Raw genomic sequence first — 48,893 nt, 5'->3', positions numbered from 1 at the left:
ATGCGCTTGATGTTGATCAGGTGCAGCGGGGTGACGTTGTCCGAGCAGATCGAGCCGCTCCACGTGCCCGTGCCCAGCTGGAAGGACGGGTCCACGTCGGTCGAGTAGCCCATGCCGCCGAACAGCGCCGGGGTGTTGACCACGATCCGGCCCGCGGGCAGCGTGCCGAACGGGGCGATCTCCGCCGGGTCGGCCGCGTGCACCGCGCACGTATGCCCCTCGCCGCCGAGCGCGAGGACCTGCCGGCACCGGCGCCACCCGGCCGCGGCGTCAGGCTCGCGATAGACCGACAGCACCGGGCCGAGGATCTCCCGGGACAGCGGGACGTCCGCCCCCACCGCGGACAGCTCGGCGGCCAGCACCCGGGTGCCCTCCGGTACGGCGAAGCCGGCAAGCTCCGCGAGCCGGGTCGCGCTCTGCCCGACCGCGCCCGGCCGCAGCCCGCCCCGGTCGTCGAACAGCACCCGGACCAGCGCCGCCTGCTGGCCCGCGTCGAGCCGGTGCGCGCCGCGTGCCTGGAACGCGGCCAGGAACGCCGGGGCCACCGCGTCGACCACCACCACGGACTGCTCGGCCACGCACGCGGTCCCGTTGTCGAACGACTTCGAGGTGATGATCATCTCAGCGGCCTCGGCCGGGTCCGCGACGCTCGCGCCGACGTAGGCCGGCACGTTGCCCGCACCGACCGCGATGGTCGGCTTGCCGCTGGAGTACGCGGCCCGCACCATGCCGGGACCACCGGTGGCGAGGACCAACGCGATCTCCTCGCGCCGCATGAGCTCCTGGGTGGCGGGCAGGCTCGGTGCGTCCAAACAGGACACGAGGCCCGCCGGCGCGCCGGCGGCGACCGCCGCCTCGGCCATGATCTCGGCCGCCCGTGCGGTGCACCGGGCCGCCCTCGGGTGCGGGGCGTGCACGACGGCGTTGCCGGACTTGACCGCGGCGAGGCTCTTGAACAACGTCGTCGACGTCGGGTTCGTGACCGGGATGATGCCGGCGATCACGCCCATCGGCGCGCCGACCGCGGTCACCCGCGACGCCTCGTCCACCCACAGCACGCCGACCGCGCGGCGCTCCAGCATCCACCGCGCCACGAAGCCCGTGTTGTACCGGTTCTTGTGGATCTTGTGCTCGTAGACGCCGTACCCGGTCTCGTCGACCGCGAGCCGGGCCAGCTCCTCGGCGGCCTTCGTCCCGGCGAGCGCCATCGCCCGCACGAAGCGGTCGAGGGTCTCCTGGTCGGCGCCCTCCAGCGCCTCGAACGCGCGGCGGGCCGCCCGGGCCTTCGCCCGGACGTCGGCCAGCCCCGCCAGATCGGCATCCAGCGTCACGGTCATCTCCACACCTCGGCGGGCCGGGCCGTCAGGCCTTGGGGCGGGTCAGGACCGCGAGGATGCCTTCCGTCTCGTCGTGCGGCCGCGGGATGACGTGCACCGAGACGACCTCGCCCGCCTTGCCGGCGGCGACGGCACCCGCGTCGGTCGCGGCCTTCACCGCGCCGACGTCACCACGCACCATGACCGTCACCAGGCCGCCGCCGATCTCGCGGTGCCCGACGATCTGCACGTTGGCCGCCTTGACCATCGCGTCGGCTGCCTCGATCGCGCCCACCAGGCCCTTGGTCTCGATCAGGCCGAGCGCCCCACGGGGCGGCGTCGCCCCGGTAGCAGTCGCAGCCATGTCGTCCTCCATGTGGTGTCGGTTCAGGACTTGCGGTAGGTGACCGTGCCGCCGCGGACCACCGAGTCGGCGATGCCCACGACGGCGCGGTCGGTCGGCGCGTCGGCTCCCGCGGCCACCCGCGCCGCGCTGCCGCAGGCCACCAGCACGATCTCGCCCTCGCCCGCGCCGACCAGGTCGACGGCGACGAAGGCCGGGCCGCCGACCTGGTCCGGGTCCGGCTCGCCGGTCTCCTGGAGCAGCAGCAGGGTGAACCGGTCCAGGCCGGGCTCCTTGACCGTGGCGACGACCTGGCCCAGCACCTTGGCGAGCTGCATGGCCCCGGTCACCTCCGTCGGTGCGGCGCGGTGCCGACCGGCACGGCGCCCGATGAGCAGACAGTAGGGTCGGTCGAGACCGGTGGGCGTTATCCGTGCCGGACAACGTGGGCGGCCCGCGTTGTCGTTCGCGCCCCTGGTTGCCGGGTCCTCCCGCGCGAGAGGGTGCACCCACGCTTCGACCGCAGGAGGGTCACCGGTGATCCGTCCAGAGGATGCCCAGTTCCACCCGCCCACGAGCGAGGACCCGTTGTGGGCGGAGACCAACTACTTCGGCCTCTACGCGGCGCAGGACACCGCGTCGCCGCTCAACATCGGGGTGTACGGCCTGTTCCGCGAGCCGCTCGGGGTCGTCGGCTCGACCGTGTCGGTGAACAGCAGGAAGGTCTCCCTGCCGTGGGCCGCGGACTACTGGGACGCCTGGGAGCACCTGGTGATCCCGCGGCCGGCGAACCTGCTGGACTACGAGCTGGCCAACGGCCTCAAGGTGGTCTGCGCCGAGCCGAACCAGGTCTGGGACGTCGACTACGCCGACGAGGCCGCCGGGATGGACCTGCACTTCCGCTTCACCGCGCTCGCCGAGCCCTACGACATCAACGACCCGGCCCAGGACCCCATGGCCGCCGACCCCGACCCGGACCTGACATGGGGACACGCCTACGCCGGTCACTTCGACCTCACCGGGCACGTCGAGGGCGAGCTGCGGTTGCGGGGCGCCACCCACCCGATCGACTGTGTGTCCACGATGGACCACAGCTGGGGGGTGCGGGCCGAGCGGCAGACCTCCCGGCTGAGCTGGCTGCACGCGCACTTCTCGAAGGACTTCGTGGTGCACGGCCTGTTCGACTTCGACACCGGTGGCGGGCCGGACGCCCCCAGCGCGCTGAGCATGACCCACGGCTACGTGCTCGACCACGGCAAGCTGCACGGCCTCAAGGCAGGTGGCGGCACCACGTGGCGGGACGGGTTCTACCCGCGGGCGATCGAGCTGTCGGTCACCGACGCCGCGGACCGGACCTTCGAGCTGGAGGGCACCGGGCTGACCACGTTCCCGTGGCAGGCGTGGCCGGGCACCGTCGGGCACAACGCGCTGCTGCGCTGGACCTGCGACGGCCGGACCGGCTACGGCGAGTGCATGGACTTCATCGGGCTCGGCGAGCTCGGCGCCGCGTACAACCGCGGATGACCGTCCACACCGGACCCCAGCGCACCCGGGCGGTGATCTTCGACCTCGACGGCACGCTGGTGCAGACGCGGGTGGCCTCCTGGGAGATCTTCGCCCGGATCAGCGAGCGGTTCGGGCTCGGCATCACCCGGCCCGAGCAGTACTACGACCTGTTCCGCGGCAACGTGTTCACCTCGATCGAGACGCTGTGCCGGGACGGCACCGAAGCCGCCGAGGTCAAGCGCGCGTTCCTGGACCTGCTGCGCAGCGAGTACACCCCGCCGATGGTCCCCGGCCTGGTCGAGGTGGTGCGCCGGCTCGCCGCGGAGTGCACGCTCGCCGTGCTGTCGTCCAACGCGATGCAGGTGCTGCGGCGCGTGCTGGTGGCCAACGACCTGGCGTTCTGCTTCGCGCACGTCTTCGGTGGGGACGTCGCGCCGGACAAGCGGGCCGCGATCCAGGCGTTCCTCGCCGACGCGGGCAGCGCGTTCCGGCGGCGCTGCGCGGCCGACTACGACGAGGCCGGCGCCCGCGCGGTGCCCGAGCCGGCCAGCACGGTCCTGGTCACCGACACGGCGGGCGACGTCCGCGACGCGCTGGCGGCCGGCATCCGGGTGGTCGGCGTCGCCTGGGGCATGCACTCGGTCGACGAGCTCACCGCGGCCGGCGCCGAGTTCGTCGCGCTGTGGCCGCAGGAGCTCTCCGCCCACCTGCTGGGCGAGGCGGCGGCGACCCCGCCGTCGGGCGCGTGCGCGATCCCGGCGCGGGCGGTCACCGCGGGTGGCTGCGGATGCGGATGCGACGGGTCGGCCACCGTCGGCACCGCCCGCCGGGAACGCAGGCGGGCCGCGGCCCGCGCACTGGCCGCACCAGCTGTCGGGACGGCTGCCGGCCCAGCTGTCGGGACGGCTGTCGGGACGGCCGACGCGGAGCTGCTCGCGGCGGTCCGGCGGGTGTGCGGCCGTGGCTGAGGCGGGCCGGCACGTGTCGCCGTTGGCGGGTGCGTTCAACTTCCGCGACCTGGGTGGGCTGCCCGCCGGCCGGGACAGGCGGGTGCGCACCGGCACGCTGTTCCGCAGCGACACCCTGCAGGCGCTGACCGAGGACGACGTCGCCGTGCTCGTCGACCGGTTGGGGGTGGAGCTGGTCGTGGACCTGCGGATCGGCCCCGAAGCGGTGGACGAGGGCCGTGGCCCGCTCGCCGCGGCGACCGTGTGCTACCTCAACGCACCGCTGCGGGACCTGCCGGTGTCCAGTGTGGACGAAACGGCGGACCCGGCGGCGCAGAGCCTGCACTTCTACCTCGAGCACCTCGCCTCGCCGAGCCCGGCGCTGCCCACGCTGGTCCGGATGCTCGCCGCGGTCGCCGGCCGGCCGACGGTGCTGCACTGCGCGGCCGGCAAGGACCGGACGGGCCTGGTCACCGCGCTGGTGCTGCGCCTGCTCGGGGTGGCCGACGAGGACATCGTCGGCGACTACCTGGCCACCGAGCACAACATGCCGCGCATCATCGAGCGCTTCCGCGACTGGCCGCGGTACCGCGCGCACATGGCCGCCGTGCCCGCCGAGGTCTACCAGGCGCAGGAACACACCATCCGCGGCTTCCTGGCCGGCCTCGACGAGCGCTACGGCGGCGCGGCGGGCTGGGCCCGCTCCCGCGGCATCGGCGACGCCGCGCTCACCCAGCTGGCCGACGGCCTGCTCGAACCCCGCTGATCACCGGCGCTGATCACCGGCGCTGATCACCCGGCGCTGATCAGCCGGCCGCCTGCCCCAACGTCACGATCAACGGCCGGATCTCGGGCGCGTCCACCGCGAACCGCCGCAACCCCAGGCCGTACAACCGCCCCGCCACCGCGGCCGACACCTCCCCCGTCAACCGCACCCCGACCGCGCACCCCGGCGCCTCGGCGGCCGCGCCGGCGACGCGCTCCAGGAGCCCGTCCACCGACGGGTCGATCGCCACCCGCGGGTCCACGCTCAGCAGACCGCGCCGGAGGTACCCGTCGAGCGGCTCGCTCGCCAGCAGGTGGCTCGCCGGCAGGCCGAACACCGCCGCCTGCAACGCACCCAGGTCCAACCACAGCGCGTCGCTCGCGCGGGCGATCCCCGCCGCGTTGACCACGCCGCGCGGGCTCGTCAGGTACGCGCCGGCGCCCGGCCGGGGCGCCGTCCGCACCGCGCGCAGCGCCTCGGCCTCCGCCGGATCGCTCACGTGCCGCACGGCGAGGTGGACCCGGGCGCCCGTTCCCGACGCCGCCGCGGCGAGGCCGGCCAGCTGCGCCTCGATCAGGCCGGGCAGCCCGAGCGGCACCGACAGCGACGGACGGTGCGCCACCAGTTCCTCGGCCAGCAGGTCGATCGCGCGGACCCCCACCTCGACGTCGCCGGCCGCGGCCAGCACCGGCGCGAACCGCTCCGCCACCAGCTCGGCCACCGCGGCGTGGTCGACCACCAGGTCGCCGACCACGGCACCGGTCGCGGCGAGCACGTCGTCGACGGCGCTGACCAGCCCGGTCGCGCCTGCCGCCAATGCGGAGTCCACATCGGACGGACGGGTGACCCGCCCGAACACCGCGCAGCCCGCCGCCGCGCCGGCCGCCGACACCAGCGCGGACAACGCGTCGGTCGCCGCCGCCGGGGTGGCGGTGGCGAACGCGCCGGCGAACAGCTCGCCGGTCGCGCCGTCCAGGGACACGAGGTCGCCCTCGGCGAGCGCGCGGCCGCCGACCACCACCGAGTCGCCCGCCACCTCCAGCGCCGAGGCGCCGACCACGCAGGCCGTGCCGAGCGCCCGGGCGACCACCGCGGCGTGGCTTGTCGCCCCGCCGGTCGCGGTCACGATGCCGCGCGCGGCGATCATGCCGTGCAGGTCCGCCGGGCTGGTGATCCGGCGGGCGAGGATCACCTCCGCACCCGCGTCCGCCGCCGCCTTCGCCCGGTCGGGGTCGAGCACCAGCCGGCCGGACACCTGCCCGGGGCAGGCGCCGATCCCGGTGGTGAGCAGCCGGTCGCCGGCGCGGGCGGCGTCGAGCTCGGCGGCGTCGAACCCCGGCCGCTGCACGAGGCGCACCTGCGCGGCGGACACCTTCGCCAGCACCTCGGCCGGCGGGTGCACGCCCTCGGCGAGGAAGTCCGCGGCGATCCGCACGGCTGCCTCCGGCGTGCGCTTGGCGGCGCGGACCTGCAGGAAGTACAGCACCGAGCGCTCGACGGTGAACTCGATGTCCAGCACGTCACCCTGGCGGCGTTCCAGCTCGGCGCAGGTCGAGCGCAGCTCGGCGAGCAGCTGGGGCGCGAGCGCGTCCACCACCCGGTCGGGGGTGCGGGTGCCGGCGACGACGTCCTCGCCCTGGCTGTGCGCCAGGTACTCGCCGAACAGGCCCGGCTCGCCGGTGGCCGGGTCGCGGGTGAACACGACCCCGGAGCCGGAGTCGGCGCTGAGGTTGCCGAACACCATCGACTGCACCACGACCGCCGTGCCGACGTCGTGCGGGATCCCGTGGAACTCGCGGTAGGTCCGGGCGCGGCGGGTGTTCCAGGACCGGAACACGGCCTCGACCGCACCGAGCAGCTGCTCGCGGGGGTCGGCGGGCACCTGGTCGCCGGTGTCGTCGAGCAACGCCCGCTGGCACGCGGACCACACCCGGTCGTAGGTCTGCCCGGGGTCGTCCCCGGCGGTGACGGCCGCGGTCAGCGCGCCGACGTCCACGACCCCGCCGAGCGCGCCGAACACCGTCTCGCCGTACATGGTGTGGAACCGGGCCACCACGTCCGCCATGAACCGGGTGTCGCCGGTGACCTCGGCCAGCGCGACGGCCGCGGCCCGCCCCAGGCCGAGGTTCAGGATCGTGTCCATCATGCCGGGCATCGAGACCGGCGCGCCCGAGCGGACCGACAGCAGCAGCGGGACCGGGCCGCCGCCGAAGGTCTTGCCCGTGCTCGCCTCGAGCGCGGCGAGCTGCTCGAACAGCTCGCCGGCGAGCCCGTCGGGCAGGCTGGCGGTGGCCAGGTACCGCCGGCAGGCGTCGGTGGACACGACGTAGCCCGGCGGCACCCGCAGCCCTTGCTGGGTCATCCGGGCGAGGCCGGCGCCCTTGCCGCCCAACCGGTCGACCGCGGCCGGGTCGGCGCCGGCGAAGGTCAGCGTGTAGCCGGTCGCCACGGTCATTCGGCCCGTTCCCGGCCCAGGGTGCGCAGCAGGTCCTCGTGGAACTCGAACCAGATGTTGTGCACCGAGTCCTGCGTCGGCGCCGAGACCAGCTCGGGCCGGCCGGCCTCGACGGCGGCGAGCGCCGCGTCGAAACGCCGCCGGTACCCGCCGAACCGCGGGTCGTGCCCGGCGAGCGCGTCGATCAGCGGGCCGAGCCGGCCGACGAGCCTGTCGAGCCGGTCGATCACCTTGCCGTCGTAGGCGGAGTCGGTGTGGTCGTTGGCGACCTTCCGGCCGCCGGCGTCGACCTGCTGCCAGGCCGACATCGCGGCGAGGAACTGGGCGTTGACGGTGTCGAACCGGGTCACGAGCTCCTCGATCCGGGGATCCGCGCGTACCGCGGCGTAGTGCTCCGCCGCGGCCTTGGCGAGCGCGGGCTCGGCGGCGTCCGTCGGCAGCGCCGCGTCGCCGGCGACCACGACCAGGCCGTGCCCGGCGAGGTCGGCGAGCGTGCCGCCGACCTCGCCGGGCGCGAGCCCGCACACCTCGGCGATCGCCTCGGCGCCGGCCATCTTCTTCAGTGCCACGACGTTCAGCACGTCGTAGTCGGGCTTCCGCAGCACCACCGCGCCCCTTACAGCCAGCGGTACTTCGACCGGCGCGGGTCGGCGTTGTCGGAGAAGGGCAGGTAGCCGGCGCCCGAGAAGATCTTGCTGGGCACCGTCTCCTGCGCGAAGCCCCGCTTGGTGATGTCGTAGTAGTAGTTGGCGACCCGCTGGTCGATCTCCCAGAAGTCGTAGTCCTGGCAGGCCTTCTCGTAGGTGCCGGCCAGCCGCAGGTGCGGCAGGATCATGTCCACGTAGTAGACGTACTGGCCGTTCCAGATCAGGTCCCGCCGGCACATCCGCGCGGTTTTCGCGTACAGCTTCAGCGTGGCGTTCTGCACCCGCGTCAGGTGCTCCTCCAGGTCGTCGATCTTGATCGGGTACACCTCGCCCATCGGGGTGTTCCACTTCTCCCTGGCGAACACGACACCGCCGACGATGGACTCGATGTAGTTCTTCGGCCGGGTGAACGTGGTGGAGATGTCGTTGACCCGGATCTCCTGCAGGCCCATCAGCTGCGGGTCGACGACGAGCGCGAGGGTGTAGCAGTGCGGCAGCTTCTCGTCGTCGCACACGTCGCTCCAGTGGAACACCTCCTCGTTGACGAAGAGGTCCCGCAGGATCAGCAGCCGCCCGTCCGGCAGCTCGTAGGGGCCGGTGTCGCCGAGCCCGAGCCGGCAGTCGTAGTGGTCGAGGAAGGACAGCAGCTCGGCGGCGGCGTTGAACCGGGTGAACTTCTGGTGCTGCGGGCTGTTGGGCTCGAACGGCTCGACCTGGGCGACGATCCCGTCGAGGAAGTCGGCCTCGTGGATGCGGCAGCGGTAGCGGTCCTGGGAGTTGAGGAGGTAGCCGTCCTGCCGCTTGCCCCACAGGATCCGCTGCATGAACTTGAGGATCTCGTTGCTCTCCTCGACGTAGTCGTCCGGCCCGATGGCCTCCAGCGCCAACAGCCCGCACCGGCCCATGCCGAACCCGACCGCGCCGATGGCCCAGTCGTGCACCGCGTTGACCTTGGTGCCGATCTCGCGGCGAGCGGTCGCGCCGATGTCCATGATCCCCTGGCCCCCGCCGACCTCGTCGGTGGTCATCCGCAGGATCTCCGGCCAGCGGTAGAACTCGTGCATGAACGCGAGAATCTCGTACTCCTGGCGGGGAATCATGCCCGAGACGCCCTCGGTGGCCCGCATGACCAGCACGTCCCAGATGTTCCACGCCAGGTAGTTGTTGAGGTCGTTGAGCTCGTCGATGGTGAACTGGTCGCGCAGGACGTCGTCCTTGGCGACCTTCTCCAGCACACCGCTCTTCGCCCGCGACTTCATCATCTTGTCGCCGAGGATCCCGTCGGTGACCGGCTCCATGCCGACGAAGTTGCCGGTGTAGGTGAGCTCCTGGAACCGGAGGCCGTCGTCGTCCTGCTCGTAACGCTGCTTGTAGGTCGCCTGCTTGCTCGGGGCGGTCGTCACGTGCTGCTCCCTGTCGTCGGTGGCTGGGATGGTCGGGGACGCGGTCATCAGTCCGCGACGACGCGGCCGACCTCGTGGTCGGTGCAGTCCAGGCGGACCCGCCGGCCGTCGAGCCCCTCGGCGATCTGCACGAAGTGGGACTCGTCGGTGTTGCCGACCACGTAGCGCGACTCGCTGCCGGTGAGGTAGGCGGTCATCACGCACGGCGTCTGGAACTCCCGCGACAGGATGCCCAGGTGCGACTCCGGGGCGCCCGACATGGTGATCACGCCGATGGCGCCCATGCTCAACGCCGGCGCGAGGAAGGTGGTCGTTCCGCCCCGGACCAGCAGGATGTGCTCCTGCAGCTTCCCCGACTGGATCAGGCTGATGACATCGGCCGGCGAGGAGAGGTACTTCACCGTGCCGCTGGGTGACTTGCTGGTGTCGAAGACGTTGAACCCCTCCGCCAGAACCTCGGCCATTCCGTTCCTCCTTGAACTCATGGGGTGGGTACCGCCCAGCCACGCACGACCAGCCTGCTCGCGCACCGGCATCGCTCCTCGTCACTGTGCCGTGCGTCACTGCGCACGCCGATGGAGCCCACGGACAAAAGTGTCCCCGTGGGTTGTCCGAACGGGACAGGAGTTGACGATCACGCCGGCACGGGGGCGAACGTCGCGATGATGAAGCCGACCTGGCCGCGTGGACGACGTCGGAACGTCGCGGGCTCGGTGGCCGGGCGGGGCTCTCGTCGGGCGGGCGCGCGCGGCGGGGCGAGGCGGGCTACCGCCTGGGCTGTGGCGCGGGCGGCAGGGGGAAGCGCAGCGCGGCGGCGGCCTGGTGCTCCTTGATCTCCGTGTCGGCCTTGAGGTGGCGGACCGTGCCGCCCTCGTCGATGACCGCCTGGGCGAGCTCGTCCAGGACGTCGTGGGTACGCCGGGTCGGCTTCCCGCACACCGGGCAGGCCGCGCCGGACAGGCCGAGCCAGTCGCCGGTCGAGCAGACCATGCCGCCGGCCAGGGCGTCGTCCTGGACCAGCAGGGTCTCCACCGCCTTCACCGAACCCGCCCACAGGCAGCGGGGTACGCCGACGGCGGCGAAGTCGCTGCCGGCGGCGGCCTTCTCCAGCACCTCGCCGGCCAGCCGGACGTCGACGTCGCGCTGGTACCGCGAGACGATGGCGTTCGCGTCCTGCTTGACCTCCCCCAGCTGGACCGTCTGCGGGTCGACGGTGAACGTGCCGGCCACCCGCTCGCGCAGCGCGCGGGGCAGGGCGTCGAGGAACCGCGGCACCTCGTAGCGGTGGCCGCCGACGGCCAGAATGTCGTAGCCGTCGGCCTCGAACAGCTCGGCCAGCTCCGCGACGGTCCGCCGGTAGTGCTTCTTCGCCAGCTCCTCGGCCTTGTGGTGCACCCGGTCCTCGGCGAGGTTGGCCGCGAAGTTCGGCTTGCGGAGCTTGCGGTCGGAAAGCTTGCGGGCCTCCTGGATCTCCTCGGCGAACAGCTCCCACACCCGCGCGGTCGAGCGGTCCACCACCGCGACGCAGCAGCGGGCGTACTCCTCGAGGACGGCCAGCAGCGGCCGGGTCCACGCGGTGTCGTCCACGACGGCGCGGTCCCGGACGGCCCGCGGCAGCTGGACGGCCTCGAACACGTCCCGGCCGCCGCAGGCGAACATCGCGACCGCGCCGGGCCGCCAGTGCCCGGTCCGGACCGCCTCGCGGATGCGCTCCAGGTCGTCGCGGACGGACAGCCGGCCGGCCCGGTCCCGCGACCTGTCCTTCGCGATCGGGTCGATCGCGTCGAGCAGGCTGTTGACCCGGCTCGGCAGCGCGGCATGCTCCTGCGGATCGACCGGCACCCGCGCGTACACCGACACGACGGGCAGCCCGCCGCCGTCCAGCCGCAGGATCCGGTCGGCCGTCTCCGCAGTGATCATCGACCGTCGGCCCGGCGCACCTCACGCCGCAGCCAGATCGCGACGCTGACGAGCAGCACCCCGTACACCACGGCGTAGCTGCCGACGACGATCGCGATGCCGAGCGCGCCGGCGATCGGGTGCCACAGCAGCAGCACACCGGCGATCACCGAGACAACGCCGGTGACGACGAGCGGCCACCTGCGGTCCAGCACCTTGCGCAGCCGTACCGCGGCCGCGATCTCCATGACCCCGGTGACCAGCGCCCACGCGCCGACCACGAGCGTCAGGACCAGGACGGTGATGTCGGGCCAGACCAGGGCGATCACCCCCGCCACGATGCTGGCCACGCCGCTGACCACGACGAGCCAGCGGGGAACCACGACGTCGCCACGAACAGCGGCGACGATGTTGCCGACGCCGTTGAACAGCGCGTAGACGCCGAACAGCAGCGCGAGGACCAGCGCGGTGGCGGCGGGCCAGATCAGCGCGAGCACACCGAACACGACGGCGAAGGCGCCGCGGAGCATCATCGTGCGGTAGACGTCGGGGATCAGCAGCTCGGCCCAGGAAGTGCGGGGAGCGGGCATGGACGAACTCATCGACACGGCACTAACCTCCGTCGCGTCTCGGGCGTTCCGGTCGGCTCGATTGTTCATCGCCTGAGGGCCCGCGCTCTTCGGCCTGCGAGGTCCAGGAACGACCCCCGAGTCACCCGCCCAGGCCGAACGCCGTCACCCAGTTCGGGCCTCCGCGGCCCTTCCGGCCTGGGGAGACGTCGTCCGCGGGCGACCGGCTGATCGAACGGTCCCGCGCGAAGATCCGCCCGGCGCGGGCCGCACCGGCACCGACATCCGGTCGGCCAGCATCGCGCGAGCCGGACCAGCCGCCGCGCGGCCAACGGCGCGCTGCATCGGCAGCCCGACCCTGCTGTCCACAGTGGACCGAAGCCCCGCGGATCCGCGCGTCGGCCTACCCGAGGATCACGCCGGCCGAGTGGGACCAGCACTTCACCGGTCTGCCGTTCCGGGCTCCCTGCTCGCGGTGACCTCGCCCGCCGGGACGTCGTTCGCGTGGACGTCACCGGCAGGGGCCGGCGCGTCTCCGTCTACTGTGGACGGAGGGCCCGGCCCGCGCCGGTTGGCCCAGATGTCGCGGAGGATCACCTGGATGATCCCGGCGACCGGGATGGCCAGCAACGCGCCCAGGATGCCGGCCAGCTCGGAGGCCAGCAGGATCGCCACGAGCACGGTCAGCGGGTTGAGCTTCACGGTCCGGGCGAACACCACCGGCTGCAGCAGGTGGTTCTCCACCTGCTGGTACAGCACGAAGAACACGACCACCGCGATGCCCGCGGGCACCGAGTGGACGAACGCCGCGATCCCGGCCACCACCGCACCCAGCGTCGCGCCGACCAGCGGGATCAGATCGGCGATCCCGACGAACAGCGCGATCAGGCCGGCGAAGGGCACGCCGAAGACCTTGAGGACCCCGTAGGTCAGCAGACCGCAGATCACGCTGATGATCAGGTTCCCGGTGATGTACCCGGTGACGGTGCTGGCACACTCGCGCCCCACCCGGCGCAGGCGTCGCGCTCGCGCCGGGGAGAACAGTCCCAGCGTGCCCTCGACCACCTTCGGACCTTCGAGCACGGCCAGGTAGGACAGCACGAAGATGGTGATCGCCGCGACGATCCCCGTGGCCAGGCCCCGCAGGAAGTTCAGCGCCGGCGCGCCCAGGCCGGTGGCGAACTGCTGGATCCGGGACTGGTTCTGCCGGGCGAGGTCCAGCGCGTGCGTGCGCGCCAGCAGGTCACCGACCGGCCCGCGGCCGCTGCGCGCCTGGGCGATCATGTCCGGCAGCTGCGACGCGAGCGCGGCGCCCTGCCGCGCCAACGGCACCGCGAACACCGCGAGCAACCCGCCCAACACGACCAGCACCAGGACGAACACCACCAGCGTCGCCAACGACCGCCGGACCCACCGCGCCCGCCCCTGCACCCAGTCCACCGCCGGATACAGCGCGGTGGTGAAGAACACGGCGATCACCATCCACACCAGTACCCGCTCGACCCGCAACACCAACTCGACGGCCACGAGAGTGGCCAACCCCAGCGCGATGGCGATCAACATGATCCGCACCGCGACCCGTTCCCGCCGTTCGGTCTCCATCGACCAGAGGTACCGCGTGTGTCGCAAGGGAAACCCGCGACGCCCCGCCGGCCGGACGAGCGGTCAGGTCAGCAGCTGACCGCCCGTCACGCCGAGTACCTCGCCGGTGATGTAGCTCGACTCCTGGGAGGCGAAGAACACGTAGGGCGGGGCGAGCTCCGCCGGCTGTGCGGCACGGCCCAGCGGGGTCTGCGCACCGAAGGAGTCGACCTTCTCCGCGGGCATGGTCGCCGGGATCAGCGGAGTCCACACCGGACCGGGCGCGACGGAGTTGACCCGGATGCCGCTGGACACCAGGTCGGCGGACAACGCCTTGGTGAAGTTGACGATCGCGGCCTTGCTGGACGCGTAGTCCAGCAGCTCCGGGGAGGGCTGGAACGCCTGGATGGACGAGGTGTTGATGATGCTCGATCCAGGCCGCAGGTGCGGCACCGCCGCCTTGCACAGCCAGAACATCGCGTAGACGTTGGTTTTGAACACCCGGTCGAACTGCTCGGTGGAGATGCCCAGGAGCCCGTCGTCCTGCGACATCTGGTAGGCGGCGTTGTTCACCAGCACGTCGATGCGACCGAACTCCGCCACCGCCTGGTCGACGATGTAGCCGCAGTGCTGCTCGTCCCGGAGGTCCCCGGGCACCAGCACGGCCTCGCGACCCGCCTGCCGCACCAGCTCCGCCGTCGTCTCGGCGTCGTCCTGCTCCTCGGCCAGGTACGACAGCAGCACGTCCGCGCCCTCGCGGGCGAACGCCACCGCCACCGCCCGACCGATGCCGGAGTCACCACCGGTGATCACCGCCTTGCGGTCCACCAGACGGCCGCTGCCCCGGTAGGAGCCCACGCCGTGATCCGGTTCAGGTCCCATGGCCGCACCCGTGCCCGGATGCCTTTGCTCCTGGCCCCGCTGCTCCCCCGGTCGCGGATACTGGTCCCGAGGATCGCGCTGGGTGTACTGATCGGCCACGTCTGCCCCTTCCGGCGGATGGATGACTGCTCGCCGCGGTGTTCCCACTCACCGGCCCGGCAACCACGGTGTGTCCCGGGTCGCGCAGCCACCCGAGGACGGCGTCGTAGACGCTGTCGTGGTGCAGGAGGTCGAAGTGGTGCAGGCCGCCCAGCCATTCGAGGTCCGCGGTCTGCGTGCGGTCCGCCGCGCTCGACGGGGTCACCATGAGGTCACCGGCGAGCCGGCCCCACAGGCTCCCTTGCGACCGGGACACGGTCGCGGCCACGAACAGCTGCCGGACACCGGCCGGAACGACCGTGTCGACCACGCCGCCGTCCTCGGCCCACTCACGTTCGTGCAGGGACCCTCGGGCGAGATCCTTGATCCCGTCGCTGCGCAGGGCCATCAGCCGAACGACCGGGCCCAGCACGGCGAACCTGCCCAGCAGTCCGGCGACCCGGACCGCCCCACGCTCCAACGGCGCCCCCGTGTGCGGACTGCCCAGACACACCAACCGCGTCACCATCGGCAACCACGGCACCGCCCGCTCACCGGCCTGGTGCACCGCGCTCCGCGCCACCAGACCACCCATCGAGTGTCCGACCAGGACGATCTCGGTGACCGGAACGGGCCACGTCGCCACCAACTCGGAGAGCAACCCGACGAGCTCCCGCCCGTTGTCGGAAATGTGCCGGCCCGTGTTGTACCGGACGTACACCGGGCTGCAGGACAGCTCCTCGGCCAGCCGGCCACCGAAGTCCGTGCCCGTCCGGGCCTTGCCGGGATCCGGGCGGTGGAACCACGACCGTTCGGTCTCGACCAGCCCGTGCAGGAACACCACCACCTGCCCTGACGCCGACGGAAAGGCCGCCGCGAGCGAACCACGATCGAGCCCGATCCGCCGGTGGTCCACCCGCACCGTCATCACCGCCGGCACCGCCGCACCGCGCGGTCGCGCGTGGGCACCCACCGCCCCGTTCACCACCCCGACGGCGCGCTGCACCGCGGCGGACTCCCCCAGCGACCTCAACGGCGGGGACATCCTCACCAGCCGGACAACCGTCCCGACGACCGGGCCACCCGCGCCGAGACCCGCCCGCACCTGGTCGTAGACCCGCGACGCGACCGCGTCGTGCACACCGGGCGACACCGCGCGCTGTACCCCCTCGGCCATGTCCACCACGCGACGGAGGACGTCGACCAGGAACTCGGCGCCGGACTCCGCGTCGTCGCCCACCTTCGTTGACTTCTCGGGCACCACGACATCTCCCCCCACGCGATTCCACACCGCACAGGCCGCGGCGACGCGCGAGTACCCGGTCGCGACGCCACGAAGCAGAAGAAGTCCCTTGTGTGACACACATCAACGCGCGGCCGCGCGCCACTCGAACCGGCCGGGCCACCCGAGTCGACCAGTAGGTCCGAACAGGACAGTGCGCCCCGCTGACGATCCGCACGACGACCTGTCCGCCGGTCAACGTGCGCGGCACGTCCGTGCGAGAACCCCGCGTGACCTGGGTGCGGCCGCCGAGGCGACCGCACCCACGTCGGTCCGAGGTCAGGCGGCGACGGCCTGAACCGCCGGTGTCCGGATCGCCCGGCCCGCGGCGCCCAGGCTGGCGGCGAAGGTGAGCACCACCGCGGTCGACACGATGCCCAGGTAGATGCCGATCGTGGCGTCCGGCAGTGCCGAGCCGGTCCTGGCGATGCTGTACGGGACGATGGCCGCCGCCGAGGCGAGCGTGCCGAACAGCACCCCGACCGCCGTCAGCACGGCGCCCTCCACGCCGACCATGCCGAGCACCTGCGGCGGGGTCGAGCCGACCAGCCGCTGCTGGCCGAACTCCCGCCGCCGGTGGAAGGTCGCCGCCACCAAGGTGTTGATCAGCATGATCGCCGCGAAGACCGCGATCATGCCCACCACGACGAAGTTCAGCGTCTCGACGTTCTGGTAGTCCGCGCTCTTCCCCGCGCCGGACGCGGCGACCGCCGAGTTCTCGATGCTCTGCAGGTAGAGCGTCCCGGTCGCGATACCGGTGAACAGGATGATCGGCACCAGCGCGCCGGCGACCTGACGACCGCGCAGGCGGATGTTCAGCACGGTCAGGTAGCCGCTCACGCCGGTGAGCCGGCGCAGCGCAGGCGCCAGCACGGCGATGCCGGCCCTCCCCAGTGCCGGCGCGAGCACGGCGAGCCCGATGGCGGACAGGATCACCGCCTGGCCGGCCACCGCCATGCCCTCGAGACCCATGTCCTTGAGGACGGTGGCGGTGAGCACCCCGCAGCTCACGCCGATGGTGACCAGCACGCTGCCGACCGCGATCCGCTTCCCGCTCAGCCGCGGGCTGTCGACCGCGGCGGCGTACATCGCCTCCCTGGCGCTCACCCGGGTCGCCCGCCGGGCGGTGACCGCGGCGGCGATCGTGGCCGCGACGAAGGTGATCCCGATGCCGATCCCGATCGCCATCGGCCCGAAGCGGTGGGTCACCCCCGGCGCCACCTGGCCGGTGTCCCGGAGCAGCCCGATCAGCAGGCGGCCGCCGAACATGGCGGGTGGGATCGCGACGGCGGCGGCGACCAGCGCGACCACCGCGGCCTCGCCGACGATGAGCCTGCCGACCTGGACCGGGGTGGCGCCGATGCTCTTGAGCAGCGCCATCTCGGTGTCGCGCTGGCCGGCCAGCAGGCTGAGGGTGGAGACGACGGCGAACGCGACGATCAGGAGACCCCAGCCGCCGACCACGCTCGCCATCAGGGTCAGCGTCTCGGCGCTCGTCGCGTCCACGCCGTCGCCGGCCGCGGTGTCCAGGAGGGACGCGAAGCTCATCAGGATGACCGCGCCGAGGAACATCGCGAGGAAGCTCGCCGCGAAACCGGTGGTGCGATAGCGAAGCGAGCGCACGGCAAGCCCGAGCATGGTCATTCCCCCACCGCCAGGCCGCGTCGCTGGGCCAGGTCACCGAGCTGGGTCAGCCGCCCGGCCACCAGCTCCGCGGTCGGGCGCACGAGCCGGTCGACGAGCTGCCCGTCGGCGAGGAACAGCACGGCGTCGGCATAGGACGCGGCCACCGGGTCGTGGGTCACCATCACGACCGTCTGACCCATCTTGTGCACCGCGTCGGCCAGGAGCGCGAGGACCTCGCGGGCGCTGCGGGTGTCCAGCGCGCCGGTCGGCTCGTCGGCGAAGATGACGTTCGGGTCGGTCACCAGCGCTCGCGCGATCGCGACCCGCTGCTGCTGGCCACCGGACAGCTCGGCCGGCCGGTGGTCGACCCGGTCCGCGAGCCCCACGCTGGTCAGCGCGGCCACGCACCGCTCGCGATCCACCTTGCGGCCGGCCAGCCGCAGCGGCAGCGTGACGTTCTGCCACGCGGTCAGCGTCGGCAGCAGGTTGAACTGCTGGAACACGAACCCGACCCGCTGCCGGCGGAACTTGGTCAACGCCGTCTCGCTGCTCTGGTTCAGCTCGGTGCCGTCGATGAACACCTGGCCGCTCGTCGGCTGGTCCAGCCCGGCCGCGCACTGGAGAAAGGTGCTCTTGCCGGAGCCGGACGGCCCCATCACGGCGGTGAACGTGCCGGCAGGCAGGCTCACGGTGACGCCGTTCAGCGCGTGTACCGGGTTGTCTGCCGTGCCGTAGGTCCGGCGAACCCCGACGAGTCGAAGTGCCTCAGCACGGGCCATGGCGGTCATCGCCACCTCCTTCTGGTGACGCCCTGTGCGCCTGGTGACGACAACGCTATGAGCGCCGCGCGCCGCCCACGATGGTGCCCGCCCCCCGAAGCGGGGTAGGGCCAGCCTCACCCCGGCGTTCCCCGGCGCCCGACGGTCCGAGTGTCTTCCCGCGGTGGTCGTCGATGCCTGCGAGACTGGTTTCGTGGGCACATCTACCGGCGGACCGTCCGAGGGGCTGATCGAACCGAACCGGACGGCCGGGCCCGTCCTACGCCGGCACGTCTGGCCGCTCGGCCTGGTCACGGCCGGGTTCGCGGTCGTGGGCGGGCTCGCGGCACTGCGGGTCGCGCCACCGGGCTGGGTACGGCCCGTGACGCACCTGATGAGCGACGGGCCGCACGGCCGGCTGCACGGCGGGTTGCTCGCGGTCGCGCTGCTCGTCCTCGCGCACGGGTTGCTGCGCCGCCGCAAGGTCGCCTACTGGGTCGCGCTCGCCGTGGCCGGGTGCGGCGTCCTTCTCGCCGGGCGCAGCGTGCTCGCGGTGCTGCTCGTGGCGGCCGGCGTCGCGCTGGCGGTGCGGCGCTCGGCGTTCCCGGCCGTGCCGCGGCCTGCGCGGGTCCGGTTCGCCGCGGTGTGCGGGCTCGCGGTGCTGGCGACCGGCGGTCTCTACGACGTCTCGGTCCACGGGCACGCCGAGCTCCGGGTGGACCTCGGCTCGCTGGTGCTGCTCGGCGTGAGTGTGGCCCTGGTCGTGCTGCTCGCCCCCGCCCCCGCGCCTCCCCCGGCCGACGGGCTCACCCGCGCGCGGGTCGGCGAGCTGGTGAAGCACCCGTCCTCGGACACGCTCGCGCCTTTTGTGCTGCGCCACGACAAGTCCTACGCGTTCAGCCCGGACGGCCGGGCCGCGCTGGGCTACCGGGTCCTGCTGGGGGTCGCGGTGGTCGGCGGGGACCCGGTCGGCGACCCGGCGGCGTTCCCGGACGCCGTCGCCGAGTTCGTCCGGATGTGTGACCGCGCGGGGTGGCGGGTCTCCGCGCTCGCCGTCCGGGAGGACATCGCGCCGCTGTGGCGGCGGCACGGCCTGCGGACCGTCGGCATCGGGGACGAAGTGCTGCTCGACGTCGACCGGTTCGTCCTGTCCGGGCGGTCGATGCGCAACGTCCGGCAGGCGGTGCGGCGCACGCACAATCTCGGCGTGACGACCACCGTCGTCCGGGAGGGCGACCTCGCCGCGGACGTGCGGGCCGAGCTCGCCCGGCTGTCCGCGCGCTGGCTCGGCGGTTCCCAGGAACGCGGTTTCTCGATGATCCTGGACGGGCTGCTCACCGGGTCGCACCCGAACTGCGTGCTCGTGATCGCCCGGGACCACACCGGCCGGGTGGTCGGGTTCCAGCGGTACGCGCCGTGCGGGGAGGCGCTGTCGCTGGACACCATGCGCCGCGACCGGGACGCGCTCAACGGCCTGAACGAGCGGATGATCGTGGACCTGGCGAGCTACGCGCGGGCCCGCGCCGTCCGGGTGATCTCGCTCAACTTCGCCGCGTTCCGCGCGCTCCTCGACGCCGGCGACGACCGGGGCGTGCTGGAACGGGTCGGGTACCAGACGATGCACCTGCTCGACCCGTTCATCCACCTCGAGTCGCTCTACCAGTTCAACGCCAAGTTCAGGCCCGACTTCCTGCCGCGGGGCGTCGCCTTCCCGTCCTGGTTCTCGGTTCCCGTCGTGGCCGCCGCGATGGTCGGCATGGAGTTCGGCCTCGGCTACGACCGGCACCGGCCGCTGGACCCGAGCCTGGCGGCGGACCGGCCGCTGACCGGCCACGCCCCGCTACGGGCGTGACGCCCCGGTGTGTGCGCCGAACACGGTGACGGCCTTGGTCTGGGTGAAGCTGAGCAGCTCCTCGACGGACTCCTCGCGGCCGACGCCGGAGGCCTTCACCCCGCCGTAGGGCACGCCGGGAAAGTGCTGGGACGAGCTGTTGACCCACACGAAGCCGGCCTCGAACGCGGCGGCGACCCGGTGGGCGCGGTTCAGGTCGTTGGTCCACACGCTCGCGGTGAGGCCGTAGTCCACCGCGTTGGCCAGGCCGATCGCCTCCTCCTCGGTGCCGAACGTCAGCACCGACAGCACGGGCCCGAAGATCTCCTCGACCCGCGGCGCGGTGGCCCGCCACCCGGGTGCGGCGGCGGCCGCGGCGGAGTAGGCGCGGTCGATGTCCTCCGCGCCGCCGTCGGGCACCTCCGCGAGCGGGCGCTCGGTGGTGGGGTCGAGGTGGCGTAGCGGTGGCCGCTCGCCGCGGGGACGAGCCTGCCGCCGATCAGCATCCGCCACGGTCGCGCGGCGATGTCCGGTCGTTCCACTGTGGACCCCTCCAGGTCAGCGGGCGGGCAGTGGGGACAGCCCGGGCGGCAGTCCTTCGTGCCGGTCCTGGACCACGTCGACCACGGCCGGAAGGCCGGCGGCCAGTGCGCGCTCGAGGGCGGGCTCGAGCTCGTCCGGCCGGGTGACGCGCTCACCGTGGGCGCCGAGCAGCCTGGCGAACTCAGCGAGATCCGGATTGTCATAGAACACCCCGAAGTAGCGTTGGCCGTGCGCGGTGCGCTGGCGGTCCCTGGTGTTGCCGTAGGCGAAGTTGTTGGCCACGACGGTGACGACGGGAACGCGCTCGCGCACGGCGGTCTCCAGGTCCTGGGCCACCATCCAGAAGCTCCCGTCCCCGGACAGGCAGAGCACCCGCTCGGCGGGCCGGGCGAGCTGGATGCCCAGCGCTGCGGGCAGGCCCCACGCCATGGCGCCGCCGGCCGAGGCGACGTAGCCGCCGGGGCGGGTGAAGTCCACGTACCGCTGGATCCAGACGCCGGTGCTGGGCGCGTCGACCACCAGCACCGCTGGGACCCGGCCGAGCACGGCCCGCAGGCCCGCGGTGAGCCGCGCCGAGGACACCCCGGCGGGCGTGTCGGCCGGCAGCAGCTTGCGTTCCTCCACATAGGACACCCGGAGCCGGTGCAGCCAGCCGGACCGGTCGGGCTGGTTCCCCAGCGCGGCACCGAGGTCGGCGGCGGTCTCGCCCGCGTCGGCGTGCAGCGCGACCGCCGGCGGGTACACCTTGCCGAGCTCGCCCGGGTCGATGTCCGCGTGGATCAGCGCGGTACCGGCCGACAGCAGCGTCCAGCGTTTCGTCGTGAACTCGGAGAAGCGGCAGCCCAGCGCGAGGAGGACGTCGGCCTCGCGCACCGCGGTCTCGGTGCTCTCGAACGCACCCGGGCCCAGTGCGCCGAGGACCAGCGGGTGGTCGTTGGGGAACCGGTCCTTGCGCGACCACGTGGTGAGCACGGGCGCGCCGAGCCGCTCGGCCAGCGCCAGCACCGCCTTGTCGAACGAGCAGGCCCCGCCACCCAGTAGCACCGCGGGCCGGCGGGCGGTGTCGAGCATCCGCGCCGCCGCCCGCACCTGGTCCGCCGCCGGGCGCGGCCGGCGCACCCGGAACCGCGGGCCCGGGGTGGCCGACGCGGTGGCCCGCAACACGTTCAGCGGCAGCGAGACCACCACGGGACCCGGCCGGCCGGACAGCGCCAGCCGGACCGCGCGCTGGAGCAGCTCGGGAATCCGGTCCACGCAAGGAATCTCCACCACCCATTTGGTGATGGGCCGGAACAGCGAGACGACGTCGAGCTCCTCGAACGCGGCGCGCCCGGCGATGTCGTGCGCGACCTGCCCGACGATCGCGAGCAGCGGCACGGACTCGTCGTTGGCGGTGCCGATCGCCGTCGCGAGGTTCGTCGCACCCGGCCCACGCGACGCGACGCACACGCCCAACTCGCCGCCGCCCCGGGAGAAGCCGTCGGCCATGGAGGCGGCCACCTGCTCGTGCCGCACCGACAGGTAGCGGATCCGGTCCTGCCGGGCCAGGGCGTCGAGCACGTCCATGATCGTCGTGCCCGGGATGCCGTAGACCTGGCGCACGCCCTCCCTGGCGAGGGTCGCGACGACGAGCTCGGCCCCGTTCACAGGACGACGAACAGCAGCCAGGTGGCCAGGGGCGCGACGAGCACCATCGAGAAGCCCCACCGGAGCATCCCGCGGTAGAGCCGCTCCCGCTCGCCCTCGGGCGCGCTCGCGACGGTGAGCGCGCCGATGGAGGAGAACGGCGTGGCGTCCACGGCGGTCGCCGAGATGGCGAGCGCGATCACGACGCCGGTCACCGGCACGGTGCCGGCGAGCAGGAACGGCACGGCGAGCGGGATCATCGCGCCGAGCACCCCGATGCTGGAGGCGAACGCCGAGGTGACCGCGGCGATGAAACACAGCAGCAGCGCGGCCAGCAGCGGCACGCTGATCCCGGTCACGCTGTCGCCGATCATCTTCACCGTGCCCATCCGCTGCAGCAGGGCCACGTAGGTCACGACCCCGCAGATCAGCAGGATGGTGCTCCAGCTGACCCTGGCCATCGCCCCGGCGCTGCTCGCCGGCAGGAGCAGGTGCAGCGCCACCGCGGCGGTCACCGCGAGCATCCCGATGTCGAGGTCGAACACGAGCGCGCCGCCGGCCACCGCGACGATGGCCACGAGCGTCGCGATCCGCGGGACCCTCGACACCGGAATGTCCACATCGGACCGCCCGGCCGGCGCGACGGTCGGCGCGCCGGCGGTCGGCGGTGCGGTCACCGCAGCGGTCGACGCGCCGCCGGGCGCGGCGGCCGGCGCGGTCGGACGGTCCACATCGGACGGACCGGTCGCCGGCGGGTCGGCGGGCTCGCCCACGGACCCGGTCGCCCCGGCGGGCGCGGTCGCGGCCTGCCGGGCCGGAACCGCCGCCCCGGCGCGTTCCCGCCTGCTCTCCCGGACGAGGTCGAGCCCGCCGAACACCACGAAGGTGGCCACGCCGAGCGCGAGCGTGAAGACGAAGTTGCCCAGCCAGAGCCACCCCGGCGCGACGTCGAGCCCGTTGCGCTGCACCGTGCCGTTGACGATCACGCCGAGCACGTTCAGCGGCGAGAAGTTCCCGGCGTTGGACCCGTTGACGACCATGAGCCCGGCCAGCCGCGGGTTGATGCCGTGCCGCTCGGCCATCCGCAGCGCGATCGGCGCGAGCAGCGCGACCCCCGCGGGACCCGCCGCACCGGCGGTCGTGGGGATCGCGGCCAGGAAGAACAGCGCCCACGGGATGGCGGCCCGGTTTTCCCGCACCAGTTTCGCCGCGGAGATGACCAGCCACTCGATCGTGCCGTTGACCGACGCGATGCCGAACAGGTACGTGACGCCGAAGAGCAGGACGAACACGTCGACCGGAAATCCGGAGATGACCGTCTTGTAGTCCTCGCCGGTGGCCAGCAGGCCCACGGCGAAGGTCGCCACGAGCGCCAGCGCCCCGAGGTTGATCGGGCGGGTGGTGGCGATGAGGAACACGACGGCGAGGACGGCGATGGAGACGATCTGCACGAACAAGGCGACCCTCCAGCCCTTCGACGGTGAAGGTGAAGGCGACCGTAGAGCGTGCCGAGAATGTATGTCAATGTTGACCTATATTGCGTCCTCTCCGGGGGTCGGCGGCAGGACCGGCTCGTCCCCGTCCGCCCGGCCGGACCGGCCGGCGAGCCGGTCGACGAGCTCGAGGCCGCGGTCGGCCCAGCCGATCTCGGTCTTCGCCCGGTCGATCAGCCCGCGGTAGGCGTGCGCCTTGTAGGCCACGATCGCGTCGTGGGTGTCCTGCGGCGCGCGGGCCAGCCGGCGGCGCAGCAGGTCGGTCGCCCGCCGCTCGAGCTGCTCGACGTGCAGCTCGTAGTGGTCGCGCAGGGCCTCGTAGTGGGCGCGGTGCGCGCGGAACTGGGCCCGCGCCTCCCGGGGCGACGCGTACTCGAGGTAGGTCGCCTTGACGTAGGCCGGATCGCGCAGCGCGGGCAGCTCCTCCACCTCGCCGACCCAGCGCCGCAACTCCTCGGCGCCGGCCTTGGTCAGCGCGTAGGCACGCTTGGTCGCGAGCGCCTTCTCCCCGCGCGGCCGGGTCTCGGCCACCACCAGGCCCTCCGCCTCCAGGCGGCGCAGCTCGGGGTAGATCTGCGAGTGCTGGGCGTACCAGACGTAGGCCACCGACTGGTCGAACCACTTCGCCAGCTCGTAGCCCGTCATCGCACCCGCCTCGACCAGCGCCAGCAGTGCGTGCCTCAGTGACATGCGGTCATCCTCGCACCACCGGCCACAGTGCTCAATTTATGTCACAGTTGACCTATATCGATGGGCAGGGTTAGGTTCCCGGTGTCGAGCGGAAGGGGTCCTCATGGCCACGCTGTCCCTGTCCTTCGCGTGCTGGGACTACGACCGCACCAAGGCACTGCAGGACGGCCGGGTGCGGCCGGAGGGGGTCGAGCTGATCCCGCTGGTGCTGCCGGTGGAGGAGACGTTCTACCGGCAGCTGCGCCATCACGAGTTCGACGTCAGCGAGATGAGCCTGTCGTCCTACCTGCTGACGCTCGAGGAGCCGGAGCCGCCGTTCGTCGCGCTGCCGGTGTTCCCGTCCCGGTTCTTCCGCCACCAGTCGATCTACGTCAACGCCCGCAGCGGCATCGAGAAGCCCGCGGACCTCGTCGGCAAGCGCGTCGGCACGCCCGAGTACCAGATGACCGCCGGCGTGTGGCAGCGCGGGATCCTCGCCGAGCACCACGGCGTGCCGGTCGGCAGCGTGCGTTACCTCACCGGCGCCCTGGAGGAACGCGGCCGGCCGGAGAAGCTGGCCCTCAACCTGCCCGACAGCATCGACCTCACCCCGATCGGCGCCGACGACAACCTGTCGGACCTGCTCGCGGCGGGCGAGCTGGACGCGGTCTACAGCGCCGCGCAGCCCTCCTGCTTCGGCCGCGAGCCGCACATCCGGCACCTGTTCGAGGACTTCGTCACCGCCGAGCGCGACTACTTCGCGCGCACCGGCATCTTCCCGATCATGCACACCGTGGTGATCAAGCGGGACCTCTACGAGCGGCACCCCTGGCTCGCCCGCTCGCTGTACAAGGCGTTCGACGCGTCCCTGCGCATCGCCCACGACGACCTGCGCCAGCGCGGCGCGCTGAAGGTCATGCTCCCCTGGCTGCAGAGCCACCTGACCGAGACGCTCGACGCCCTCGGGCCGGGCTACTGGGACTACGGCCTGGAGAACAACCGCCACGTGCTCGACAAGTTCGCCGAGTACTCCCACGACCAGGGCCTGGCCTCGCGCCGGCGAACGGCCGAGCAGATCGTCCTCGCCGAGGCCGCCGACACGTTCCGCCTGTGACCCGGTCAGGCGTCGAGCGTGGGCGGTGGGTTTTGTCACACCGCACGATGGAAGTTTTCGCAGGTCACCGCCATGGATTCGGGGCTGTTGGCGGGCCGGCGGCCGGAAGTCCGCCGGATTCGTTATCCCCGTTCAGTACGCTCGTTCTATGAGTTTGGAGATGTCCAGCCGCACGTGCCCCTGGTGCGGCGTCACGCACGTCTACGCCGTCAACGAGGAGCGGTTGACCATCGCGCTCACCGACCACCTCAAGGACTGCGAAGGCGACGGCGGCGAGCAGCGCCGCGCGGACCGCGCGAGCTAGTCGCACCACGCGTAGCGTCGAAAGCTATGCACTCCGGTCCGGTCATCATCGGTTTCGACGGCACGCGCGCGGCGCAGCACGCCCTGAACGAGACCGCGCCTTTGCTGGCTGCGCAGGAGGTTCTCGTCGTGGTGGTCTGGGAGGCCGGCCGCGCGTTCGACCTGGCGGACCTCCCGTCGCTCACCCTCGACAACCCGGCCGCCAGCCTCGACCTGCGCGCGGCCTTCGAGGCCGACCGGGCGGCCTACGAAGCCGCCCTGCGGCTGGCCGAGCAAGGCGCCCAGCTGGCGACCGACGCCGGCCTGAAGGCCGAGGGCCTGGCCGTCGCCGACGAGCTGTCGGTGGCCGACACGCTCGTCCGGCTGGCCACCGAGCAGGACGCCCGCGCCGTGGTCGTCGGCGGCCACGGCCACAATCCCCTCGCCGAGCTCCTGCTCGGGCACACCGCACACGAGGTGCTCGACAAGGCGCCGTGCCCGGTCGTGGTCGTCCGCGAGCACGCCGAGCGCGGGTAGCAGCTCACCGGATGCGCCGCCCGGTCTCGGCGCAGGAGTAGCCGCCGAGCGCCTCGACGCTGTCCCGGAACTCCGCGCGCTCGAGCAGCGCCCACAGCGGGGCGAGCAGCTCGCCGGCGACGTCGTCGGTGCGCAGCACCAGGTCGTAGGGCTCCTGGGCGACCGGGACGAAGTCCAGCCCGAACGCACGGGCGGCGGCCAGGATGCCCATGCCGGCGTCCGCGCGGCCGGCGGCGACGGCCGCGGCCACCGCGAGGTGGGTGTGCTCCTCGCGGGAGTAGCCGGGCACCTCGGCGGCGTCGATGCCGCGCCTGGCCAGCTCGTGGTCGAGCAGGGCGCGCGTGCCGGCGCCGCGCTGCCGGTTGACGTAGCGCAGCCCCGGCCGGGTCAGGTCGGCGACGCCGGCCAGGCCCAGCGGGTTGCCCGGCGCGACGATGAGCCCCTGGTCGCGGTGGACCAGCCGGATCACGGCGACGTCCGCACCGAGGAGCTTGTCCACGTACGGCAGCGTGTACTCGCCGGTGGACGGGTCCAGCAGGTGCGAGCCGGCGAGGTGGCACAGGCCGTCGCGCAGGGCCACGAGCCCGCCGAGCGAGCCGACGTTCGACGACGCGAGGGTGAGCAGCGGGTCGGCGGCACGCAGCGCCGACGCGGCGAGGTCGAGCACCAGGTCGTGCGAGCCGATCGCGACGATGGTGCGGCCGATCTCACCGAGGCCCCGCAACAGCTCCACCCGCACCTCGGCGCCAGCGTGCTCACCCTCCACATCGGACGGAACCATCAGCAGCCCGTCGGCCCGGACGAGTGAGGTCAGCACGCCGGCGCCGCGGGGCAGCGGGGTGGCGACGATCCGGTCCCGCACCCGGCCCAGGCGGACCCGGACCCAGTCGTCCATGCCCACGACGGACGGCAGCTTCCGGGCCAGGCGCGCGGTGGCCGACGGTCGTTCCCGTGGCGCGGCGCCCTCCAGCTCGGCGAGCATCGGGGCGGCGAAGATGTCGAACGTGAGCGCGGCCGACACCGGGTAGCCGGGCACGCCGACGACGGGGGTTCTGTCGACCGTGCCGAGCACGACCGGATGGCCGGGCCGCACCGCGACCCCGTGCACGGCGACCGAGCCCGCGGCGGCGACCACGCGGGCGGTGTAGTCGTCGCGGCCGGCGCTCGAACCGGCGATGAGCAGCACCAGGTCGGCCTCGGCGGCGGCCGCGCGCAGCACGGCGGTGATCGCGGCCGGGTCGTCCTCGACGATGTCGGTGACCCGGGCTTCGCAGCCCGCCTCGCGGGCCTGGGCGGCCAGCATCATCGAGTTGGTGTCGAGGATGTCGCCGGGGCCGAGCTCGGCGCCGACCGGCCGGATCTCGTCGCCTGTCGGCACGATCACGACGACGGGAGCGCGCCGCACGGCCACCTCGACGGCGCCGGCGGCCGCGCAGGCGGCGATGTCGACCGGGCGCAGCCGGTGGCCCTGCGACAGCAGCAGCTCGGCCGCGCTGATGTCCTCCCCGATCGAGCGGACGTGCTGGTAGGGCGGGACGGCCGCGCGCAGCTCGGCCTTGCCGTCGCCGGTCCGGTGCACGTGCTCGCGCATCACCACGGCGTCGTAGCCGGCGGGCAGCGGGTCACCGGTGTCGACGACCTCGAAGTCCCCGGCGCCGAGCAGGACCGGGACGGTCTCGGCGGCGCCGACGGTGTCGGTGGCGCGGACCGCGATGCCGTCCATGCCGGCCGAGTCGAACGCGGGCGAGGACCGCCCGGCCCACACGGGCTCGGCCGTCACCCGGCCCACGGCCTCCCCGACCGGCACCCGGACGGCCTCGACACGGGCGGGGCAGCCCGCCGCGGCCCGCGCCTCCCGCCAGGCGGCAAGGGCCTGGGCGGCGGGGACGTCGGAGACGAAGGGGCTCGCCGGACCCATCGATACGGGGCTCATCGGTACAGGACGACCTCGACCTCGGTGCCCGCGTCCAGCCCGGTGGCCGGTTCGGGGACGAGCAGGTACCCGTCGGCCCGGGCGAGCACCGACAGCAGCGCGGACGGGCCGAACAGCGGCTCGGCCACCCCGTCGCGGACCCGCACCTGGACCACGTCGAGCCGGCCCGCCGCCGAGGCGAGGTCCCGGGCCAGCCGCGCGCGGGTGCTCGGCGGTGGCGGTGGCGACTCGCAGCCGGCGAGGCGCCACACCAGCGGCACGCCGACCTGGCCGAACACGACCAGCGCGGACAGCGGGTTGCCGGGCAGCCCGACCAGCGGGATCCCGCCGCAGTCGGCCAGCAGCGTGGGCTTCCCCGGCTTGATGGCCAGGCCGTGGCACCAGATCTCGCCGACGGCGGCCACCGCGCCCGCGGTCTCGTCCCGCGCGCCGACCGACGAGCCCGCCGACACGACGACCAGGTCGGCGCCGGGCAGCACCTCGGTCAGCCGGTCCTTCAGCGCGCCCGGCTCGTCGTCCACGATCCCCGCGAGGATCGGCTGCCCGCCGGCGTCGGCCACCATCCCCGCGAGCGCGGGTGCCGTCGCGTCGCGGACCTGGCCCGGCACCAGCGAGCGGGTGGTGGGCGGCACGACCTCGTCACCGGTGGAGACGATCGCGACCCGGGGCCGGGCGTGCACCGGCACCAGGGTGACCCCGGCGGCGGCGAGCAACCCGAGGTCGGGCGCTCGCAGCGGCAGGCCGGCGGGCACCAGCGCGGCACCGGCGGCGACGTCCTCGTCGGCCCGCACCAGCCCGCCGCCCGGCGCGACGGGCCGGGTGATCTCGATGGTGCCGGGCATCGTCTCGGCGGTGTACTCGACCATCACCACCGCGTCGGCGCCGGCGGGCAGCACTCCCCCGGTCGGCATCGCGACGCAGCCGCCCGGCCGAACCGCGACGGTGGGCGCGGCACCCATCCGCACCGCGCCGAGCAGGTCCACATAGGACGGCAGGCTGTCGGAGGCGCCGTAGGTGTCCGCCGCGCGGACCGCGAAACCGTCCACTGTGGAGCGAGCGAACCCGGGCAGCGCGGCCGGTGCGGGCACCGGGGCGGCCGGCACCCGGTGCAACGCCTCGTACAGCGGGACGTCCTCCACCGGGGTGCGCAGCGTGGGCCGGAAGCCCGCGAGCGCGTCGGCGACGGTGCGGGCCGTGAAGAACTCCCGGCCGGTCACGACATCTCCTCGAAGGCTCGGAGATGCCGGTCACGGTTGCCCTGTGACATCAATTCGCTCGCAGGCTCGCCCTGTGACATCGAATCGCTCGCAAGCTCGCTCAGCGATCCGGCTGTTCCGCCGACCCCTGCGGGCGGGGCTGCGGGCGGGCCGCGGCGGCGCCCTTGTCCAGTCCCAGCACCGAGACCACGGGTCCGAGCGCCACTTGGCCGAGGCCGCAGATCGAGGTCTTGCGCATGGCCTCCTCCAGCCGCAGGATCCGCCCGCGCTGCGCCTCGTCCAACGACGACGAGCCGGCGTCCAGGACCCCGCGCAGCAGCTCGTGGGCCTTGGTCGACCCTACCCGGCACGGCACGCACTTGCCGCAGGACTCGTCGCGGAAGAAGCGCAGCACGTTCGTCGACGCGGCCAGCAGGTCGGTGCCCTCGGCGAGCACCACGAGCGCGCCGGAGCCGAGCATGGTGCCCGCCTCGGCGAGCGTGCCGAAGTCCAGCGCCAGGTCGAGCTGGTCCGGGCCGATGAAGTTCGACGAGGCCCCACCCGGCTGCACCGCGCCGACCGCGGCGCCGTCGGGCACCCCGCCGGCGAGGTCGATCAGCGCGCGCACGGTGGTGCCCATCGGCACGCAGTACACCGCCGGCCGCTCGACGTGCCCGGACACGGCGAAGAACTTCCAGCCGACGGACTCGCCGAGCCCCTGCCCGCGCCACCAGTCCGCGCCGCGCCGCAGGATCACCGGCACGTCGGCGAACGTCTCCACCGAGTTGATCAGCGTGGGGCGGCCGTGCAGCCCGTAGGTGCCGGGGAACGGCGGCTTGTTCCGCGGCTCGCCGCGGTGGCCCTCCATGCACTCGAGCAGCGCCGTCTCCTCGCCGAGGATGTAGCCGCCCGGCGAGACGAAGATGTCCAGGTCCAGCCGGCGCCCGCTCCCGCAGGCGTCCGGCCCGATCACCCCTGCCGCGCGCAGCGCGTCGATCTCCGCGCGCAGCAGGCGTTCCTCCGGGCCGTACTCGTGCCGGATGAACACCCAGCCCTGCTCGGCGCCGACCACGGCCATGCCGAGCAGGAGCCCCTCGAGGACGAGGTGCGGCTGGTCGGCGAGGATCTGGCGGTCCTTGAACGTGCCCGGCTCGGACTCGTCGGCGTTGCAGATGGCGTACTTCGTGCTCCCGGGCTCCGCGCCCGCGACCAGCTCCCACTTCTTGCCGGTGGGGAACCCGGCGCCGCCCATGCCCCGCAGCCCCGACTCCGACAGCGTGCCCACCACGGCGTCGGCGCTCAGCTCACCGGCCAGCAACGCCCGCAGCGACGCGTACCGCTGCGCGACCCCCGAGCCCGCCGGGTACGGGTCGTTCGGCCACGGCTCGGCCCGGCCGGAGACGGTGGCCTCGCCGACCCCGTCCCCCCGCGCCGCCGCGACCAGGGTGTCCACATCGGACACCGGGGCCGGGTGCTCGTTGACCGCCGCGGCCGGCGCGACGTCGCAGCGCCCGAGGCAGGACACCTCGACCAGCTCGACGTCGGTGTCCTCGCCATAGCGGGCCTTCACCTCGGCGATCCGGTCGTCCGCGGACCGCAGCCAGCACGACAGGTCGTGGCACACGTGCACCGCGACCTTCGTGGGCGGCGTGGTGCGGAAGTGCGGGTAGAACGAGATGAGGCCCTCGATCTCGTACCGCGGCCGCCGCGTGTCGCGGGCGAGCTCCTCCAGCTCCTCGCGGGGCAGCCAGCCCAGCCGGGCCTGGATCGCGTTGAGCGCCGGGATCAGCGACGGCCCGGGGAACTTCCCCGCCCGCGCCTCCACCCCGGGCACCCGGCGTGCCGCCACCTGCGACGCGCGCTCCGAGCTGAGGGTCATTCTCCCGCTCCCAACGCCGCCGCGGGCTCGGCATGCCGCACGCCCAGCGCCTCGACCTGAACCGCGCAGAACTTGAACTCGGGGATCTTGCCGAACGGGTCGATCTCGTCGATCGTCAGCAGGTTGGCCGCCGCCTCCCGGAAGTGGAACGGGATGAACACGTTGCCCAGCTGCTCGCGGTGGGAGATGCGCACCTTCAGCTCGATGACCCCGCGCCGGGAGCGCACCCGCACCAGCTCGCCGTGCGCCAGCCCGCGGTCGGCGGCGTCCTTGGGGTGCATGTAGACCTCGGCGATCGGCGCGATCGTGTCCAGCGCGAAGGACCGCCGGGTCATCGACCCGGTGTGCCAGTGCTCGAGCAGCCGGCCGGTGTTGAGCACCAGCGGGTACTCCGCGTCCGGCAGCTCCTTGGCCGGGAGCCACTGCGCCGCCACGAGGTGCGCGAGGCCGTCGTCGGTGTTGAACCGCTCGTCGAACAGGACCACGGTGCCGTCGGAGTGCTCGGGGTCGGCGTTCGGGTAGAGCTTCCCGGACAGGCCCAGGTTGTCGTGGCGCAGGTTCGCGTACGAGGGCATGAGCGCGACCATCTCGTCGAACACCTCGCTCGGCGAGGTGTAGGACCAGTCGAGCCCGACCCGCCGCGCGATGTCCTGGACGATCTCCCAGTCCACCCGCGCCTGGCCGGGCGGGTCCATGACCTTGCGGCCGAGCTGCACCCGGCGGTCGGTGTTGGTGTAGCTCCCGTCCTTCTCCAGGTAGGACGACGCCGGCAGGATCACGTCGGCGAACTCGGCGGTCTCGGTGAGGAAGATGTCCTGCACCACCAGGAAGTCCAGTGCCGCCAAGGCCTTGCGGACCTTGTTGATGTTCGGGTCGGACAGGAACGGGTTCTCGCCCAGCATGTACATGCCGCGCACGCCGTCGGGCTTGAGCACCGAGCCGATGATCTCGGTGACGGTCAGGCCCCGGTTCGGGTCCAGCCGCGTCCCCCACGCCTGCTCGAACCGCTGCCGGGTCGCGTCCCCGTCCACACCCTGGTAGTCGGGGTAGAACATCGGGACCAGCCCGGCGTCGGAGGCGCCCTGGACGTTGTTCTGGCCCCGCAACGGGTGCAGCCCCGTGCCGGGCCGGCCGACGTTGCCGGTGATCGAGCACAGCGCGATGAGGCAGCGGGCGTTGTCGGTGCCGGTGGTGTGCTGGGAGATGCCCATGCCCCAGTAGATGACGCCGCTCGCGGCCTCGCCCCACACCCGGGCGACCTCGCGGATCTCGTCCGCGTCGATGCCGGTGATCTGCGCGGCCCGCTCCGGCGGGTAGTCGGCGACCGTGCGGGCCAGCTCCTCGTAGTTCGAGACGCGGGCCGCGATGAACTCGCGGTCGATCAGGCCGAGCCGGATCACCTCGTGCATGATCGCGTTGTAGAACGCCACGTCGGTGCCGGGCTTGACCTGACAGTGGTAGTCGGCGTGCTCGGCCACCGTGCTGGCCCGCGGGTCGACGTAGATGATCTTGGTGCCGCGCCGGCGGGCCTGCTTGAAGAACGAGCTCGCGACCGGGTGGTTCGCGGTCGGGTTGGACCCGGTGATGATCACGACCTCGGCGTTGGCCACGTCGCCGTAGGTGGTGGAGACCGCGCCGGAGCCGACCCCCTCGAACAGCGCCGCGACCGACGAGGCGTGGCAGAGCCGGGTGCAGTGGTCGACGTTGTTGGTGCCGAACCCGGCCCGGATCAGCTTCTGGAAGAGGTAGGCCTCCTCGTTGGAGCATTTCGCCGAGCCGAAGCCGGCGATGGCACCCGGGCCGCCCGCCGCGTGGATCTCCTTGAGCCGCCGGGCGACGAGGTCGAGCGCCTCCTCCCAGGTGGCCTCCCGGAAGTAGGGCAGGACCTCGTCGTAGTCGACGAGCCCGCCGGGCTTGCGCCGCCCGTCGCGGCCCTTCTTCTTCTCGCCGCGGCCGCCGCCGCTGCGGTTGCCTCCCCCGCCGCCGCGACCGCGGTCGTTCTCGGCGTCGCCCCGGACGTCGGCGGACAGCGGGCCCTTGGGGTAGGCGGAGTCGACGCGGATCAGCGGCACCGTCAGCCGCTGCGGCGAGGCCGCGTAGTCCCAGCCGTAGCGGCCCTTGACGCACAGCCGGCTCTTCGACCCCGGCTGGTCGCGGCCCTCGGCGAACGCGATCGCGTCGCGCGAGCGGTCCACGTAGTAGGTGAGCGCGCAGCCGACCCCGCAGTACGGGCACACGCTGTCGACCGCGTCGAGTTGCTCGCGGGGCTGGATCGGGATGTTGTTGATCGCCTTGTTGGTCAGCGCGCCCGTGGGGCAGGCCTGCACGCACTCGCCGCAGGTGACGCAGGAGCTGGCGCCCATCGGGTCGTTGAGGTCGAACGCGATCGTGGTCGCGTAGCCCTTGCCGGAGCGGCCGATGACGTCGTTGCCCTGCAGGTCGTCGCACGCCCGGACGCAGCGGTCGCAGAGGATGCAGGCGTCGTGGTCGACCTGGATGACCGGGTTCGACGAGTCGTGGCCCCGGCCGGAGCCGCACGGCAGGTCGGTGGTCTCGCGGGCCACGTCGAAGCGGTCGGCGAGGTCCAGCAGCAGGTTGTCGCCGGTGGTGGTCTGCTTCGGGTCCTCGGCGCGCGGCGGCTGGTCGGTGATCAGCAGCTCGGTCAACGTGGCCCGGTTGCGCCGGATCTCCTCGGTGTCGGTCTTGACGGTCATGCCGTCCTCGCACGGCCGCACGCACGCGGCGGCGAGGACGCGGCCGCCGGTGTCGACGACGCACATGCGGCACACACCGACCGGGTCGTAACGCTCGTTGTGACACAGCACCGGGATGTCGACGCCCACCTGCTTGGCCGCGTCGTAGATCGTGGTGCCCTCCGGCACGGTCGCGGTCTGACCGTCGATCTGGGCCGTCACGGTCCGCACGGACGTGACCGGCTCCTCGAGAGTCGTCATCGTAGCTCCGTCCCTCTCGACATTGCATACAGCATACCGTCGCGGCTCCCAGCAGGTGAGCCCGACGCTAGGCCTACAGGTGAAGATCCGCCAGATCGGCGTGCGCCACTCTGCCGTCCTGGTCCAAACCGCGTGCTTCGTAGTAGCCGGCGACCATCGAGCGGAGCCGGGCCGCGGTGAGCGTGGCGGTGCGCCCGGACGCCAGTTCGAGCGGGGTCTCGAGCATGCGGACGGGCAGGGTGTCGTCGCCCGCGGTGGCGCCTTCGCGCAGGTTGAACGCCCGCTTGGCCCGGACGATCCGCGTGGCGGCGGACCGCAGCTCGGCCGCGTCCAGGTCCCAGCCGGTGACCAGCGCCAGCAGCGTGGCCCACTCGGTGAAGGGGTCGTCGAACACGCCGCGGAGGAACTTGCACAAGATCATCGAGTCCATGACCGCGGCCCGGTCCTCGGTGTCGACCGCGGCGGCGACATGGGCCGACCCACCGTCGAGCCGGTCGAGGTCGCCGGACAGGTCGGCCTCGTAGGCCCCGGACCGGTTGTGGTCGGCACCCCGCGCGTTGACCGCGAGCCCGAGCGCCATCGACTGCAGGCTGCGCGGCTCGTAGCCGGGCAGCTCCATGCCCTTGACCTGCGGCGCGAAGTCGATCGAGCGGTGGCCGACGACGTGGGCCGCGTGCCGGGACCCGTGGGCGAGCAGCTCGCCCAGCCCGGGCGCCCTGGTGCCGATCTCGTTCAGCGCCCGCAGCAGCGACGCGCCGTCGCCGAAGCGCAGCCATGGCGCGTCGATGAGCCCGCGCTCGACGCATTCCATGGCCCAGGCGATCGTGCCGCCCGCGGAGATGGTGTCGATGCCGAGCTCGTCGCAGCGCGCGCTCGCGGCGAACACGTCGTCCGGGTCGGACACCCCGCACAGTGGCCCGAGCGCGAACACGTTCTCGTACTCCATGCGCTGGCTGCCGCCGCCCTTGCGCGCGTAGATGTGCTCGCAGCCGATGGAGCAGGAGGCGCAGCTGTTGCGGGCCACGCCGCGCAGCTCGTGCAGCTCCTCGGCCGCGAGCCGGGGCGCGCCGTCGAACGTGGCCGCGGTGAAGTTGCGCGTGGGCAGGGTGCTGACCGCGTTGAACGCCAGCAGGTTCGCGAGCGTCCCGAGCTCGCGGTACTTGGCGGTGGCCGGGCCGAAGCTGCGCTTGCGCAGGTCCCGGGCGGCGGCGAGGACCCCGGCCTGGTCGGCGACGCCGACCTTCGTCGCCGACTTCACGAGCACGGCCTTGAGGTTCTTGGCGCCCAGCACGGCACCGAGCCCGCCCCGCCCGGCGTGCCGGCCGTCGTGGCTGATGGTGGCGTACCGCACGCCACGCTCGCCGGCCGGGCCGATGGCCGCGGTACGCCAGCCCCGCCCGAACCGTTGCCGCGCAACGGTCTCCGCCTCGGCGGCCGGCAGCCCGGCGAGCTCCGGCGCGGGCTCGAGGCGCGCGCCGGCACCGTCGATGAGCAGCACCGACAGCTCGTCCGCGCGGCCGCGGATCACGATGGCGTCGTGCCCGGTGAGCTTGCCGGCGATGGCGAACTGGCTGGAGGCGAGCGCGTCGGTGAGCAGCCCCGTGAGCGGCGACTTGGCCACGACGGCGAACTTCGCGCTGGTGGTGAGCGGCGTGCCCACGAGCGAGGAGAACACGAACGCCAGCGGCGCTTCCGGGGCCAGCGGGTCGACCCGCGGTGGCGCGAGGCGGTGCATGAGCCAGGTGCCCAGGCCGACGCCGCCGAGGTAGGACCGCAGCACCCGCTCCTCGAGCTCGAACGGGGTGCCGGTCGCGTCCCGGCCGCCGACGTCGACGATCAGCGCTCGTCCGAAGAAGCCACCCGCCGCCATACCCCGACTGTAAGCCTCAGCCGCCCGCGTCCGCCGACAGGAAGGCGACGGTGTCCCCCGCGACGAGCGGCCACCGCCCGTCCCTGGTCACCTGGTCGCCGTTGAGCGCGGCCACCACGTGCCGGTCCAGGGTGAGCCCGACCGCCTCCGCGGCCTCCCCGATCGTCGCGGCCCGCACGCCGTGCGGCCGGTGCCCGCCGCCCTTGGCGAGCGCGCCGAACCGCTCGACCACGACCTCCGGCGGCTTCTGCTCCCGCGCCGCCGCGTAGTCCTCCGGCGTGTTGACGTTCACCACCGACGCCAGCCCCGGGTCGAGCCCGGCCAGCGCGGCGTCGTCGAGCAGCTGCGCGTCGTCGAGCTGGGTCACCGCGCAGTGCTTGAAGATCATGCCCGGCCGCAGGTTGCCCCGCGCCAGGAGATCGGCGACCAGGCCCGCCAGCGCCGTCCGGTAGCCGGCCGCCAGCGGCTGCCGGAAGCCCCGCGCCACCGGCAGGACGACGTCGACGCCGTCGGTCAGCCCGCGCAGCACCCGCCGGACGAAGGCGGGGTGCAGGAACGGCAGGTCCGTGGAGCAGACGAACGCGGCACCGGCCCGGTCGGCCACCGCGGCGAGCCCCGCGGCCAGGCCCTGCATCGGGCCCAGCCCCTCGACGGGATCCTCGACGACCGCGACCCCGGCGGGCAGCGCCGGCAGCCGCTGCCCCGGGGCCGCGACGACGATGACGGGCCCGTCGACCGTCCGGGCCAGGACCGCGGCGGCGCGGTAGAGCAAGGTCGAGCCGTGCCACTCGAGCCCGGCCTTCGGCTCGCCCATCCGAGTGGAGCGCCCGCCCGCAAGCACGACACCCGCCGCAGTCTGCACCAGGCAATGCTAAGCCCGGTGGGTCGTCGGGCCGGCCCACCGGGCTCGGCGGCCTACCGGGTCGGGATCGACTCGACGTCGACCATCACGTCGGACTGCTGGTTGGGCGGGTTGTTGCCCGGGGTGTTCGGCTCGGCGAACCGGGCGTCGGTCCAGCACGGGATCGCGACCCCCCGGCCGGTGTCGAGCCCGTTGTAGTCACCGATGAAGATGCCGAGCCGGAACGCCAGGTCGGGGTTCCACGCCTGCTCGGACACGCGCCGGGTGCCGAAGCTCGACCCGTTGTCGGTCGACACCGACAGCGAGGTGTCGATCAGCTTCGGGCCGCTGTAGCGCCGGTCGTAGTAGGCGACCGCGACGACGCCGTCCGGCGCGACCGACAGCCACGGGAACCACTGGTCGTCGACCGAGCTCCTGGTGAGGTCGAGGGGCCGGCTCCACCCGCGGCCACCGTTGGTCGAGGTGGTCACGAACACGTCGGTGTTGGTGTCGGCAGCGGTGCCGTTGCGGTTGTCGGCGAAGGTGAGGTAGAGCTGCCCGGTGCGGGGGTTGATGTCGAGGTTGCCGGCGGCGTTGACCCGCGCGCACATCAGGTCGAGCGACTGGCTGCCCTGGCAGACCGGGTACTTGTCGGCGCCGTCGAACACGTCGGTGACGAACCGCGGCGGGTCCCAGGTCGCGCCGCCGGTGGTCGAGCGCGCCACGAGGTACTGGCTCTTCACCCGGCTGTCGACGTTGAAGTTCTGGAACGCGACGGACAGGGTGCCGTTGCGCGGGTCGACCACCGGGACCGAGAACTGGTCCTCGTCGCACGCGCCGTCCGCGTCGCCGGTCTGGAACGCGCACGACGGTGCCGTGCCGGAGACCTCGGTCGGTGCGGACCAGTGCCGGCCCTGGTCGTCGGAGTAGGCGACCACGATCGGCGAGTCGACGAACCCGGTGCCGCCCTCGTCGAAGTCGAACCGGGTCCAGGTGACGTAGAGCCGGTCCGGGCTCACGAGCCCCTGGTCGGTGCCGGGCACCAGCGCGGCGCCGGCCGGCCGGCGGCCCGCGGTCATCCACTCCTTGTCGTGGAAGATCCGGCAGTCGGCCGGGCCGCCGTTGTGCGCCACGATCCCGTCGCCGGGGGTGATCCCGGCGCCTGCCGGCACATCCGCGACCGGCGCCGTCCAGGTGACACCGCCGTCGGTGGAGCGGCTCACCGCGACGTAGGAGTCGCAGTTGGCGCGCCCGAAGGCGATGAAGGACGCGTAGGCCACGCCGGCCCGGTCGAACGTGAGGACCGGGTCGCCGGTGCCGTACATGGACCGGTCGGGGGTCGTGACCTGGCGGGCGTGCCCGCTGTGCGGCCAGGTGTGGCCGCCGTCGAAGGACACGTAGATGCCCATGGTCGCGTCGACCGCGGGCTCGTAGTCGTTGGACCCGGCGATGACGTTCTTCGGGTCGGTCGGGTTGATCGCGACCGCTGTCTCGTTCGCCGGGAACCCGGCGCCGCTGCCGAACTGGTCGCTCGGGTTGGCCTTGTTGTCCCCGTTGGCCTGGATGTCATCGGACGCGACCCGCGCGGCGACCCGGCTGTTCGCCTCGGTGGTCACCCCCTTGTCGGCCATCATCAGGTCCCGGTCGGCGACGCCGGACAGGGGCGGCCGCCCGGGCGCCGGCTGGTAGCCGAACCGACCCGATGGCGCCGCCTGGGACGTCGTGCCGGTCAGGGTCAGCACGGCCCCGACCAGTGTGAGGACGGCCCCAGCCGTCCACAGCCGACTCGTTTTCATTTGCCACTTCACCTCGTGATGGACGAAAATGCGGCTGGCACAGCGGACCCGCGCGGAAGCTACCCTCTGGTGGACGGCCTAGTCCATAGACCTTTGGCTACCCGCTACCGGCGTTCATGCCGCCGCCCGGCTCCGGGGAGCCGGCCCCGCCGGCCTCGGCATTCCCCCGGGCCCTTTTCGCCGCGGAACTGATGTCGTGACCGGTGACGGGGCGCCGCCGCCGCTTGAGGTCGAACACGACACCCCAGACCACGAGAGCGACGAGCGGAACGAACAAGAGGAGCAATGCGTTCATGATGCACGCCTTTCGGAGAATTCTGCCGCTACCCTTTACCGAGTTCCGCACCGCATTTCTCGCGACGCACAAATCGACTGCGTTGTCGTCCGGTGGGAAATGCTTCGCTCAGCCCGCTTTGCCGCGCGGTGCCGCGAACGTGAACGGGACGCCGGTGAGCCGCGCGCTTTCCTCCCACAACCGCTTCGCCACCGCGGGGTCCTGCGCGCGCGTCGAGACCCGGGCGCGCACGGGCGGGCCGCTCATCCCGGCGAAACCAGCCGGCCCCCAGTAGCTGCCGCTCTCCGCGGCGGGGTCGGTGGCCGCGCGGAGGACGGGAAGGGCGCCGTCGTGAGGCTTCATGCCGACCAGGGTGCTGACGAACCTGGCCACGGCCCCCGACGTCCGCCCGAGGTCCGTCGCGGTCCAGCCGGGGTGGGCGGCGGTCACGCACAGGCCCGAGCCCGCGGCCGCGAGGCGCCGCCGCAGTTCCAGCGCGAACATCATGTTCGCGAGCTTGCTCTGCGCGTACGCCGCCCCGGGCGCATACCGGCGCCGCTCCCAGTTGAGGTCGTCGAGGTCGATCCGCCCGTCGCGCTGGGCCATGCTCGCGACCACGACCACCCGCGAGCCCGGCGTTCGTTCCAGCAGCGGGAGAAGCCGCCCGGTGAGCGCGTAGTGGCCGAGGTGGTTCGTCCCGAACTGGAGCTCGAACCCCTGCCGCGTGCGTCCCAGCGGCGGCACCATGACTCCCGCGTTGTCGACGAGAAGGTCGAGCCGGTCCGTGTCCACCGCGGTGTCCAGCGCGGTGCCGAACGCGGCCACCGAGTCGAGGTCGGCGAGGTCGAGCGGCGCGAACGTCGCCGTCCCCTGCGGCTTCCCGGCGCGAATGGTGGCCGCGGCCGACTCCCCCTTCTCGGGGTCTCGGCACGCGAGCACCACCCGCGCCCCCTTCCGCGCGAGCATCCGCGCCGTCTCGAAGCCGATGCCCGAGTTGGCCCCGGTGACGACCGCCGTGCGGCCGGTCTGGTCGGGGATGTCGTCGAAGGTCCAGCCCGTCATGGTCGACCGGGTCAGACCGGCATCGGGCGCTCGGCCGGCCCGGGGGTGGCCGGCTCGGCCGGACCCGTCGGCCTGCTGGGCTCCTCGCCGCCGAGGTCGAGCCGGAAGGGCGGGTAGCGGTCGGTCATCAGCGCCGCGTAACCGACGACCCGCAGCGCCCAGCGGCTGAACCCGACCAGGAGGTCGAACAGCGGGCGCGGGTAGGAGCCGGTGACGGCCAGCACGATCCCCGTGACCAGGACGATGAGCCCGACCACGCTGCCGCCCATGGCCCAGCCGGTCTCGCCGAGCCGCCAGCTGAACCAGGTGCCGCCGCTGAACAGGATGGCGAGGATGAGGTAGTGCGGAAGGGCGAGCAGCCACCACTTGACGAGCGCGAGCCCGCGGGAGAGGTGCGCGGGGTAGGCGATGTCGAGGCGGGCCGGGTAGTCGGGCTCCTCGCCGAGGGAGAACGGCGGGTAGCGGTCGGTGCCCAGCGCGGAGTAGGCGTAGAAGCCGACGCGCCAGCTCCACCGCAGCACGCCGAGGTTGAAGTCGAAGAGCGCACGCGGATACCGCCCGGTGATGACGATCGCGACGAGCGCGAAAAGGCTCGACAGCCAGAAAGCGACCCACAGGGCGAGCAGAATCAACGCGTGCGGCACGAGCAGAAGCCATTTCACCAGCCACAGCCAGCGAGACAGCGGAGTGTCCAAACGGGCCCGTACTTGCACGGGATAGGCCTCGGACGGTGGCATGTGCGCTGGTGGGATTTTCTGAGCCATGGGCGATCAGCCTCAATCCGTACAATGTACAGTTACTGTACGCGGTCCGGCGACCAGCGCATAGTAAAGCAGGAAATGCCGGATATTCTCACGAACGGTGACCGGGTGGGCACAGGGAAATTCCGGCCGGATATCCGGGCAGCACCGGCTGAATTTTGGTAAAACCGCACCAGCGGCCTCGAAGCAGGCCCTGGGATCGATCACCGGCCTGGGCTCCCGCACCGACGCGGCCTTCGGCAGCTCGTACGCGACCGCGTTCGTCGCCGGTGCCGTGGCGCGGCGGACCAACGGACGGGCGCAGCCATGCTTGTCGGTCGCTTTGCCTTTGCTTAGCGTTCGGGGCGCCGGACGCTGCTTACGTTCCGCACGACGCGGAGCGAAAGGACAGTGATCGACGATGCGGCACTCCCCGACCCGGCGCACGGTGACCACGATCGTGGTCGGGGCGGCGACCGCCGTGGCGTCGAGCGGCGCCGCCGTCGCGACGGGCGTGCTGGCGATGGGGATGGCCGAACCCGTGCCGCCCCCGGCCGCCGCTCCCACCACCCCGCCACCGACGTCGAGCGTCGTGCCCACCACCCGGCTGCTCACCCCACCGCCCGCCCCGCCCGGTCCCAAGCCGACCCCGAAGCCGCCGGCGACCGGCGAAAACCCGCCGCCCGCAAGGAATCCCGCCCCGCCGCCGCGGGTCACGGCCACCCCGCCACCGGCCCCACCGCTACCACCGGCGGCAGCCCCGCCGCCCCCGCCGCCACCGCCACCCACGACGACGGGTGGGTCGTGAGCGCCCCCGCCACCCCCCACGACGACGGATGGGTCGTGCGCGAGCGTGCGGGCGACGATGGACAGCCCGACTTCGAGCATCTCCACGCGGCCCGGGACGCTGCCCCGCTGGCGGCGAGCTTCGCCGTGTGGGGCATGACGGCGACCGTCGTGCTGGCCGACGGCGCGGGGCTCTCCGACGCGGTCGCGGTCGTGCGGGACGTGGTCGCCGCCGTCGACGCGGCGGCCAGCCGGTTCCGGGCGGACTCCGAGCTCGCGGCCGTCAACCGGGCGCCGGGGAGGTGGGTGCCGGTGTCCCCGCTGGCGGTCGAGCTGGTCGATGCCGCGCTGCGGGCCGCCGACGAGTCCGGTGGCGCGGTCGACCCGACGCTCGGCTCGGAGCTGCGGGCCCTGGGCTACGACCGGAACCTCGCGCCGACCGGCGCCGACCAGCCCTACCTGCGGGTCGTCCGGGTGGGACCCCGCTGGCGGGAGGTCGACCTGGACCGCGCGGGACACCGGGTGCGGGTGCCGGCCGGAGTCGAGCTCGACCTCGGCGCCAGTGCCAAGGCCGTGGCCGCGGACCGGGCCGCCGGCCGCGTGCACCGGGTGCTGGGTGGGCCGGTCCTCGTCGGCATCGGGGGCGATATCGCGGTCGCGGGATGCGGGCGGCGGCGGACCTTTCCCGTGCGGCTGGCCGAGGATCACCGGGATACCGCCGGGCCGGTCGTGTGGGTCGGCGACGGCGGGATCGCCACGTCCACCACGAGCCTGCGGCGCTGGACGGACCTCGGGCAGGTGCGCCACCACCTGCTCGACCCGTGGACGGGCCTGCCCGCGGTGGGCCCGGTCCGCACGGTCACCGTCGCGGCCGCCGACTGCCTGGCGGCCAACACCGCCACCACCGCCACCATCGCCCTCGGCCACGACGGCCCGCGCTGGCTCGCCGCCACCGGCCTGCCCGCGCGCCTCGTCAGCGCGGCCGGAACCGCGGACGACACCGCGGCCGGGACCGTGGCGGGCGCCGTGCGCGCGGTGAACGGATGGCCGGAGGCCCCGCCGTGCTGACGCTCATCGCCGATCCGAAGGGGCTCTGGTATCTCAACCGGGCCTCCGGCGGGGTGCTCCTCGTCGTCTGGACCGCGGCGATCGTCCTCGGCCAGCTCGCGGCCGTCCGCTCGGCACGCGCCACGCTGCCCCGGTTCGCCTGGCTGGAGCTGCATCGCAACCTCGTCGTCGTCGGGGTGTTCGTGCTCGTCGTCCACGTGGCGACGGCCGTTCTCGACGACTACGTGGACATCGGCGTGGCGGACGTCGTCCTGCCGTTTCGCACGCACTACCAACCCTTCTGGCTCGGGTTGGGCGCGCTGGCCGCCGACCTCGCGATCGTCATCGTGGTCACCACGACGCTGCGGCACCGGATCCCGCGCGTCTGGGCGGTCGTGCACCGCGCCGCCTACGCGCTGTGGCCGCTGGCCGTCGGGCACGGCGTGGGCATCGGCACCGACGCCAGCACCGTGCCCCTGTCGGTCGGCAGCGTCGCGGTGGTCGCGGCAGCGGGCGGGGCCCGGCTCCTGCTCGTGGCGCGGGAGCGGAACAGGGAGCACCGGTGGGCGCCGTGACGGGGACGACCTACCGCACGGACCTCAGCCCCCGGCTCCTGGCCGGGTTCCGCGACGACGACCGCCCGCTGACCCTCGCCGAGCACGAGCGGACACACGGCCCGCCGCCGCGCGCCGGCGGGCGCGACGGGCTCGTGCGGCTGGCCGCCTCGGTCGGGCTGCGTGGCCGGGGCGGCGCCGCCTACCCGCTCGCGGCCAAGCTCGCCGCGGTGTCCCGGCGGCGCGGTCCCGCGGTGGTGGTGGTCAACGGCGCGGAGAGCGAGCCCGCGTCGTACAAGGACGCCGTGCTCCTGGCCGGCAACCCACACCTGGTGCTCGACGGCGCGATGCTCGCCGCGGCGGCTCTCGGCGCCGGGGAGGTCGTGGTGTGGCTGCACGACGAGTCCGACCCGGTCCGGCGCGCGATCGAGGAGCGGGCGGACCCCGTGTCCACGCGGATCGCGCACGCCCCGGCGGGCTACGTCACCGGGCAGTCCTCGGCGCTCACGAACCACCTGTCCCGCGGTCGCGCGGTGCCGACCCCGACGCCACCGCACGCCACCGAGCGCGGGGTCGCGGGCCGGCCGACGCTGGTGTCCAACGCCGAGACCCTCGCCCACCTGGCGCTGCTGGCCCGCCGCGGCGCCGCCTGGTTCCGGTCCGTCGGCACCGACGACGAGCCGGGCACGACCCTGATCACGGTGACCGGCGCGGTACGCAGGACCCTCGTCCGCGAGGTGGCCTTCGGGACCCCGCTCGGCGAGGTGGTGCCCGCGGGCGAGCTGGTCGAACCGCCGGCCGCGGTCCTCGTCGGCGGCTACGCGGGCACCTGGCTGCCGTGGCCGTTCGCCCGCACGGTCGCGCTGTCGGCGCGCGGGCTGCGTGCGGTGTCGGCGCAGCTCGGCGTCGGGATGGTCGCGGTGCTGCCGGCGAGCCGGTGCGGGCTGGCCGAGACGGCGCACCTGGCGACGTGGCTCGCCGGGGAGACGGCCGGGCAGTGCGGGCCGTGCGTGCGCGGGCTGCCCGACATCGCCGCGGCGATGCGCGCGCTGGCCGGCGGCGGCGACCAGGACGTCGTGCGCCGGTTGCACCGGTGGACGGGCATGGTCGCCGGTCGTGGGCTCTGCCATCACCCGGACGGGGTGTCGCGGCTCGTGCGGTCCGCGCTCCGCGCGTTCGAGCCGGAGGTGACCCGGCACCTCGCCGGCGAGTGCCGGGCGGCCGCCCGCGGACCGGTGTTCCCGGTGCCGTCGTGAGTCGCCACACGCTGCTGGTGGACTGGTCCCGCTGCACCGGTCACCTGGTGTGCGTTGGCCTGCTGCCCGAGCTGATCGACCCGGACGACTGGGGCTACCCCATGATCCCCGGCGGTCCGCTCCCCGCCCACCTGGTCGGCCACGCCCGCCGCGCGGCGGCCGCCTGCCCCGTCATGGCCCTGCGGCTCGTGCCCGCACCGAGCCGGCGCTGACATCACCGCTGACCTCACCGCTGACCTCACCGCGCCGCCGGGCCCAGCTCCACCTCGATCACCGCACCACCCGCCGCGGACCGGGTCAACCGCACACCCCCACCCGACGACTCCGCCACCCGGCGCACGATGTCCAGACCGAGCCCGGTGGAACCGGCCGCACTCGCGCCCCGCGCGAGAACCTCCGGCCCCGACAGACCAGGCCCCGCGTCGGCGACCCGCAAGCACGCGCCGCCGGCCGGCCGGGGCAGCAGGGTGACGGCGAACGGGGTGCCGTCGGGGGTGTGCGCGAGCACGTTCTCCAGCAGGGCGTCGACCGCGGCGGCGAGCGCGGTCCCGGCCGCGGCCACCGGCAGCGGGCCGGCCGCGAGCCGAAGTTCCATGCGCCGCCCCAGATCCTCGGCCAGCGGGGCCCAGAACCGCACCCGGTCGGCCACCACCGCGGCGGCGTCGCAGCGCGGGGGCGCGGCGCCGTCCGCCGGCCGGCGTGCCTCGGCGATGATCTGCGTCGCCGTGCGTTCGAGGGTGCGCACGAGCGCCACCATCCGGGCGGACTCCCCGGGATCGGCCAGGCCGTGGGCCTCCAGCCGCAGCGCGGTCAGCGGCGTGCGCAGGCGGTGCGACAGGTCGGCGACCGACTCGCGCTCGCGCGCCACCAGCCCGCCGATCCGGTCGGCCAGCAGGTTCAGCGCCGTGCCCACCTCGACGAGCTCGGCCGGCCCGACCGGTCCGACGCGGGCGCCGAGATCGCCCTGCCCGAGGTGGCGGGCCACCGTCGCCAGCGCCCCCACCGGACGCAGCACCCACTTCGCGAACCGGTCGGCCACCACGAACGCGACCACCAGCAGCCCCACCGCCAGCGCGCCGAGGACGACGTAGGCCTGGGTGACACCGCGCCGCAACGCCTCGCCAGGCACCACGGTCCGCACCACCGCCCGGCCGGCCGGGGTCTCGACCGGCACGACGATCTCCTGGTCCGCGCCCACCGTGGTGGTGACCGCCCGGCCCTCCAGCGCGGCGGCCAGCCCGGCGGAGGACGGCAGCGGCGGGCCGACCACCGTGCCGTCCGGCAGCCGCACCGTCGTCGTGATCAGGTCCCGGTCGTACCCGGCCACCACCAGCCGCACCGACTCCGGGTCCCGCAGGACGCCGATCAGGGCCGCCACGTTGCGGGCGTCCGCGGTGCCCTCGGCCATCGCGCGGTCCACCGCGATCTCGCGGACCAGAACCACCAGGGGTATCAGGAAAGCGGCCACCACGATCGATGTCGTGGCGAGCACGGTGAGCGCGAACCTGCGCCGCATGGTCCGCCCCTTCAGGCCTCGGGGTCGACCAGCTTCAGACCGACACCCCGCACGTTGTACAGGTAGCGCGGATGCGCGGCGCTCTCTCCCAGCTTGCGCCGCAACCACGACAGGTGGACGTCGACCGTCTTGTCCGCGCCGCCGTAGGGCTGGTTCCACACCTCTGCGAGCAGCGTCGACTTCGGCACCACCTCCTCCGGCCGCCTGGCCAGGTAGAGGAGCAGGTCGAACTCCTTGCGGGACAACGGCAACGGCTCCCCGTCCAGCCAGGTCAGCCGGCGGCGCGGGTCGATCCGGAGCCGCCCGACGACCACGGGCTCCTCCTGGCCGGACGGCCCGCCCCGGCGCAGCACCGCCCGGATCCGCGCGTTGAGCTGGTCGGGTCCGAACGGCTTGACCACGTAGTCGTCCGCGCCCGCCTCGAGGATCCCCACGATGTCGGCCTCGTCGTCGCGGGCGGTGATGACGATGACGGGCACGGTGCTCACCGCACGCAGCATGCGGAGCACGTCCGTGCCGTCCATGTCGGGCAGGCCGAGGTCGAGCAGCACCAGGTCGGGCGGGTTCGCCACCACGTCCCGCAACCCGGCCATCCCGGTGGCGAGCGCGTGCACCCCGTGCCCACGCTCGGTGAGGGCTCTCGTCAGCGCCAGCCGGATGTCGAGCTCGTCCTCGATGAGCATCAGGTTGGGCACGTCGGCACCGTAGCGGCGGCGGGATGGGAGATCGACAGGCTTGGTGGTGTCTTAACCCTTCCTTGGGGGACCCCGGCGCAGGATGCCGGCATGACGTCACGACCCGGCAGGCGCGCGGCCGTGCTCCTGGCCGGCACCTGGGTGCTCGGTGCCGCCATCGCGATCGCCATCGGATACTTCGCCATCGACCGCGTGGGCCGCGACGTCAACGACCCCACACCCGCGGCCGCGACCGCGCCGGCGGCGAGCCCGGTGACCACTCCGGCGACGACGACGGCGACCACGACGGCCACGACGTCCGCCGCGCCGGCGCCCGGGCCACCACCGAGCCGAACGCACGAGAAGGAGCCGCCGACCACCACGGCCCCGACGGGCGCCGCACCGGCGAGCCGCCCGTTCACGGTGACCGGCGGGGTGGTGGCGGTGAGCTGCTCGGGCAGGACGATCACGCTCCTGTACGCCTATCCCGACGACGGGTTCACGAGCGAGGTCAACCCCGAGGACCGCAAGGTCGAGGTCCAGTTCAAGTCCGCGACCGCGGAGTCGCACCTGACGCTGCGCTGCGTGGCCGGTGCGCCGGTCGCGGCCACGGAGGACGAGGGCCGGTGAGCCGTCATCGGCGCCGCCGGGCGCGGGTGCGGACGACCGTGCCCACGGCGACCGAGCCGGCGAGCAGCGCCAGCACCGCGAGCCAGGTGGTGTACGGGGTGAGCGGCGCCGCGGAGATCCGTACCGGGCGCGCCGGCGTCGTCGGGGGCTGTACCCGCCAGCTGTAGGTGTGCCCGGCGGGCTGGGCGTCGCGCCGCAGGGCGGTGACGGTGATCGCCCACTCGCCGGCCGAGTCCAGGTCCTCGGTGGTGAGCAGGTAGCTCGAGCCGCCGGACGGGATGGCCGTCCGGGTGACCGACTTCCCGGCCGGGCCGCGCAGGGTGACGGTGACGGCCTGGATCGGCGCGGGGGCCGGCCGGCGGGTGTCGTAGACGTCGAGCGCGAGGAAGTTGCGCCCGGGCAGGTTGGGGCGGATCGACAGGGTCTGCACGAGGTCGTGCACGGTCGCGGAGTCGCCGTCCCGCGCCCCGGCCGCGGCCGGGGGCCGCCACAGTGGACCGCTGACCTGGTGGGTCGACACGAGCCCGGCGGTGACCAGCATCGCCAGCGACAGCACGGTCGCCTCGCCGAGCACCACGCGGGCGGACCGCACGCTCGGCCGGGTGCCGCGGCGGGTGGTGCCCCACCGTCTACTGTGGAGGGTGAGCGTGCTGGCGAGGCCGACCAGCGCTGCCAGGCCTGCCAGGCCGGCCTTCACCAGCAGCGTCCGGCCGTAGGTCGAGAGGAGGAGCGCGTCCACCGAGGCGATCTGGCGGCCCGCCAGCAGGACGCCGGTGGCGACGACCACGGTCAGCGCCGCGGTCGCGAGCAGCCCGAACCGGCGCAGCACCACGCGCGTCGCGCGCCGGGCGGCCGGGCCTCGGGCGGTCACCAGCACGACGGCGGCCGCGATGACCGTGCCGCCCCAGGCGAGGGTGGCGAGCACGTGCAGCGCGTCGGTGACCACCCACACCGGCCCGGCCACCGACAGGTGCCCGACCAGCGTCGTGGTGACCGCGGCGGTCCCGGCGAGCGTGCCGGCCGCGACGAACAGCGGGCCCCGGCGCGCCTCGGGGTACCGGGCGGCCACGACCGCGACGGCCGCCATGACCACGAACGCGAACTGCCGCACGAGCCACGGCTGCCCGACGGACGTGGATCCGAGCAGGGCCACCGCGTTGCGCACCGGGTTGCCGTCGAACACGGCGGCCCGCAACAACAACAGCGCCACGCCACCGGCGAAGGCGAGCCCCATGCTCGCGAGGGCGGCCCGCGTCAGCCGGCGCGCGGTCGTGCGCCGGACGCCGGCCGTGACCCCGCCGATCTCGAGCTGGGCCAGCAGGATCAGGCAGCCGATCCAGATGGCCACGCCGAGGTAGACCGCGCCCTGGGTGAGCACCTCGCCCGCGCCGGGCAGCGGGTCGGGCGGGGCGACCACGGAGGACTGCGCGACCGGGCGCTGCACGCCGAACACGAGCGTGCCGGCCGTCGGGTGGAGGTCGTCGCTGGACACCGCGGACCAGGAGACCCGGTAGGTGTCCGCGGCGAGCGCGGGCAGCGGGACCACGAGGGTGGCCGGCCCCCCGCCGCCGTGCTCGACGCGCACCGCCCCGGTCCCGAGCGAGTGCCCGGCACTGTCCACAACGGACACCTTGGTGCCGGTGGGCTCCACCGACTCGGACAGATGCAACTCGAGCACCGACGGCGCCGCCGGGACGGTCGCCCCGTCGCCGGGGTTGCTCCACTCGAGCTC

44 protein-coding genes are annotated in these 48,893 nt (G+C 73.5%); 12 read left to right on the top strand and 32 right to left on the bottom strand.

Going from position 1 to position 48,893, the window contains the following annotated elements:
- From VGD70_RS18605 to VGD70_RS18595, 3 genes are all read right to left on the bottom strand, one after another.
- Positions 1-1,337: aldehyde dehydrogenase family protein (locus VGD70_RS18605; protein WP_331082943.1), on the bottom strand; the 1,337-nt coding region annotated here is incomplete at its 3' end.
- A 25-nt stretch (positions 1,338-1,362) separates the two neighbouring features.
- Positions 1,363-1,680, bottom strand: coding sequence for a BMC domain-containing protein (locus VGD70_RS18600; protein ID WP_331082941.1), 318 nt, complete (start codon positions 1,678-1,680; stop codon positions 1,363-1,365).
- Between the two features lie 23 nt (positions 1,681-1,703).
- Complete coding sequence (locus tag VGD70_RS18595) at positions 1,704-1,997, bottom strand: EutN/CcmL family microcompartment protein (protein WP_331082939.1); 294 nt, start codon at positions 1,995-1,997, stop codon at positions 1,704-1,706.
- A 199-nt stretch (positions 1,998-2,196) separates the two neighbouring features.
- Between VGD70_RS18595 and VGD70_RS18590 the strand changes: the two genes are divergently transcribed.
- From VGD70_RS18590 to VGD70_RS18580, 3 genes are read left to right on the top strand one after another with little or no spacing between them, the layout of a single operon-like run.
- Entirely contained in the window at positions 2,197-3,183 is a 987-nt protein-coding gene (locus VGD70_RS18590; RefSeq protein ID WP_331082938.1) for a DUF7064 domain-containing protein, read from the top strand.
- A complete protein-coding gene (locus VGD70_RS18585) occupies positions 3,180-4,133 on the top strand; it encodes an HAD family hydrolase (protein ID WP_331082937.1) in 954 nt (317 codons plus the stop codon). Before VGD70_RS18590 ends, VGD70_RS18585 begins: the two co-directional genes overlap by 4 nt.
- Entirely contained in the window at positions 4,126-4,878 is a 753-nt protein-coding gene (locus VGD70_RS18580) for a tyrosine-protein phosphatase (RefSeq protein ID WP_331082936.1), read from the top strand. Before VGD70_RS18585 ends, VGD70_RS18580 begins: the two co-directional genes overlap by 8 nt.
- 40 nt (positions 4,879-4,918) lie before the next feature.
- Here the strand turns inward: VGD70_RS18580 and VGD70_RS18575 are convergent, their stop codons facing one another.
- The 11 genes from VGD70_RS18575 to VGD70_RS18525 all read right to left on the bottom strand — a co-directional run bounded on the left by VGD70_RS18575 (position 4,919) and on the right by VGD70_RS18525 (position 18,088).
- A complete protein-coding gene (locus VGD70_RS18575) occupies positions 4,919-7,333 on the bottom strand; it encodes a pyruvate, phosphate dikinase (protein ID WP_331082934.1) in 2,415 nt (804 codons plus the stop codon).
- Positions 7,330-7,938, bottom strand: coding sequence for a hypothetical protein (locus tag VGD70_RS18570; RefSeq protein WP_331082932.1), 609 nt, complete (start codon positions 7,936-7,938; stop codon positions 7,330-7,332). Before VGD70_RS18570 ends, VGD70_RS18575 begins: the two co-directional genes overlap by 4 nt.
- Positions 7,939-7,949: 11 nt before the next feature.
- The gene (locus VGD70_RS18565; RefSeq protein ID WP_331082930.1) at positions 7,950-9,383 is read right to left on the bottom strand and encodes a hypothetical protein; all 1,434 of its coding nucleotides are present in this window, start codon (positions 9,381-9,383) and stop codon (positions 7,950-7,952) included.
- A 47-nt stretch (positions 9,384-9,430) separates the two neighbouring features.
- Complete coding sequence (locus VGD70_RS18560) at positions 9,431-9,847, bottom strand: PEP-utilizing enzyme (RefSeq protein ID WP_331082928.1); 417 nt, start codon at positions 9,845-9,847, stop codon at positions 9,431-9,433.
- 301 nt (positions 9,848-10,148) lie between these two features.
- Positions 10,149-11,303 (bottom strand): hypothetical protein, encoded by a 1,155-nt coding sequence (locus tag VGD70_RS18555; RefSeq protein ID WP_331082926.1) that lies wholly within the window; start codon positions 11,301-11,303, stop codon positions 10,149-10,151.
- Positions 11,300-11,872: an HdeD family acid-resistance protein gene (locus VGD70_RS18550; protein WP_331082924.1), complete on the bottom strand. Its 573-nt coding sequence runs from the start codon at positions 11,870-11,872 to the stop codon at positions 11,300-11,302. Before VGD70_RS18550 ends, VGD70_RS18555 begins: the two co-directional genes overlap by 4 nt.
- Positions 11,873-12,292: 420 nt before the next feature.
- Positions 12,293-13,453 carry an AI-2E family transporter gene (locus VGD70_RS18545; RefSeq protein ID WP_331082922.1) on the bottom strand — a complete coding sequence of 387 codons (1,161 nt, stop codon included), beginning with the start codon at positions 13,451-13,453 and terminating at the stop codon, positions 12,293-12,295.
- Between the two features lie 63 nt (positions 13,454-13,516).
- Positions 13,517-14,314, bottom strand: coding sequence for an SDR family oxidoreductase (locus tag VGD70_RS18540; RefSeq protein WP_331082920.1), 798 nt, complete (start codon positions 14,312-14,314; stop codon positions 13,517-13,519).
- Entirely contained in the window at positions 14,304-15,653 is a 1,350-nt protein-coding gene (locus VGD70_RS18535; RefSeq protein ID WP_331082918.1) for an alpha/beta hydrolase, read from the bottom strand. The genes VGD70_RS18540 and VGD70_RS18535 overlap by 11 nt, the downstream gene beginning before the upstream one ends.
- A 300-nt stretch (positions 15,654-15,953) precedes the next feature.
- On the bottom strand, positions 15,954-17,318 hold the full coding sequence (locus VGD70_RS18530) for an FtsX-like permease family protein (protein ID WP_331082916.1): 1,365 nt from the start codon (positions 17,316-17,318) through the stop codon (positions 15,954-15,956).
- Complete coding sequence (locus VGD70_RS18525; protein ID WP_331082914.1) at positions 17,315-18,088, bottom strand: ABC transporter ATP-binding protein; 774 nt, start codon at positions 18,086-18,088, stop codon at positions 17,315-17,317. The genes VGD70_RS18530 and VGD70_RS18525 overlap by 4 nt, the downstream gene beginning before the upstream one ends.
- Before the next feature lie 184 nt (positions 18,089-18,272).
- Here VGD70_RS18525 and VGD70_RS18520 point away from each other — a divergent pair, with 184 nt between their 5' ends.
- Positions 18,273-19,910, top strand: a complete 1,638-nt coding sequence (locus VGD70_RS18520) for a bifunctional lysylphosphatidylglycerol flippase/synthetase MprF (RefSeq protein WP_331082912.1) — start codon at positions 18,273-18,275, stop codon at positions 19,908-19,910.
- Here the strand turns inward: VGD70_RS18520 and VGD70_RS18515 are convergent.
- The 4 genes from VGD70_RS18515 to VGD70_RS18500 form a co-directional block, all read right to left on the bottom strand.
- The gene (locus VGD70_RS18515) at positions 19,899-20,402 is read right to left on the bottom strand and encodes an aldehyde dehydrogenase family protein (RefSeq protein ID WP_331082910.1); all 504 of its coding nucleotides are present in this window, start codon (positions 20,400-20,402) and stop codon (positions 19,899-19,901) included. The genes VGD70_RS18520 and VGD70_RS18515 overlap by 12 nt on opposite strands.
- Before the next feature lie 45 nt (positions 20,403-20,447).
- Complete coding sequence (locus VGD70_RS18510) at positions 20,448-22,079, bottom strand: thiamine pyrophosphate-binding protein (RefSeq protein WP_331082908.1); 1,632 nt, start codon at positions 22,077-22,079, stop codon at positions 20,448-20,450.
- Positions 22,076-23,509 (bottom strand): SLC13 family permease, encoded by a 1,434-nt coding sequence (locus VGD70_RS18505; RefSeq protein ID WP_331082945.1) that lies wholly within the window; start codon positions 23,507-23,509, stop codon positions 22,076-22,078. The genes VGD70_RS18510 and VGD70_RS18505 overlap by 4 nt, the downstream gene beginning before the upstream one ends.
- 81 nt (positions 23,510-23,590) lie before the next feature.
- Entirely contained in the window at positions 23,591-24,241 is a 651-nt protein-coding gene (locus tag VGD70_RS18500; protein ID WP_331082907.1) for a PadR family transcriptional regulator, read from the bottom strand.
- Positions 24,242-24,344: 103 nt separating this feature from the next.
- On the opposite strand from VGD70_RS18500, the gene VGD70_RS18495 reads away from it, so the two are divergent.
- The 3 genes from VGD70_RS18495 (at position 24,345) to VGD70_RS18485 (ending at position 26,153) form a co-directional block, all read left to right on the top strand.
- Complete coding sequence (locus VGD70_RS18495; protein WP_331082905.1) at positions 24,345-25,334, top strand: ABC transporter substrate-binding protein; 990 nt, start codon at positions 24,345-24,347, stop codon at positions 25,332-25,334.
- 148 nt (positions 25,335-25,482) lie between these two features.
- The gene (locus VGD70_RS18490; protein ID WP_331082903.1) at positions 25,483-25,638 is read left to right on the top strand and encodes a hypothetical protein; all 156 of its coding nucleotides are present in this window, start codon (positions 25,483-25,485) and stop codon (positions 25,636-25,638) included.
- 26 nt (positions 25,639-25,664) lie between these two features.
- Positions 25,665-26,153 carry a universal stress protein gene (locus VGD70_RS18485; RefSeq protein ID WP_331082902.1) on the top strand — a complete coding sequence of 163 codons (489 nt, stop codon included), beginning with the start codon at positions 25,665-25,667 and terminating at the stop codon, positions 26,151-26,153.
- A gap of 4 nt (positions 26,154-26,157) precedes the next feature.
- Here the strand turns inward: VGD70_RS18485 and VGD70_RS18480 are convergent, their stop codons facing one another.
- The 11 genes from VGD70_RS18480 to VGD70_RS18430 form a co-directional block, all read right to left on the bottom strand.
- Positions 26,158-28,086: a molybdopterin biosynthesis protein gene (locus VGD70_RS18480; protein ID WP_331082900.1), complete on the bottom strand. Its 1,929-nt coding sequence runs from the start codon at positions 28,084-28,086 to the stop codon at positions 26,158-26,160.
- Complete coding sequence (gene glp, locus VGD70_RS18475) at positions 28,083-29,303, bottom strand: gephyrin-like molybdotransferase Glp (RefSeq protein WP_331082897.1); 1,221 nt, start codon at positions 29,301-29,303, stop codon at positions 28,083-28,085. Before glp ends, VGD70_RS18480 begins: the two co-directional genes overlap by 4 nt.
- Before the next feature lie 100 nt (positions 29,304-29,403).
- Positions 29,404-31,161 (bottom strand): NAD(P)H-dependent oxidoreductase subunit E, encoded by a 1,758-nt coding sequence (locus VGD70_RS18470; RefSeq protein ID WP_331082895.1) that lies wholly within the window; start codon positions 31,159-31,161, stop codon positions 29,404-29,406.
- Complete coding sequence (fdhF, locus tag VGD70_RS18465; protein WP_331082893.1) at positions 31,158-34,115, bottom strand: formate dehydrogenase subunit alpha; 2,958 nt, start codon at positions 34,113-34,115, stop codon at positions 31,158-31,160. Before fdhF ends, VGD70_RS18470 begins: the two co-directional genes overlap by 4 nt.
- Before the next feature lie 73 nt (positions 34,116-34,188).
- The gene (locus tag VGD70_RS18460; protein ID WP_331082891.1) at positions 34,189-35,985 is read right to left on the bottom strand and encodes an aldehyde ferredoxin oxidoreductase family protein; all 1,797 of its coding nucleotides are present in this window, start codon (positions 35,983-35,985) and stop codon (positions 34,189-34,191) included.
- Positions 35,986-36,001: 16 nt separating this feature from the next.
- Positions 36,002-36,847: an NTP transferase domain-containing protein gene (locus tag VGD70_RS18455; protein ID WP_331082889.1), complete on the bottom strand. Its 846-nt coding sequence runs from the start codon at positions 36,845-36,847 to the stop codon at positions 36,002-36,004.
- Between the two features lie 53 nt (positions 36,848-36,900).
- Positions 36,901-38,568, bottom strand: coding sequence for a sialidase family protein (locus VGD70_RS18450; protein ID WP_331082887.1), 1,668 nt, complete (start codon positions 38,566-38,568; stop codon positions 36,901-36,903).
- Positions 38,569-38,719: 151 nt separating this feature from the next.
- Positions 38,720-38,917: a hypothetical protein gene (locus VGD70_RS18445; protein ID WP_331082885.1), complete on the bottom strand. Its 198-nt coding sequence runs from the start codon at positions 38,915-38,917 to the stop codon at positions 38,720-38,722.
- A 108-nt stretch (positions 38,918-39,025) separates the two neighbouring features.
- Entirely contained in the window at positions 39,026-39,958 is a 933-nt protein-coding gene (locus VGD70_RS18440; protein WP_331082883.1) for an oxidoreductase, read from the bottom strand.
- Between the two features lie 11 nt (positions 39,959-39,969).
- The gene (locus VGD70_RS18435) at positions 39,970-40,620 is read right to left on the bottom strand and encodes a DUF4389 domain-containing protein (protein ID WP_331082882.1); all 651 of its coding nucleotides are present in this window, start codon (positions 40,618-40,620) and stop codon (positions 39,970-39,972) included.
- Positions 40,621-40,734: 114 nt separating this feature from the next.
- Positions 40,735-41,421: a hypothetical protein gene (locus VGD70_RS18430; RefSeq protein ID WP_331082880.1), complete on the bottom strand. Its 687-nt coding sequence runs from the start codon at positions 41,419-41,421 to the stop codon at positions 40,735-40,737.
- 120 nt (positions 41,422-41,541) lie between these two features.
- Between VGD70_RS18430 and VGD70_RS18425 the strand changes: the two genes are divergently transcribed.
- The 4 genes from VGD70_RS18425 to VGD70_RS18410 are packed head-to-tail and all read left to right on the top strand — an operon-like array spanning position 41,542 to position 44,553.
- Entirely contained in the window at positions 41,542-42,552 is a 1,011-nt protein-coding gene (locus VGD70_RS18425; RefSeq protein WP_331082878.1) for an FAD:protein FMN transferase, read from the top strand.
- Positions 42,528-43,106 (top strand): ferric reductase, encoded by a 579-nt coding sequence (locus tag VGD70_RS18420; RefSeq protein WP_331082876.1) that lies wholly within the window; start codon positions 42,528-42,530, stop codon positions 43,104-43,106. The genes VGD70_RS18425 and VGD70_RS18420 overlap by 25 nt, the downstream gene beginning before the upstream one ends.
- Positions 43,094-44,341 (top strand): NADH-ubiquinone oxidoreductase-F iron-sulfur binding region domain-containing protein, encoded by a 1,248-nt coding sequence (locus VGD70_RS18415; RefSeq protein WP_331082874.1) that lies wholly within the window; start codon positions 43,094-43,096, stop codon positions 44,339-44,341. The genes VGD70_RS18420 and VGD70_RS18415 overlap by 13 nt, the downstream gene beginning before the upstream one ends.
- The gene (locus tag VGD70_RS18410) at positions 44,338-44,553 is read left to right on the top strand and encodes a ferredoxin (RefSeq protein ID WP_331082873.1); all 216 of its coding nucleotides are present in this window, start codon (positions 44,338-44,340) and stop codon (positions 44,551-44,553) included. The genes VGD70_RS18415 and VGD70_RS18410 overlap by 4 nt, the downstream gene beginning before the upstream one ends.
- Positions 44,554-44,579: 26 nt before the next feature.
- Here the strand turns inward: VGD70_RS18410 and VGD70_RS18405 are convergent, their stop codons facing one another.
- Both VGD70_RS18405 and VGD70_RS18400 read right to left on the bottom strand, forming a co-directional pair.
- Positions 44,580-45,857: a HAMP domain-containing sensor histidine kinase gene (locus VGD70_RS18405; RefSeq protein WP_331082871.1), complete on the bottom strand. Its 1,278-nt coding sequence runs from the start codon at positions 45,855-45,857 to the stop codon at positions 44,580-44,582.
- A gap of 11 nt (positions 45,858-45,868) precedes the next feature.
- Positions 45,869-46,552, bottom strand: a complete 684-nt coding sequence (locus VGD70_RS18400) for a response regulator transcription factor (protein WP_331082869.1) — start codon at positions 46,550-46,552, stop codon at positions 45,869-45,871.
- Between the two features lie 90 nt (positions 46,553-46,642).
- Between VGD70_RS18400 and VGD70_RS18395 the strand changes: the two genes are divergently transcribed.
- Positions 46,643-47,161: a hypothetical protein gene (locus VGD70_RS18395; RefSeq protein ID WP_331082867.1), complete on the top strand. Its 519-nt coding sequence runs from the start codon at positions 46,643-46,645 to the stop codon at positions 47,159-47,161.
- A gap of 4 nt (positions 47,162-47,165) precedes the next feature.
- On the opposite strand, the gene VGD70_RS18390 is transcribed toward VGD70_RS18395, so the two are convergent.
- Positions 47,166-48,893 (bottom strand): copper resistance protein CopC (locus tag VGD70_RS18390; protein WP_331082865.1); only part of this gene is annotated, 1,728 nt, incomplete at its 5' end.

Origin of the sequence: Actinophytocola sp., from assembly GCF_036402745.1 — a bacterium.
GTDB lineage: Bacteria > Actinomycetota > Actinomycetes > Mycobacteriales > Pseudonocardiaceae > Actinophytocola.
This window is presented reverse-complemented; position numbering and strand designations above follow the sequence as displayed.

What these genes read in the sequence shown, in the direction of transcription:
- VGD70_RS18530 (WP_331082916.1), bottom strand. Translation starts at nt 17,318, where the DNA reads ATGACCATGCTCGGGCTTGCCGTGCGCTCGCTTCGCTATCGCACCACC.
- VGD70_RS18495 (WP_331082905.1), top strand. Translation starts at nt 24,345, where the DNA reads ATGGCCACGCTGTCCCTGTCCTTCGCGTGCTGGGACTACGACCGCACC.
- VGD70_RS18395 (WP_331082867.1), top strand. Translation starts at nt 46,643, where the DNA reads ATGACGTCACGACCCGGCAGGCGCGCGGCCGTGCTCCTGGCCGGCACC.
- VGD70_RS18500 (WP_331082907.1), bottom strand. Translation starts at nt 24,241, where the DNA reads ATGTCACTGAGGCACGCACTGCTGGCGCTGGTCGAGGCGGGTGCGATG.
- VGD70_RS18445 (WP_331082885.1), bottom strand. Translation starts at nt 38,917, where the DNA reads ATGAACGCATTGCTCCTCTTGTTCGTTCCGCTCGTCGCTCTCGTGGTC.
- VGD70_RS18595 (WP_331082939.1), bottom strand. Translation starts at nt 1,997, where the DNA reads ATGCAGCTCGCCAAGGTGCTGGGCCAGGTCGTCGCCACGGTCAAGGAG.
- VGD70_RS18540 (WP_331082920.1), bottom strand. Translation starts at nt 14,314, where the DNA reads ATGGGACCTGAACCGGATCACGGCGTGGGCTCCTACCGGGGCAGCGGC.
- VGD70_RS18585 (WP_331082937.1), top strand. Translation starts at nt 3,180, where the DNA reads ATGACCGTCCACACCGGACCCCAGCGCACCCGGGCGGTGATCTTCGAC.
- VGD70_RS18470 (WP_331082895.1), bottom strand. Translation starts at nt 31,161, where the DNA reads ATGACCCTCAGCTCGGAGCGCGCGTCGCAGGTGGCGGCACGCCGGGTG.
- VGD70_RS18490 (WP_331082903.1), top strand. Translation starts at nt 25,483, where the DNA reads ATGAGTTTGGAGATGTCCAGCCGCACGTGCCCCTGGTGCGGCGTCACG.
- VGD70_RS18560 (WP_331082928.1), bottom strand. Translation starts at nt 9,847, where the DNA reads ATGGCCGAGGTTCTGGCGGAGGGGTTCAACGTCTTCGACACCAGCAAG.
- VGD70_RS18480 (WP_331082900.1), bottom strand. Translation starts at nt 28,086, where the DNA reads ATGAGCCCCGTATCGATGGGTCCGGCGAGCCCCTTCGTCTCCGACGTC.
- VGD70_RS18405 (WP_331082871.1), bottom strand. Translation starts at nt 45,857, where the DNA reads ATGCGGCGCAGGTTCGCGCTCACCGTGCTCGCCACGACATCGATCGTG.
- fdhF (WP_331082893.1), bottom strand. Translation starts at nt 34,115, where the DNA reads ATGACGACTCTCGAGGAGCCGGTCACGTCCGTGCGGACCGTGACGGCC.
- VGD70_RS18555 (WP_331082926.1), bottom strand. Translation starts at nt 11,303, where the DNA reads ATGATCACTGCGGAGACGGCCGACCGGATCCTGCGGCTGGACGGCGGC.
- VGD70_RS18460 (WP_331082891.1), bottom strand. Translation starts at nt 35,985, where the DNA reads ATGGCGGCGGGTGGCTTCTTCGGACGAGCGCTGATCGTCGACGTCGGC.
- VGD70_RS18440 (WP_331082883.1), bottom strand. Translation starts at nt 39,958, where the DNA reads ATGACGGGCTGGACCTTCGACGACATCCCCGACCAGACCGGCCGCACG.
- VGD70_RS18525 (WP_331082914.1), bottom strand. Translation starts at nt 18,088, where the DNA reads ATGACCGCCATGGCCCGTGCTGAGGCACTTCGACTCGTCGGGGTTCGC.
- VGD70_RS18485 (WP_331082902.1), top strand. Translation starts at nt 25,665, where the DNA reads ATGCACTCCGGTCCGGTCATCATCGGTTTCGACGGCACGCGCGCGGCG.
- VGD70_RS18600 (WP_331082941.1), bottom strand. Translation starts at nt 1,680, where the DNA reads ATGGCTGCGACTGCTACCGGGGCGACGCCGCCCCGTGGGGCGCTCGGC.
- VGD70_RS18575 (WP_331082934.1), bottom strand. Translation starts at nt 7,333, where the DNA reads ATGACCGTGGCGACCGGCTACACGCTGACCTTCGCCGGCGCCGACCCG.
- VGD70_RS18545 (WP_331082922.1), bottom strand. Translation starts at nt 13,453, where the DNA reads ATGGAGACCGAACGGCGGGAACGGGTCGCGGTGCGGATCATGTTGATC.
- VGD70_RS18550 (WP_331082924.1), bottom strand. Translation starts at nt 11,872, where the DNA reads ATGCCCGCTCCCCGCACTTCCTGGGCCGAGCTGCTGATCCCCGACGTC.
- VGD70_RS18420 (WP_331082876.1), top strand. Translation starts at nt 42,528, where the DNA reads ATGGCCGGAGGCCCCGCCGTGCTGACGCTCATCGCCGATCCGAAGGGG.